At 66.5% G+C, this 50,550-nt stretch carries 55 protein-coding genes; 26 read left to right on the top strand and 29 right to left on the bottom strand.

The features are described 5' to 3' along the window. Nucleotides 1-310 precede the first annotated feature (310 nt). The 3 genes from nicT to D0C15_RS35800 all read left to right on the top strand — a co-directional run bounded on the left by nicT (nt 311) and on the right by D0C15_RS35800 (nt 2,871). Nucleotides 311-1,432 (top strand): Nickel transporter NicT, encoded by a 1,122-nt coding sequence (nicT, locus tag D0C15_RS26810; protein WP_116050823.1) that lies wholly within the window; start codon nt 311-313, stop codon nt 1,430-1,432. Between the two features lie 241 nt (nt 1,433-1,673). Beyond that, nucleotides 1,674-1,988, top strand: a complete 315-nt coding sequence (locus D0C15_RS26805; protein WP_116050821.1) for a YgaP family membrane protein — start codon at nt 1,674-1,676, stop codon at nt 1,986-1,988. Between the two features lie 469 nt (nt 1,989-2,457). Continuing rightward, nucleotides 2,458-2,871 carry a GtrA family protein gene (locus D0C15_RS35800; RefSeq protein ID WP_116050819.1) on the top strand — a complete coding sequence of 138 codons (414 nt, stop codon included), beginning with the start codon at nt 2,458-2,460 and terminating at the stop codon, nt 2,869-2,871. 909 nt (nt 2,872-3,780) lie between these two features. Here the strand turns inward: D0C15_RS35800 and D0C15_RS26795 are convergent. Continuing rightward, a complete protein-coding gene (locus tag D0C15_RS26795) occupies nt 3,781-3,996 on the bottom strand; it encodes a DUF2243 domain-containing protein (RefSeq protein WP_116050817.1) in 216 nt (71 codons plus the stop codon). A gap of 116 nt (nt 3,997-4,112) precedes the next feature. Between D0C15_RS26795 and D0C15_RS26790 the strand changes: the two genes are divergently transcribed. Together D0C15_RS26790 and D0C15_RS26785 are read left to right on the top strand one after the other, a co-directional pair. Next, nucleotides 4,113-4,505: a hypothetical protein gene (locus tag D0C15_RS26790; protein ID WP_342768603.1), complete on the top strand. Its 393-nt coding sequence runs from the start codon at nt 4,113-4,115 to the stop codon at nt 4,503-4,505. A 424-nt stretch (nt 4,506-4,929) separates the two neighbouring features. Then, nucleotides 4,930-5,199 (top strand): metal-sensitive transcriptional regulator, encoded by a 270-nt coding sequence (locus tag D0C15_RS26785; protein ID WP_116050813.1) that lies wholly within the window; start codon nt 4,930-4,932, stop codon nt 5,197-5,199. A gap of 173 nt (nt 5,200-5,372) precedes the next feature. Here the strand turns inward: D0C15_RS26785 and D0C15_RS26780 are convergent, their stop codons facing one another. From D0C15_RS26780 to D0C15_RS26770, 3 genes are all read right to left on the bottom strand, one after another. Further along, the gene (locus tag D0C15_RS26780; RefSeq protein WP_116050811.1) at nt 5,373-5,795 is read right to left on the bottom strand and encodes a GNAT family protein; all 423 of its coding nucleotides are present in this window, start codon (nt 5,793-5,795) and stop codon (nt 5,373-5,375) included. A 136-nt stretch (nt 5,796-5,931) separates the two neighbouring features. Then, complete coding sequence (locus tag D0C15_RS26775) at nt 5,932-6,585, bottom strand: ArsR/SmtB family transcription factor (RefSeq protein WP_116050809.1); 654 nt, start codon at nt 6,583-6,585, stop codon at nt 5,932-5,934. A gap of 136 nt (nt 6,586-6,721) precedes the next feature. Then, nucleotides 6,722-7,375, bottom strand: a complete 654-nt coding sequence (locus D0C15_RS26770; RefSeq protein ID WP_116050807.1) for an ArsR/SmtB family transcription factor — start codon at nt 7,373-7,375, stop codon at nt 6,722-6,724. Nucleotides 7,376-7,461: 86 nt separating this feature from the next. On the opposite strand from D0C15_RS26770, the gene D0C15_RS26765 reads away from it, so the two are divergent. Genes D0C15_RS26765 through D0C15_RS34795 form a run of 3 tightly spaced genes read left to right on the top strand, consistent with a single transcriptional unit; the run spans nt 7,462 to nt 10,456 of the window. Then, entirely contained in the window at nt 7,462-8,823 is a 1,362-nt protein-coding gene (locus D0C15_RS26765) for an MBL fold metallo-hydrolase (RefSeq protein ID WP_116050806.1), read from the top strand. After that, the gene (locus D0C15_RS26760) at nt 8,820-10,112 is read left to right on the top strand and encodes an MFS transporter (RefSeq protein WP_091676008.1); all 1,293 of its coding nucleotides are present in this window, start codon (nt 8,820-8,822) and stop codon (nt 10,110-10,112) included. Before D0C15_RS26765 ends, D0C15_RS26760 begins: the two co-directional genes overlap by 4 nt. Next, complete coding sequence (locus D0C15_RS34795; RefSeq protein WP_211323335.1) at nt 10,109-10,456, top strand: hypothetical protein; 348 nt, start codon at nt 10,109-10,111, stop codon at nt 10,454-10,456. Before D0C15_RS26760 ends, D0C15_RS34795 begins: the two co-directional genes overlap by 4 nt. A gap of 474 nt (nt 10,457-10,930) precedes the next feature. Here the strand turns inward: D0C15_RS34795 and D0C15_RS26750 are convergent, their stop codons facing one another. The 4 genes from D0C15_RS26750 to D0C15_RS26735 form a co-directional block, all read right to left on the bottom strand. Further along, nucleotides 10,931-11,317 carry a hypothetical protein gene (locus D0C15_RS26750; RefSeq protein WP_162830266.1) on the bottom strand — a complete coding sequence of 129 codons (387 nt, stop codon included), beginning with the start codon at nt 11,315-11,317 and terminating at the stop codon, nt 10,931-10,933. A 106-nt stretch (nt 11,318-11,423) separates the two neighbouring features. Then, nucleotides 11,424-11,756 (bottom strand): type IV toxin-antitoxin system AbiEi family antitoxin domain-containing protein, encoded by a 333-nt coding sequence (locus tag D0C15_RS26745; protein WP_116050802.1) that lies wholly within the window; start codon nt 11,754-11,756, stop codon nt 11,424-11,426. Nucleotides 11,757-12,098: 342 nt separating this feature from the next. Next, nucleotides 12,099-12,395: an MFS transporter gene (locus tag D0C15_RS26740; RefSeq protein WP_245976278.1), complete on the bottom strand. Its 297-nt coding sequence runs from the start codon at nt 12,393-12,395 to the stop codon at nt 12,099-12,101. 68 nt (nt 12,396-12,463) lie between these two features. Further along, the gene (locus D0C15_RS26735) at nt 12,464-12,898 is read right to left on the bottom strand and encodes an Lrp/AsnC family transcriptional regulator (RefSeq protein WP_116050800.1); all 435 of its coding nucleotides are present in this window, start codon (nt 12,896-12,898) and stop codon (nt 12,464-12,466) included. A gap of 80 nt (nt 12,899-12,978) precedes the next feature. Here D0C15_RS26735 and D0C15_RS26730 point away from each other — a divergent pair, with 80 nt between their 5' ends. Next, a complete protein-coding gene (locus D0C15_RS26730) occupies nt 12,979-13,833 on the top strand; it encodes an MOSC domain-containing protein (protein WP_116050798.1) in 855 nt (284 codons plus the stop codon). On the opposite strand, the gene D0C15_RS26725 is transcribed toward D0C15_RS26730, so the two are convergent. Then, nucleotides 13,787-14,503, bottom strand: coding sequence for an ABC transporter ATP-binding protein (locus tag D0C15_RS26725; RefSeq protein ID WP_116050796.1), 717 nt, complete (start codon nt 14,501-14,503; stop codon nt 13,787-13,789). The genes D0C15_RS26730 and D0C15_RS26725 overlap by 47 nt on opposite strands. Further along, nucleotides 14,500-15,579 (bottom strand): ABC transporter permease, encoded by a 1,080-nt coding sequence (locus D0C15_RS26720; RefSeq protein ID WP_116050795.1) that lies wholly within the window; start codon nt 15,577-15,579, stop codon nt 14,500-14,502. The genes D0C15_RS26725 and D0C15_RS26720 overlap by 4 nt, the downstream gene beginning before the upstream one ends. A gap of 197 nt (nt 15,580-15,776) precedes the next feature. Between D0C15_RS26720 and D0C15_RS26715 the strand changes: the two genes are divergently transcribed. From D0C15_RS26715 to D0C15_RS26705, 3 genes are all read left to right on the top strand, one after another. Further along, nucleotides 15,777-16,985, top strand: coding sequence for a sensor histidine kinase (locus D0C15_RS26715; protein ID WP_245976276.1), 1,209 nt, complete (start codon nt 15,777-15,779; stop codon nt 16,983-16,985). After that, a complete protein-coding gene (locus D0C15_RS26710) occupies nt 16,982-17,623 on the top strand; it encodes a response regulator (RefSeq protein ID WP_116050791.1) in 642 nt (213 codons plus the stop codon). Before D0C15_RS26715 ends, D0C15_RS26710 begins: the two co-directional genes overlap by 4 nt. Before the next feature lie 89 nt (nt 17,624-17,712). Then, on the top strand, nt 17,713-17,976 hold the full coding sequence (locus tag D0C15_RS26705) for a GlsB/YeaQ/YmgE family stress response membrane protein (RefSeq protein WP_116050789.1): 264 nt from the start codon (nt 17,713-17,715) through the stop codon (nt 17,974-17,976). Between the two features lie 103 nt (nt 17,977-18,079). Here D0C15_RS26705 and D0C15_RS26700 read toward each other — a convergent pair whose 3' ends face one another. Both D0C15_RS26700 and D0C15_RS35210 read right to left on the bottom strand, forming a co-directional pair. Beyond that, entirely contained in the window at nt 18,080-19,117 is a 1,038-nt protein-coding gene (locus D0C15_RS26700) for a sodium:calcium antiporter (RefSeq protein ID WP_116050787.1), read from the bottom strand. Between the two features lie 341 nt (nt 19,118-19,458). Beyond that, complete coding sequence (locus D0C15_RS35210; protein ID WP_245976274.1) at nt 19,459-19,731, bottom strand: hypothetical protein; 273 nt, start codon at nt 19,729-19,731, stop codon at nt 19,459-19,461. 76 nt (nt 19,732-19,807) lie between these two features. Between D0C15_RS35210 and D0C15_RS35205 the strand changes: the two genes are divergently transcribed. Then, nucleotides 19,808-20,212 (top strand): hypothetical protein, encoded by a 405-nt coding sequence (locus tag D0C15_RS35205; protein WP_245976272.1) that lies wholly within the window; start codon nt 19,808-19,810, stop codon nt 20,210-20,212. 4 nt (nt 20,213-20,216) lie between these two features. Next, nucleotides 20,217-20,810, top strand: a complete 594-nt coding sequence (locus tag D0C15_RS26690) for a class F sortase (RefSeq protein ID WP_116050835.1) — start codon at nt 20,217-20,219, stop codon at nt 20,808-20,810. An 83-nt stretch (nt 20,811-20,893) separates the two neighbouring features. On the opposite strand, the gene D0C15_RS26685 is transcribed toward D0C15_RS26690, so the two are convergent. Continuing rightward, entirely contained in the window at nt 20,894-21,745 is an 852-nt protein-coding gene (locus tag D0C15_RS26685) for a phosphatidylinositol-specific phospholipase C/glycerophosphodiester phosphodiesterase family protein (RefSeq protein WP_116050783.1), read from the bottom strand. Nucleotide 21,746: 1 nt separating this feature from the next. Beyond that, nucleotides 21,747-22,610: a glycerophosphodiester phosphodiesterase gene (locus D0C15_RS26680; protein ID WP_116050781.1), complete on the bottom strand. Its 864-nt coding sequence runs from the start codon at nt 22,608-22,610 to the stop codon at nt 21,747-21,749. A 339-nt stretch (nt 22,611-22,949) separates the two neighbouring features. Between D0C15_RS26680 and D0C15_RS26675 the strand changes: the two genes are divergently transcribed. Together D0C15_RS26675 and D0C15_RS26670 are read left to right on the top strand one after the other, a co-directional pair. Then, on the top strand, nt 22,950-23,315 hold the full coding sequence (locus D0C15_RS26675) for a helix-turn-helix domain-containing protein (protein WP_116050779.1): 366 nt from the start codon (nt 22,950-22,952) through the stop codon (nt 23,313-23,315). Nucleotides 23,316-23,824: 509 nt separating this feature from the next. Next, nucleotides 23,825-24,673: a DeoR/GlpR family DNA-binding transcription regulator gene (locus tag D0C15_RS26670; RefSeq protein WP_116050777.1), complete on the top strand. Its 849-nt coding sequence runs from the start codon at nt 23,825-23,827 to the stop codon at nt 24,671-24,673. 21 nt (nt 24,674-24,694) lie between these two features. Here the strand turns inward: D0C15_RS26670 and D0C15_RS26665 are convergent, their stop codons facing one another. The 5 genes from D0C15_RS26665 to D0C15_RS26645 all read right to left on the bottom strand — a co-directional run bounded on the left by D0C15_RS26665 (nt 24,695) and on the right by D0C15_RS26645 (nt 32,061). Continuing rightward, a complete protein-coding gene (locus tag D0C15_RS26665; RefSeq protein WP_116050775.1) occupies nt 24,695-25,705 on the bottom strand; it encodes an ABC transporter permease in 1,011 nt (336 codons plus the stop codon). Beyond that, nucleotides 25,702-26,739: an ABC transporter permease gene (locus D0C15_RS26660; RefSeq protein WP_116050773.1), complete on the bottom strand. Its 1,038-nt coding sequence runs from the start codon at nt 26,737-26,739 to the stop codon at nt 25,702-25,704. The genes D0C15_RS26665 and D0C15_RS26660 overlap by 4 nt, the downstream gene beginning before the upstream one ends. Continuing rightward, on the bottom strand, nt 26,739-28,319 hold the full coding sequence (locus tag D0C15_RS26655) for a sugar ABC transporter ATP-binding protein (RefSeq protein WP_211323334.1): 1,581 nt from the start codon (nt 28,317-28,319) through the stop codon (nt 26,739-26,741). The genes D0C15_RS26660 and D0C15_RS26655 overlap by 1 nt, the downstream gene beginning before the upstream one ends. A gap of 107 nt (nt 28,320-28,426) precedes the next feature. Next, on the bottom strand, nt 28,427-29,512 hold the full coding sequence (locus tag D0C15_RS26650) for an ABC transporter substrate-binding protein (RefSeq protein WP_116050768.1): 1,086 nt from the start codon (nt 29,510-29,512) through the stop codon (nt 28,427-28,429). A 101-nt stretch (nt 29,513-29,613) separates the two neighbouring features. Further along, complete coding sequence (locus D0C15_RS26645) at nt 29,614-32,061, bottom strand: LamG-like jellyroll fold domain-containing protein (protein WP_116050833.1); 2,448 nt, start codon at nt 32,059-32,061, stop codon at nt 29,614-29,616. 460 nt (nt 32,062-32,521) lie between these two features. Here D0C15_RS26645 and galT point away from each other — a divergent pair, with 460 nt between their 5' ends. Further along, nucleotides 32,522-33,598 (top strand): galactose-1-phosphate uridylyltransferase, encoded by a 1,077-nt coding sequence (gene galT, locus D0C15_RS34790; protein ID WP_211323333.1) that lies wholly within the window; start codon nt 32,522-32,524, stop codon nt 33,596-33,598. Between the two features lie 101 nt (nt 33,599-33,699). On the opposite strand, the gene D0C15_RS26630 is transcribed toward galT, so the two are convergent. Further along, complete coding sequence (locus D0C15_RS26630) at nt 33,700-34,518, bottom strand: ABC transporter permease (protein ID WP_211323332.1); 819 nt, start codon at nt 34,516-34,518, stop codon at nt 33,700-33,702. Next, nucleotides 34,515-35,462, bottom strand: coding sequence for an ATP-binding cassette domain-containing protein (locus D0C15_RS26625; RefSeq protein WP_116050741.1), 948 nt, complete (start codon nt 35,460-35,462; stop codon nt 34,515-34,517). The genes D0C15_RS26630 and D0C15_RS26625 overlap by 4 nt, the downstream gene beginning before the upstream one ends. A 215-nt stretch (nt 35,463-35,677) precedes the next feature. On the opposite strand from D0C15_RS26625, the gene D0C15_RS26620 reads away from it, so the two are divergent. Continuing rightward, the gene (locus D0C15_RS26620; protein WP_116050740.1) at nt 35,678-36,460 is read left to right on the top strand and encodes a TetR/AcrR family transcriptional regulator; all 783 of its coding nucleotides are present in this window, start codon (nt 35,678-35,680) and stop codon (nt 36,458-36,460) included. A gap of 22 nt (nt 36,461-36,482) precedes the next feature. Here D0C15_RS26620 and D0C15_RS26615 read toward each other — a convergent pair whose 3' ends face one another. Genes D0C15_RS26615 through D0C15_RS26600 form a run of 4 tightly spaced genes read right to left on the bottom strand, consistent with a single transcriptional unit; the run spans nt 36,483 to nt 39,815 of the window. Beyond that, nucleotides 36,483-37,094, bottom strand: a complete 612-nt coding sequence (locus D0C15_RS26615) for a response regulator transcription factor (protein ID WP_116050738.1) — start codon at nt 37,092-37,094, stop codon at nt 36,483-36,485. Next, entirely contained in the window at nt 37,091-38,185 is a 1,095-nt protein-coding gene (locus tag D0C15_RS26610; RefSeq protein WP_116050736.1) for a sensor histidine kinase, read from the bottom strand. Before D0C15_RS26610 ends, D0C15_RS26615 begins: the two co-directional genes overlap by 4 nt. Next, nucleotides 38,182-38,919 carry an ABC transporter permease gene (locus tag D0C15_RS26605; RefSeq protein ID WP_116050734.1) on the bottom strand — a complete coding sequence of 246 codons (738 nt, stop codon included), beginning with the start codon at nt 38,917-38,919 and terminating at the stop codon, nt 38,182-38,184. Before D0C15_RS26605 ends, D0C15_RS26610 begins: the two co-directional genes overlap by 4 nt. Then, on the bottom strand, nt 38,916-39,815 hold the full coding sequence (locus D0C15_RS26600) for an ABC transporter ATP-binding protein (RefSeq protein WP_116050732.1): 900 nt from the start codon (nt 39,813-39,815) through the stop codon (nt 38,916-38,918). The genes D0C15_RS26605 and D0C15_RS26600 overlap by 4 nt, the downstream gene beginning before the upstream one ends. A 339-nt stretch (nt 39,816-40,154) precedes the next feature. Between D0C15_RS26600 and D0C15_RS26595 the strand changes: the two genes are divergently transcribed. Continuing rightward, nucleotides 40,155-41,072 (top strand): trypsin-like serine peptidase, encoded by a 918-nt coding sequence (locus D0C15_RS26595; protein WP_116050730.1) that lies wholly within the window; start codon nt 40,155-40,157, stop codon nt 41,070-41,072. 137 nt (nt 41,073-41,209) lie between these two features. On the opposite strand, the gene D0C15_RS26590 is transcribed toward D0C15_RS26595, so the two are convergent. From D0C15_RS26590 to D0C15_RS26580, 3 genes are all read right to left on the bottom strand, one after another. Beyond that, nucleotides 41,210-41,770, bottom strand: a complete 561-nt coding sequence (locus tag D0C15_RS26590) for an RNA polymerase sigma factor (RefSeq protein WP_162830265.1) — start codon at nt 41,768-41,770, stop codon at nt 41,210-41,212. A 558-nt stretch (nt 41,771-42,328) separates the two neighbouring features. Then, entirely contained in the window at nt 42,329-42,796 is a 468-nt protein-coding gene (locus tag D0C15_RS26585) for a DUF6328 family protein (protein WP_116050726.1), read from the bottom strand. Nucleotides 42,797-42,806: 10 nt separating this feature from the next. Then, complete coding sequence (locus D0C15_RS26580) at nt 42,807-43,736, bottom strand: DMT family transporter (RefSeq protein WP_245976270.1); 930 nt, start codon at nt 43,734-43,736, stop codon at nt 42,807-42,809. A 125-nt stretch (nt 43,737-43,861) separates the two neighbouring features. Between D0C15_RS26580 and D0C15_RS26575 the strand changes: the two genes are divergently transcribed. Continuing rightward, the gene (locus D0C15_RS26575; protein ID WP_116050724.1) at nt 43,862-44,446 is read left to right on the top strand and encodes a superoxide dismutase family protein; all 585 of its coding nucleotides are present in this window, start codon (nt 43,862-43,864) and stop codon (nt 44,444-44,446) included. Between the two features lie 81 nt (nt 44,447-44,527). Then, nucleotides 44,528-45,682 (top strand): tRNA dihydrouridine synthase DusB, encoded by a 1,155-nt coding sequence (gene dusB / locus D0C15_RS26570; protein ID WP_170161365.1) that lies wholly within the window; start codon nt 44,528-44,530, stop codon nt 45,680-45,682. A gap of 139 nt (nt 45,683-45,821) precedes the next feature. Here dusB and D0C15_RS26565 read toward each other — a convergent pair whose 3' ends face one another. Further along, entirely contained in the window at nt 45,822-46,172 is a 351-nt protein-coding gene (locus D0C15_RS26565) for a hypothetical protein (protein ID WP_245976269.1), read from the bottom strand. A gap of 263 nt (nt 46,173-46,435) precedes the next feature. Here D0C15_RS26565 and D0C15_RS26560 point away from each other — a divergent pair, with 263 nt between their 5' ends. The 5 genes from D0C15_RS26560 to D0C15_RS26540 all read left to right on the top strand — a co-directional run bounded on the left by D0C15_RS26560 (nt 46,436) and on the right by D0C15_RS26540 (nt 50,113). Next, a complete protein-coding gene (locus tag D0C15_RS26560) occupies nt 46,436-46,924 on the top strand; it encodes an NUDIX domain-containing protein (RefSeq protein ID WP_116050722.1) in 489 nt (162 codons plus the stop codon). Between the two features lie 25 nt (nt 46,925-46,949). Further along, nucleotides 46,950-48,161, top strand: a complete 1,212-nt coding sequence (locus tag D0C15_RS26555; protein WP_116050721.1) for a helix-turn-helix domain-containing protein — start codon at nt 46,950-46,952, stop codon at nt 48,159-48,161. A gap of 115 nt (nt 48,162-48,276) precedes the next feature. Beyond that, the gene (locus D0C15_RS26550; RefSeq protein ID WP_116050718.1) at nt 48,277-48,744 is read left to right on the top strand and encodes a hypothetical protein; all 468 of its coding nucleotides are present in this window, start codon (nt 48,277-48,279) and stop codon (nt 48,742-48,744) included. Between the two features lie 34 nt (nt 48,745-48,778). Then, complete coding sequence (locus tag D0C15_RS26545; protein WP_116050717.1) at nt 48,779-49,204, top strand: hypothetical protein; 426 nt, start codon at nt 48,779-48,781, stop codon at nt 49,202-49,204. Between the two features lie 111 nt (nt 49,205-49,315). Further along, the gene (locus D0C15_RS26540) at nt 49,316-50,113 is read left to right on the top strand and encodes a GGDEF domain-containing protein (protein ID WP_245976268.1); all 798 of its coding nucleotides are present in this window, start codon (nt 49,316-49,318) and stop codon (nt 50,111-50,113) included. Nucleotides 50,114-50,550 lie beyond the last annotated feature (437 nt).

Raw genomic sequence — 50,550 nt, 5'->3', positions numbered from 1 at the left:
AGGAAATGGGCATCATCCTCGGCGTCGCGGTCCTGCTCGACGCCGCACTCATCCGACTCGTGCTCCTGCCGGTCCTGCTCCGCATCACCGGCCACTCCGCCTGGTGGTCACCGCGCTGGCTCCGTAAGGCACTGCCGACCATCACGTTCTCCCACTGACAAGTCCCGAGGGGTGGTCATGGCCACTGCTGTCGCGACCACCCCTCGGACCCGGAGCACATCACCCGCAGGACTGTGTGTCTGATCTGTGTGTGCCGCGCGGTGTTGGGTTGCAGGCCCCACTGTCGACGACGAGATGAGGAGATCAGGCCATGATCACACCCCCGCCAGCCTGGGCAGCCGCAATCCCGACGTCACAGGCACGACGCTCGATCGCCGGGATGGTCGGTTTCATCCTGGCCCTCAATGCGTTCGGCTGGGGAATGCTCGTTTTCGTTGTCATGCCGCAGCACCACATCCTGAACAGCTCACAGGTGTTCGGCATCGGGCTGGGTATTACCGCGTTTACACTCGGCGTCCGCCACGCCTTCGACGCCGACCACATCGCCGCTATCGACAACACCACCCGCAACCTGCTCGCTCAGGGACAACGCCCACTGTCCGTGGGATTCTGGTTCTCCCTCGGCCACTCCACGGTCGTGTTCGCGCTCTCCATAGCGTTGGCCGTGGGCGTGCGGGCGCTGGCCGGTGCAGTACAGGACGAGGAATCGGCACTGCGTCACACGGCTGGTGCCCTCGGCTCGGCGGTATCAGGCACCTTTCTCTACGCCATCGCGATCATGAACCTTGTCGCGCTGGCCGGGATCATCAAGGTGTATCGGCAGATGCGCGACCGGGCGGCCACAGAAGCAGATCTCGACAACCAACTCGACAACCGCGGGTTCCTCAACCGACTCCTCAAAGGCATCACCAAGGCAGTCCGCAAACCCTGGCATATCTACCCGGTCGGAGTGCTCTTCGGCCTCGGATTCGACACCGCTACTGAAATCGGTCTGCTCATACTCGCCGGCGGAGCCGCACTGTCCCTGCCCTGGTACGCCATCCTGGTGCTACCCGCACTGTTCACAGCAGGCATGACCATGTTCGACACAGCCGAGGGTGTCCTCATGAACGTCGCCTACAACTGGGCCCTCACCAAACCCCTTCGCCGAGTGTTCTACAACATCATCGTCACGACACTGTCCGTCGGCAGCGCGTTCCTCATCGGCACGGTGCAACTGGCATCACTACTCGCCGACACGCTCCACCCTGACTCCGGCCCCATCACCACCATCGCCGAATTCGACCTCAACTACGTCGGATTCGCACTTGTTGGACTGTTCATCCTTGTGTTCGCCCTCGCACTGCTGATCTGGCACCTCGGCAACTTCGACACGAAACCGCCGACACACGACAAAGACCACAAAACCATCAGCCACAAAGACACGACATGACACCTCCCGCGCTCTGTGTCGACAGCCGGCTCCTGCAGTACCCGCGCTCAGGACTCTATGACAGCCGTTCTTACCAGCACAATGGAACAGGTCCATATTTGCCCGACTGGCGATCCCGGACCAGATTGTCGCCACCCGATAGCCGTGACCAGCGAAATACCGATAGTTATAGAATATCACGCAGAGGAGTGGATTTCGTTACCAATATACGGATACTCACCGTATCTAACGCAGTCAAAAGATGAAACTTAAGCAGGAAGCGCGACGCTCACGCGACGAAGGAGAAGAAAAGTTGTCCCGTTCATTCCGTCCCAACTTTACGGCCCCGCTGAATACTCAGGTGAAATCATCCAAGTGGCAGTTGGAGCGAGTTCTCTTCGCGCTGGCAGGGACCATGAATCTGATCGGCCTGATTCTTTATATATTCGCGAGTGAATGGTTTTTGATTATTGTAGCACTAGTTGGAATTAACCAAGTTCTATTTGCCACAACCGGGTTTTGTCCGGCCTCTTTAATCCTTCGTCGCGCTGGCCTAAAAGGCGCTTGCAAATGGTGAGTTGGCTGCGAATCCTACACTCGCAACCGGAGCCTACCCTGAACACTGACGACCTACGAGTTGCTCATATATTGGCAGTAGCATTACCCGTGGTCCTCAAGAGCCTTCAAGGCGACACCAGTACGTGAAGGGATTTCGCCATCGCGGCAAAGCCCAAGATCACACTGAGACTGATGGAAGTACTTGGAAGAACGCGATTCTTTACAATTACGAGCCAAGTTGGCTGGTGCACTACACCTGACTTGCCTGTTTCTGGTCTCGTTGTACCGCAACGCCATCGCCATGATCGCGCCGAATGGAGCGTGCCGCACAAGGTGGTGGCGAAGTGAAATTGATTTTGAGAAAGGCTGCGCTGTCCGGGTCAGGGATACGATCTCACGTCGACTTCACGTGACACGGCGATGCCCAAGCCGGAAATCCGATACGCCTCCAGAGGGGGCGCAAATTTAGCGACGGTGGCAGGTGCTGGATGATTCGCGGGGATTTTCTTAGGCAGGCCGGATGGTACCTGTCCATCGGCACGGTTACGACTCTTGTTCAGGGGCTACTGTTCGTTGTTCTTCGCGCACCATGCGATGCGTCCTGTAGCAATTTAGTCGCAACTGGGTTGACCACTGTGGCGAATACTGAATTTCACCGTCTAGTCACGTTCGCCGGAGCACCGAACAGAAAGCTGCGCAGGTATTTACAAACTCTGATTTCCGCAGTGTTCTACATACTACATGGATCCGTAGCACTCGCCGTATTGGACACTGTGAAAGGTTCGTACGGTATTGTTACCGAAGCGCTGGTGGTCGTCTTGGCCAGTGCACTGGGGGGAACCATACGCTTCATCGTGTTGCGGCAATGGGTATTCCGTTCCAAGCAGGACGGACACACATAGGCTCAAGGCATGCGCGCGTCTCACGCTTTCCGGCCCATTCGTCCATCTTGGATTCAGGGGGAGTGAAGAAGGGCAGGACGAGCGCTTCAGCCGCCCACCGATGAAGAAAATGAGCTCTGCTGTGGCTGGCTAGGCATGTTCAATGCACCGCCGGTCATGCTCGTCCCAAGTCGTCCTGCATGATCAGCGCAAACTGAATGTCAGGCTCCGTCGACGCAGACGCTGACAGCGTGTCGCGGAGTCTCGAACATGTGACGAACGTGTTCACCGGGGGCTCGCCGAACGCAATCGCTCGAAAGCGGCCTCACGACCACCCGCTACCTCCTTGACGCTCGGAGTTCTTCCCACGGAAGGACCCCGAAGGCAGCAACTCGTACCGTTCGACCCTGCCCCACAGGGAGCCGAGCACCTCGGTGTGGGGCCCGGCTCCCTGTGACCGCGGTGATCAACGGCGGTTGAACATCTTCCACCACTTCCGCTCGGAACCGTCCTGCCCAGGTTGGCACTGACACCGCCGGGACGCGGGCACGCCGGCGAGCACCTGCTCGACATGGCGCCCACACCCGGTGTAAGTGGCCTTCCCGCAGGTCGAACACACAGCACGCTGACACATCGTTGAACCTCCTATAGCGACTACGTTCCATAATACCCCCCGGGGTATCTTTCATTCAAAAAACGGGGGGCGTTATCGTCTCTACCCCGGCCACTGTCGCTCGTTATCCCGCCGACGACGTGTGCTCGAAGGACGGTTCAGAAGCCGCGCGAGGTGCGTGTGGGCGGGTCAGCTGCCAGCGGCTGCCAGCGGCCGTGCGGGGGTGCAGTTGGATGTGGGTGCGACCCGGTGGCGAGGCAACATCGGACAGCGAGGACGGCCGCGAGAGCGATCTCCGTCAAGTCGCCGCCAGTACATCAGCTGCGCGCCCGTGTGCAGGTCGGCCGCACTGCAGGTGGTGCCGGGCGGCGGGGTGACGTACCCGCATACAACATGAAGCCGGCGACCAGCCCGAGCAATTCGGCGGTATGCCACAGACCGCTCGAGAGCAACCCGATGGGACGCGTGGAGCGGTCGTAGAAGTGATGCCAGGCCAGGATCTGGTGAAAGACGATCTCACCGAGCGCGGCCATCACCGCCACACACCCAACAGTGCACACACCGCCAGAGGCCGCCGCGCCGCGGGCACCCCATGATGCAACGCGCACTATGGCAAGGTTTGCTCTCCGGCGCGGCCGGGGTCACAGTCATGACGCCCGGTGAAAAGCTGGAACAAAGCCTGACGAACCGGCCGAACTTCCACGTCCCCGCGCGAGTGCTGCAGCGGTTGATCGGCATGAGAGAACACCCCGGGCGACAGCCACAGCCAGTGAACTGGGCGATGCACTTCGGCCAGGACGTCGCGCTCGGCGTCCTGCGCTCGGTGATGGCCCACGCCGGACTGCGCGGCCCGTGGTCTTCGACGAAGTTCACCGTGATCCTGCTGACCAACGACCAGATCCTGGCAAACGCCACCGGTGCCGTCGCCGACGCCCTCGCCGCGCGCATCGGTCCCGGGCCCGGGCAACGACATGCCGCGATCCTGCTCGGCCGACACTCCGACGTCGGATCACCGCCCCGCGCGGGCACCTGCAGCCGCTAGGCAGAGCGCGATAAGCCAAGGCGCCGCTCTCACTCGGGCCCTACGTCCACCAGTTGCGTTCACCTTGACTGCCACTGGACGCTTTCGGCCGGTCATCGACGGATCGACTCAACCTGTCTGATCACGAGTTCGGCCTGCTGTCCCTGCCCCGAACTGTTGACCAATAAGTGCAGGTCGCTGGATTCTCGTACGGGTTAGCCCGGTGGCGACGGTACGCCTACCTTACAGGCCTCGTTTCGGCGCGGCCTCGGCCACGCTGATCCCCGCCCTCGACAGTACGAATCGCGCAATCTCGTCCACCAGGCCGCCGCCGGTCGCCTCAGCCCGAGGCTGCACCGACGCCGTCGGGAAGCGGACTCTCCCCACTGCCGATACCGCACGGGGTATACTGGTGCCAGTTCGGGATTACTTAAGGAGGGTTCGTATGACTGGGGACGAAGAAACCATCGCGCAGGTACTCAATCGGCTCCGCCGCGCGCAAGGGCAACTCGCGGGCGTGATCGCCATGATCGAAGCTGGCCGAGGCTGCAAAGACGTCGTCACTCAACTCGCCGCCGTCTCGCGCGCCCTCGACCGTGCCGGATTCAAGATCGTAGCCACAGGCATGCGCCAATGCCTCACCGGCAACGACGACAACAACCAGGAACCCCTGACCGAAGCCGAACTCGAGAAGCTGTTCCTCGCCCTCGCCTAACCCTGACATGCCTATGTACACGAGCTTCGAAGTAACCCGTTCGGAAGCCGGCAAAGCAGCTCAGCGCGCAGCGGAGCGAACATTTCAACCAGCGCCCTGACCGATCCGGATCAGCTGGCAGTGCTCTGCACGAGAAGGAGTGAAGGACTGATGCCGGTACCGTGTATCCACGGTTAGCAGTGACGACCGCAGTGGCCGTGGTTGTGGCCCTGTCGACGTGCCGTGGCGAGCGCGGCAACAGCAGCGGTGATACGAGCGATGCCCGCGCCGCCGCCCCAGCCGGAACTGGTGACCTCGACCGAGTCACCGTCGCCGGCCACCGGAAGCTCTCGACACAGTCCCCTGCCCTGTAAAGGATTAAGCGTCCCGAGCTGCGGCGACCCGAATGTCGGTGCACCCACTGGCGGTTCCGAGTTCGAGCACAGCCGGGTCGTCGACGGCGACGACCCAGATGCCCGCGCGATGGCGCTGTCGATGACGGCAGTGGTGGACCAGCGGTAGCCGGGTCCGCGGGCGAGGGCGCCGGCGACCAGGACGCGACCGTAGCCACGGCGCAGATACTCCGGGTCGACGCGGACGTGCTCGATAACCCCCACGCGGGAAGCGCGCGGGTTCGCGCATTCATGTGCCTCTGGGGTGATGAACTCGGTGGTCGATCGTGTCGTTTGCCCTGTTCAGAGTGCGGGTTCCACATGGTTGACATGGCTGCAGTTGCGGCCCGGGCTGGGTGGGTCAGCTGGCGATGGGGAGTTCGGCGACGCGCCATTCGAGCATGCCGTCGGTGAGGCGCTGGGCTCTGCGGCCGTGTTGGGTGAGGAGTCGGACGGCGTGGTGCGCGAGGACGCAGTAGGCGCCGCGGCAGTAGGCGACGATGTCCTGGTCTTTGGGGAGATCGTCGAGTCGGGCGGGGAGTTCGTCGAGGGGGACGCCGAGGGCGCCGGGGATGTGTCCTGCGGCGTATTCCTCGGGTGGGCGTACGTCGATGACCAGGACCTCGCCTGCCTCGGCGCGGCCCAGGAGTTCCTCTCGGGTGACCTGGTCGACGTCGGGACCGTGGTAGGTGGCGCGCGCGGTTTCCGCTTCGGGTAGTCGCTGGTGGGCGACGGTGCGGATGAGGTGGAAGAGCGCGGCGACGTTGTCGTCGGCGAGCCGGTAGTAGATCTTGGTGCCGGCGCGGCGGGTGGTGACGAGGTTCGCGTGTTTGAGTTTCTGCAGATGCGATGAGGCCAGGCTGATCGACACGTTGGTTGCCGAGGCAAGTGCGTCCACGGAGCGTTCGGCTTGGACGAGCAGATTGAGTAGTTCCAGGCGTTTGCCGCTGGCGAGTGCGTGACCGATGCGAGCGAACTCGTCGAACAGCGCTGTTTTGGCTTCTCGTTCCCCCATAGTTCTCCAATCTTCGTTTGAGCGTAGAACAGGCGCATGGTGCGGGTCCAGTGCCCTGACCGGGCTGGCCTGGCAAACTCCGCACGCGTCGCTGTTGGGGTTAGGGTCAGTTGGAGCGTGCCGAGGAGTGGGGGTATCAGCCGCTGATGGGCAGGCCGGCTAACCGCCACTCGAGCATTCCGTCGCTCAGGCGGCGGGCACGTTTGCCGTGCGAGGTGAGCGCGCGCACGGCGTCGTGGGCGAGCACGCAGTAAGTGCCGCGGCAGTAGGCGACGATCTCCTGCTCGGCGGGGAGTTCGGCGAGATGGTCGGCGAGGTCGTCCACCGGGACGGACAGCGCGCCGGGAATGTGCCCGGCGGCATACTCCTCCCTGGGGCGCACGTCGAGCACGATGATCTCTTCGGCCTGGACACGGCGCATCAGTTCCTCGCGGCTGAGTTCCTCGGTGTCGGGGCCGAGGTAGGCGGCACGGGCGGCCTCGACGTCGGGCAGATGTTGGTGGGCGACCGCCCGGGTCAGCGCGTAGAGCTGCGCGACATCGATGCCGGCAAGGCGATAGTAGATCTTGGTGCCCTCGCGGCGGGTGATGACCAGGTTGGCCCGCTTGAGGATCTGCAGGTGCGCCGACGTCGTGGTCAGCCTCAACCCCGCAGCTCGTGCCAGGGAGTCCACGGTGCGTTCGCCCTGGGCGAGCAGATCCAGCAATTCCAGACGCGTGCCACTACCCAGAGCCCTGCCCACGCGCGCGAACTGGTCGAACAACACCGTCTTCGATTCGCGATCACCCATGGTTCTCCAATCCTCGTTTGAATAGTGTATAACAAGGCGGTGGGGCAGGTAGCCCGCAGGACTGTGTAGTGAGGAGGCATCGTCCGATGACCGGAATTGATCTTGTTCCCCTTGTCGACGAGGGGCTGGGGAACTCCGCCTATCTGGTGGACCTGGGCGACGGGCGGGCCCTGGTGGTGGATGTCAGCCTGGACCTGCGCGGGGCATGGCGGGCCGCGCGGCGGCGGGGCCTGACCGTGGCGTTCGCTGCCGACACGCATCTGCACGCCGACTTCCTCTCCGGCGCCCGCCACCTCGCCGCGACCGAAGGCACCCAGATCCTGGCGTCCGCAGCCGGGCACCGCGAGTTCACCCACAACGGACTGCACGACGGGGACGAGATTGATCTCGGCGGGCTGCGGCTCCGCGCGCTGGCCACCCCGGGCCACACCCACGAACACCTGTCGTTCCTGCTGCTCGACGGGGATACTCCCGCCGGGGTGTTCACCGGCGGGTCGCTGCTCGTGGGATCCGCCGCGCGCACCGACCTGGTCTCGGCCGAGCAGACCGAGGACCTGGCCCGGCAGCAGTACGCCTCGCTGCAGCGGCTGGCCACACTGCCCGACGAGGTCGCGGTGTGGCCCACCCACGGTGCGGGCTCGTTCTGCTCCGCACCACCGGGCACCGAGCGCACCAGCACCATCGGGCGGGAGAAGACCAGCAACCCGTTGCTGCGGGCGGAGAACGAGGATGGCTTCGTCGCCGATCTCCTGGGGTCTCTCGGCAGCTTCCCGCCCTACTTCCTGCGCCTGAGCGAGGTCAACCGCCGCGGCTCGGTGGTGCTTGACACCGATCCCGCTCTGCCGCCGCTGGACGTGGGCGCCGTGCAATCGTTGTTGACCGATGGCGCTCAACTGGTCGACACGCGATCGGTGCCCGAGTTCGCTGCAGGGCACGTCCCCGGCGCGCTGTCGATTCCGTTTCGGCCGGTGTTCGCGTCCTGGCTGGGCTGGCTTGCCCCCCACGACCGGCCGTTGGTCATCGTGCGCGGTGCTGATCAGGATCCGGCGGAGATCGCCTGGCAAGCCACCAAGATCGGCTACACCAACCTTGCCGGCGAACTGACGGGCGGAGTCGACGCTTGGACCGCCGCCGGGCATTCCGCGACCAGTACTCGGCTCGTGCGGGCCGGCCAGCTCGGTCGTGAGCGGATCCTGGATATTCGTCAGACTGCGGAGTTCGCGGCCGGACACCTTCCTGGGGCCACGCATATAGAACTGGGTGAGCTGGCGGCGCGCGCCGGGGATCTGTCGCGGGAGCCGACGGTTCTGATGTGCGGGCACGGCGAGCGGGCCATGGGCGCGGCCAGCCTGCTCGAACAGGCCGGTCACCGGGATCTCGCTGTGCTCGACGGCGGGCCGCAGGACTGGGCCACGGTCAGCGGCCGTTCGTTGGAGTCCAGGACGTGACCACGGCGAAACCGCTCCGGCTTGGGTTGCGGGCCAACCTGGCCCAGTTCAGCCTGCTGGTTGCCGTCAATGCGCTCGTCGGTGGCATGGTGGGCCAGGAGCAGACAGTGCTGCCGCTGCTGGCCGAACGGGAATTCCACCTGGTCGGCTACACCTTCCTGCTGACCTACGTGTTCGCCTTCGGCGTGACGAAAGCCGCGACCAACTACTTCGCCGGCACGTGGTCGGATCGGTTCGGCCGCAAACCGGTGCTGATCGCCGGGTGGTTAATCGCGCTACCCGTGCCGCTGATGCTGATCTGGGCACCGAACTGGGGCTGGGTTATCGCGGCCAACGTCCTGCTCGGCGTCAACCAGGGCCTGACCTGGTCCACCACAGTCATCATGAAAATCGACCTCGTCGGGCCGAGGCAACGCGGCACGGCCATGGGTTTCAACGAAGCCGCGGGCTACGGCGCGGTTGCCGTCACCGCCGCACTCGCCGGATATCTCGCCGCCCGCTACGGGTTACGTCCCGCGCCATTCCTTCTCGGGCTCTCCTACGCCGCACTCGGACTCGGTGTGTCCGTGTTCTTCGTGCGCGAGACCCGCGAGCACGCCCGGCTGGAAGCCGCCAGCCACGCCACCTCGACCGTCAGCGGCCGTGCTCATACGCACGCCGAGTTGAGCAACCGGCAGGTGTTCGCCCGGACCAGCGTGAGCGAGCCCGCACTGTCCTCGGCCAGCCAGGCCGGCCTGGTCAACAACCTCAACTTCGGGCTGTCCTGGGGACTGTTTCCGCTCCTGTTCGCCACCACCGGCATGTCGGTGGGTCACGTCGGTGTCCTCGTCGCGCTCTACCCGGCCGTGTGGGGCGCCGGGCAACTCGTCACCGGCGCCCTGTCCGACCGATGGGGCCGCAAACACCTCATCACCGCCGGCATGCTCACCCAGGCCGGCGCGCTCGCCCTCCTCGCGAGCGTGGACACCTTCACCTGGTGGACGATCGCCACCATGCTGCTCGGCGTGGGGACCGCGATGGTCTATCCCACCCTGCTCGCCACGATCGGCGATGTCGCCCACCCCTCCTGGCGCGCCCGCGCGGTGGGCGTCTATCGGCTCTGGCGCGACAGCGGCTACGCCGTCGGTGCGCTCGTCGGTGGCATCGTGGCCGACGTCTGGGGTCTGCGCTCCGCCATCTGGGCCGCCGCCGCCATCAGCGTCGCCTCCGGCCTTGTCGTCGCGTACCGCATGTACGAAACCCATCCCGCAACCGCCAGACAGCAGACCCGCGAGGAGAGCACATCGTGACCACACCCATAGGGTTGCGGGAAGGTCCCGTTTATCTCGGCTACAACGCCACCACACCGGTGGACCCGAGGGGCGCGGAGACCTTCCTGCCCCACCTCACCGAACACTTCGGCAACCCGTCGAGCAGCCACCTGCTGCTACTCGACCACATCGGCAGCCACCACAGTCCGATCCACTTTAGACAGCGACTACAGGAGAAACTGACCGTCCGCAAACTCGGCGACTACCAGACCCGCCGACCGCTGCCACCTGTACAGAGATGCGGGTTCGTCATCCACCACCAGCATCGACTCAAAGCAGGCACCGGAATACTCTCCCTGGTGACCAACGGTCACCCCAGATGAGGTGGCCAGACAATCGAGGGAAGCTCACCCAGTTCATGCCGAGTGATGGACCCCGATGAGCACAGCAGCGCGAACGGAGACATAACGGAGCCCACATCGCTCATTCGCGTAAGCAAAGATGACCTTGAAGTCATAAAAACCGCACGTAGAAGCCTTGCATCCGGATGCCCCGTTCAAGATCACCGCGATCTGACCAACGGGCTTTTAATCCCTGGGTCCAGGGTTCGAGCCCCTGGCGGCCCACTCGATCTTGGGTGCCCCTTGTTCGGCGGGCACGCCTTCCCAGGTGGCAATCGTCGTCATTTCTTGTGGGACCGAGCCCCACACCCCAGCCGTGGGCACGCCCCCGGACCCCCATCCCGGCGGCTTGGTTCGCACGCTGACACGTTAGGCCCACCACGAAAGCGCCGTTTACCTGCGAGAACGGCTAATTTTATGATCTTTCTGCGGTGCTTGCCGGGCAGGTGCGGCAGCTCACACAGCCGGACTCGCCAGCCCCGCCCCCCGCGTGTGCGGTGTTACTTCCCAGCGCCTGCGGTCGGGGTTCCAGGTTCGATCGGCGACGTCCTCGGTTGCCAGCGGGTCGGCGAAGGCCACCACGTCGGCGACGAGGTCGGCGAATGTGTCGGGATAGGAGTTCCCGTCGACTCCTTGTCGTTTCCGCCAAGCCCGGAAGGAGCCTGCGCGTCGGGCCGGCAGGCTGACGATCGCCTCCGACAGCAGTCGCAACTCGACCCCGCGATAGTCGGCCGTGCTGCGCAGGGCACGGTACATCGAAGAGCCGTTCAACTCGTGCCGGCCGGTCAGCCGCCAAATGTCGGCCCAGTCGCGCTCGCGCGTGTTGGCATCACCGAGCGACAACGCGGTGGTCAGCTTTCCGCCAGCACCGTCTCCAGCGGATACCCCCGGATCTGGAACCCACCGTCGGCAAGCAACTGCGGATACTGCGTGACCACGACTCCTGGGGTCACCGGGCGGGCATGGTGATCCGCATCCCCTCGTATAGATCACCCTCACAAATCACCGCCGATCCGATCCGCTCGACGGCGAACTCGACGCCATCGTCGATCTCGATCCGCGCGATCTCCACCGCCCGTGGCACCCGCAGCGACACCGCCAGCAAGTCCAGGTGAGCGGTCTCCGCGGCACTCGCCTTGCGATATACCCCACGCGACAGCTCCAGCACCGCGCCCTCGGTCTTCAACCGATACAGCCGGCTACGCGACACCCCGACCTCTACCGCAGCGTGCGCGGTGAACGTCGGCGGAAGCCGCGCAAGCACATCACCGCGTCCCGTCATGCACTCCTCCTATCGCGAACCAAAGCCATACCACTAGACATCGATCTGGCATGGTTTTAGTTCAGCGTTCGAGCCCCTGGCGGTCCACCACTAAGTCGTTGCGCGAGCAGTGTGTGCAACAACTGGTTCGCATACTGGCTGCGCCTTGACCTGTCGCCGTTACTGGTAGCCGTTGGTTTCTACTGCTGGCTAGTCGATGAGGCTGACAGGTAACCCGTCGAACAGCCGAGTCCGGAGCGCACTTCTGGTTCACCAGACGTGCCGTGGATGGTCCGGTCGTTGTGGTCAATCACCACGCCGACCTCTTCCTCGGCTTCGCGGGCGGAGGAGGCGAGTCCGCCGTCAGAAACGGAGCGCGCGGATGGTGTTGAGGTCGAGGCCATAGCGGGCGTAGATCTTGATGATGTTCCCGCCAGTCAGATCGGCTTCGGTGTAGCCGAGCAGCCCGGCGACCCTGATTACCTCGTCCTTGGACCCGGCTTCGATCTCCAGATACGTCGGGATCTGCGGCCAAGTGTCGATCTCTAGCTGTGCGCCGTCGAGAAATGAAGCTGATGCGCTTGGATTCCTGATAGGACTTCGCCGTGAAGCCCATCTGCCGAGCAGTGTGTTGGTGGCGGCGAAGTCATCGACGCTCACTTCGATCTCGTGGGTGCCGTCGATGGCGTCGCTGGTGATGTGCTCGTTGTCCGTCAGGTGGGCCGGGACTAGGGCTTGATCGTCTTCATCGTGAGGTGGGAGACCACTCGCGCGATGCCAGGAGTGTCCTCGAGCCTGGTGGTCACGAACCTCTCGAACGACGCCAGGTCAGCGGTGGCGACTCTGAGGAAATAGTCGGGCAAGCCGAACATCCGGCGAAACTCAATCACCTCGTCGAAGGACGCGACGTCGGACTCGAACCGCGCGACTGTGGCACGGTCCTTGACGGCGAGGTCGACATTGACGATGACCTCGAACGCACGTCCGATCTGGTTCGGATCAACATGTGCGTGGTACCCGGTAATCACCCCAGCTTGTTCGAGTCGGCGAACCCGGCGCAAGCAGGGAGCCGGGGTCAGGCCCACCCGGTCCGCGAGGTCGGTGTTCGAGAGCCGGCCGTCCTGCCGCAACTGCTCGATTATTGCGCGATCAGTCCGATCCATGGGTAGAATCATGCGCCATCCGGCAATATGGAGCAATATCGGCAATCGAATTGCTCCATGAGCCTACTAGCGTTGCTGACATGGACAAAGCGATGGTCGCCGAGCTGCACTCCTACCCCGTCAAGAGTTGCGCCGGCATCTCGCTACGTGACGGGATGCTCACCTCGGCCGGGCTGGCGCACGACCGCAGTTTCATGATCGTCGGGCCCGGCGGAGCGTGCCGTACTCAGCGCCGCGATCCGCGATTGGCGCTCATCCGGCCCGAGATCAACACCGACGGTGGGCAGCTCGTCCTCCATGGACCTGATGGAGATGCTGTCCGGATCGAGGTGGACCTCACCGCCCCACGCCAGACGGTCAGCCTGTTCGGCACCGATCACCACGGGATTGACCAGGGCGATGAAGCCGCCGAATGGATCACGGACGTACTGCGTGTGCCGAGCAGGCTCGTACGGGTGCCGCAGGAACAACATCGCGTCACAGATGGGCTGACACCGGGAACATCGGCCTACGCCGACAGCTGCCCAGTGCACGTCATGTCGTCGTCCTCGGTCCGCCACCTCAACGAGCGGATCACCGGCGGGGGTGGCGAGCCGGTACCGATGAACCGCTTCCGGCCCAATATCGTGATCGACGGCTGGGACGAACCGTACCTGGAGGACCGGATGCGTCAGGCCGCCCTCGGCGACACCGAACTCGGCTACGCCAAGCTCGCGATCCGCTGTGTCACCACAACGGTCCGCCAAGAGACCGGCACGAAAGCCGGGCCGGAACCGCTGCGCACGCTTGCCGGGTATCGCCGTGCCGTCGAGGGTGGCGTCGCCATCGGCGCCAAGTTCGCCGTATTGCGTCCTGGCAAGCTCACCGTCGGCGACGAACTGACCGTTCTCAGCTGGGACCAGCCGGAGCTGTGCGGGACCGCGGGACACCGGTGAGACGTCCATCTTGGACCTCGGCGATCTGGTCGACGGCCGTGAGCATCGACCGCTCATGGGTGACCAGGACGGTAGCTGTCGCCTGCTGGTGAGTCAGTGTGGTGATCAGGTCGAGCACCGCTGCACCGCGTTCGTGGTCGAGGGCACTGGTGGGTTCGTCGACCAGAAGAACCGCGGGGTCGTTCATGAGCGCGCGGGCGATGTTGACGCGTTGACGCTGGCCGCCGGAGAGCTGGTGGGGACGGCGGTTGGCCTGATCGGCCAGGCCGACCACCTCCAGCAGGTCCAGGGCCTTGGTTCGGGCCCGTTTGGGGCTACGCCCGGCCAGATGGGCCATGACCTGGAGTTGTTCGACGGCGGTGAGCGCGGGCAGCAGATTTGGCTGCTGGAAGACGATGCCGACCGTGGTGCGGCGCAACGCGGTCAGTTCCGCGCGGTTGAGCCCGGCGGTCGCGGTGCCCGCGAGGCTGACTCCGCCGCTGTCGGGAGCGATCAGCGTGGCGGCAACGGCGAGCAGGCTCGACTTACCGGAGCCGGAGGGGCCGACAACCGCGGTGAGGGTGCCCGCGGGCACGGTCAGGCTCACGTGATCCAGGGCGGTCAGCCTGCCTGCGCCGTCGGGGTAGGTGAGGGTGATGTCGGCCAGCCGCAGGCCGGTGTCGCTGGTCATCGGGCACTTCCCAGAGCGGTGAGGGGGTCGACGGAGGTAATACGGCGAATGGAGATAGCGGCCCCGAGTGCGCCCAGGATGATCAGGACGGTCATCGGCAGCAGCACGGTTGTGGCGTCGAGGACGAAGGGCACGCTGTCGCCGATGGCCACACCGATGCCTGCCGCGAGTGCGGTACCGATTCCGGTACCGATGACGAGGACGAGCACGGCCTGGGCGAGAGCGTCCCTGAGCAGATACCCGGTGGCCGCCCCCAGAGCCTTGAGCACCGCGACATCTCCGCTGCGCTGGATGGTCCACACAGTGAAGAACGCCCCGATGACCAAGGCGGAAATGGCGAAGAGGAATCCGCGCATCAGTTGCAGCGAGCCGTTCTCCGCCGTGTAGGAACCGATCGCCTGCAGGGCATCGCCGACGCTGACGGTCGTGGTGCTCAGCGTCTCGTCTGCCGCCGGCAGACCAGATCCGGACACTGTGGACAGTGCTACCACTGTGGCTCCCATACCGTCGCCGGCCGTGGCACCCAGCCGTTGCCAATCGCTCAGCGATACCCATGCCACCGGCGTGTGGCTGTACATGGCATCTCCGCCGACAGCCGCGACGGTCATCACGTCCCCGCCCACCCTGATGCTGTCCCCAGGCAGCACGGCGAGTTCGGCGGCGGCCGGGCCGGACAGCACCACGGTGCCGCCGGTCAACGCATCCGCGTGCGGTGCGATAGGCGAGCCGGGCCGGACACCGAAGGCGGACAACGAAAAGCTCGCGCTGCCGACCTGCGCCCTGGTCATGGCGATCCCCAGCGGCTCGGCGGAACGCACACCAGGAACCTCGCCCCACTGCTGCCAGACGTGCTGCTCGATCCGCGAGTTGGTGAAGGAGACGTCCTGGCCGCCACCGGGGGCCGCGAAGGCGAGATGGTCGGCGGGCAGCGAGGTGATGGCGGAGACGTTCTCCCTGCCCAGCCCCGCGGTGAGCCCGGACAACAGTCCCACCAGCAGCGTGATCAGCAAGATCACGGCGCCCATCAGGGCGAAGCGCCCCTTGGCGAAGCGTAGATCTCTCCAGGCGACGAACACGGCTTTCCCTACCTCTGACAGGTCCGGGCCCGACGCCCGGCGACTCCGTCCACAATCGCCTCCGTGCCCTGCTCCGGGCATCGGGCCCGGGAATGCCTGCCGGACGCCGAAGGAGGCACCCCGGCGTACACCTTTCGAACGATGCCGTCGTCCGCACAACCCCATACCCTGGGCCGATACCGCCGACGAAGGACACCGTGGACGATCATTCCCTCACCCCCGTGCTGGCCGCGCTGCGAACCTGCCTGCACCTGCTCGTGGGTGCGCTGCTGGTGCTGGCGGCCGCGCGGGCCGTCGCCAACGGTGCCGAGCACGCTCCGGCGGTGGTGGCCGCAGCGGTGGCCGTCGCGCTCGTGTACGGCCTCGGACCGCTGCTGCGGCCGGTGCGCACCCGGCTGAGCGCGGCGGCCTGGTGGCTGGCGGTGCTGCTCCTGTTGTGGCTGATACTTCTCGCGCTGACCCCGGACGGCGTCTGGCTGGCATTTCCGCTGTTCTTCGTCGAGCTGCACCTCCTACCGCGACGCTGGTCTGTCCCGGTGGTGGCGGCGACCACCGCGGCGGCCATCGCCGGATTCGGCTGGCACACCCACACGCTCAATCCGGGCACGATCTTCGGGCCGACGCTCGGCGCGGCCGTCGCCGTCGCGGTGACCTTCGGCTATCAAGCTCTGTACCGGGAGAGCGAACAACGGCGCAGGCTCATCGAGGAACTCACCAGCACTCGCAACGAGCTCGCGGAGGCCGAGCACGCGGCAGGAGTGCTCGCCGAGCGCGAACGCCTCGCGCGGGAGATCCACGACACCCTCGCCCAGGGCCTGTCCAGCATCCAGTTGTTGCTGCGCGCCGCCGAACGAGCCCTGCCGGAGCACCCCGGCACCGCGACAAGCCACGTCCAGCACGCCCGCCAGGCCGCCCTCGACAACCTCACCGAGGCCAGGCGGTTCGTCCACGCCCTGAGCCCACCCGACCTGGAGTCCGGCTCGCTGTCCGCCGCGTTGGAACGGCTCTGCATCAGTACGGCTCGGTCCACCGACCTGACCGTCCACTGTCAGCTGTCCGGCACCCCCATCGACCTGCCCACCCCGTACGAGGTCGCCCTGCTGCGCATCGCACAGTCCGCGCTCGCCAACACCGTCCAGCACGCGCATGCGAGCCACGCCGAGGTGACACTGAGCTACATGGACAGCGAGATCGCCCTCGACGTCGTCGACGACGGTCGAGGTTTCGACCCCGCCACACTCCCACGCCCTGGGCGGAACACGTCCGGAGCGGGCTTCGGGCTGGCCGCGATGCGGGCCCGCGCCCAAGCACTGCACGGGGTCCTCACCGTCGAATCCCACCCCGGTCAGGGCACCGCCCTCGCGGTCACCCTGCCCCTGCCAGCCGCCGAAGGAATCAACGCATGACGGCTTCCCCAATCCGGTTGCTGCTCGCCGACGACCATCCCGTGGTCCGTGCGGGACTGCGCGCGGTGCTGGAAACCGAACCCGGTTTCGTCGTCGTCGCCGACGTCGCGACCGCCGAAGCGGCCGTAGAACTGGCCGCCGATCCGGAACTCGGCGTCGACGTGGTGCTAATGGACCTTCAGTTCGGCGGGAAAATGCTCGGGTCCCAAGCCACAGCCACCATCACCGCCGTCCAGGGCGCACCCGCCGTGCTGATCCTGACCACCTACGACACCGACGCGGACATTCTCGCCGCCATCGAGGCCGGCGCCACCGGCTACCTGCTCAAAGACGCCCCACCGGATGAGCTCGCCAATGCCGTACGCACCGCCGCGGCCGGTAAGTCCGCGCTCGCACCGGCCGTCGCGCTGCGCCTGATGGACCGAATGCGCGACCCCGCCACCGCCCTGACCACTCGGGAAACCGAGATCCTGCAACTGGTCGCCGACGGGCTGTCCAATGCCGCGATCAGCAGGCGGCTCTTCCTGAGCCAGGCGACGGTCAAATCCCATCTGGCCCATATCTACACCAAACTCGACGTCGACTCCCGAACCTCGGCGGTCGCCGCCGCCACCGCCAAAGGCTTCATCCGCCGCTGACCGCGACCGCGATCTCCGCCACCAATCGGCGGGACCACCGCGACAGGGCTACGTTGGTATCGCAAGCGAGCAGCGTTCAGGAGGCTGAGATGATCGGGTTCATCGTCGCAGGGTTGATCATCGGAGCACTCGCTCGACTGATCAAACCCGGGAAACAACAGCTGGGCATTCTCGCCACACTGCTCCTCAGCCTGGTCGGCTCCGTTATCGGCGGCACGATCGCGAACCTGTTGGGTACCGGGGACATTTTCGAGCTCAACGTCCTCGGCTTCATCTTCGCGGTCATCGCCGCCCTGCTGCTCATCGGCGTCGCCGAAGGTATCGCCCAGAAACGGCACAAGAGCGTCCGGTAGCCATGGCGCCATCGCCACGGTGTCGACCAGGCGGGGATCATTCGGCGGGATACTCGCCGTTCCCGTACTCACCGCGTTTCGGGCCGCGACGACCACCGTGGGCTCAGAACGCGAGGGCGAGCACGGCGCTGGCGTAGATGGAGGCGAGCAGGACGCCGTCGAAGCCGAGGCGCCACCAGCCCCTTCGTTGCCGAATGAGCAGCCCGCCGAGTAACACGGCGGTCATCAACAGCGCGGCGGTGGTGAGGAACACCTGGTCGTTGCCCGCGGCATGGAACAGGCTTCCGCCCCGGAACGCGATGTCGCCGACCACGAGGTTGAGCGCGTCGAGGCAGTTACCACCGATGACGGCGGCAACCGCGAGGGTGAGGGCGCCCCTGCGTACCGCGGCGATCGCGGCGACGATCTCCGGCAGAGCATTGACGATCCCCATGAAAACACCGCCGACGAAACCGGCGTTCAGTCCCGTCGCGACGACCAGGCTCTCCGCCGCCCGCGCGACCGCCCAGCCACCCACCATGACCAGCCCGGCGATCCCCGCGAACTCCAGCCACAGGGCGCGGCCGGAGCGGTTCTCGAAGGCATCCTGTTCTTCGGGCTGGTCCGACCGTGTCTCCCTCGTCGCGACCGCACGCCACATCGGCTCACGCTGTACCTGGATCAGCCGGAGGCCGCCCAGGTACAGCGCGACCATGATCGGGGACACCGGGTGTATCCCCAGCACCGTGACCTCCGGACTGAAGGAACCCAGCAACGCGGCGGCCAGCAACACGATCAGCAACGTCCCGAACAACAGGTTCTGCCCCGAGGCCGCCGCATGTTCCAGATTGACCCTGCGGTAGACGAGATCGGCGGCGACGATCGCCAGTGTCTGCACGGCGATCCCGCCGACGGCGTTGCTGTAGGCCAGCTCCGGCTGGCCGCCGGCCGCGCTGACTCCGGTCATCACGATGCCGGACAGCGAGGTGACCAGCCCGAAGAACACCGCACCGAAGAAGGCCTCGCCCCAGCCGGTCCGATCGGCAAGCGTGTCCCCGATCGCCACGAGCCGGACACTCAGGATGACGGTCAGGGCGCCTGCCAGGCCGAATGCGGCCATGGCCCAGCCCACTGGCCATGGCGCCGTCACGAAATCCGGCATTCAGCTCACCCACGGCCAATCGCGATCGACACGATGATCGCCGCGATCTGGTGTGCACATCATGAGTGCCCAGTGTGTGCCAACCTCCGGTCCCGTGCAGCGTACGACCGCTGGGGTTACCAGAATTCCGCTTTCGACTCGCCTTTGTTACGGTTCTTTTATCAGCGCGACGATCGCGCAGTCCCATCGTTCGACCCACGGTTTTTGTTACCGAAATTTCCATGAGTTTTCTCATAGGAATTCGGTTTCTTTTTGGGCGATTCATGCGGAAGCATCCCGAAGGCGTCACCCGAAAGTGGTGATGACTACTTCGTATCCGGCGCATCGGGTACGCCGAATTCTCACTGGGAGCTGATCTTGAGGAAGCCGTTGCGCTGCCTTGCCGGTGCTGTGCTTGCCAACGCCCTGATCCTCACCGTCGTCGCCGCACCGGCTATGGCGCAGGATGTCGAGACGTCGCCGGAAACGACGGTCACGAGCACAGTGGAGTCGTCGGAGTCGTCAGAGCCCTCGGCTCCGCCGTCGACCACGACGTCCGCGCCGAGTTCGACGAGCAGCGAATCGTCGCAGCCCAGCACGACCACGCCGTCCGAGCCGGAGACCAGTTCGGCCACCACCACGCCCCCGCCGCAGACCTCGCAGTCGTCCCAGCCGAGCTCCAGCGTTCAGCCGACCTCGAGCGAGCCGCCGGTGGACGAGGAGCCCCCGTACGTGGACGACACGGCGTGGGGAATCGACATCGACTCGGAGGCGGGTCTCGGCATGCTGCTCATCGCGTGCGCCGCCGGTGAGCCGACCAACACCCACTCGCCGGACTTCGAGATCCTCGAGGGGCCGCACCAGGACGAGGTCGACGGCCGCTACTGGTACTACTTCGTGCAGCTGCGTCCCGGCGTGACGTTCGCATCGAACGAGGTCGAGGGGTACTGGGAGTGCGGCGGCGAGCAGCCCGGTGGCGGCGCTGCCCCGGTCGCGCCGGTTCCTGGCTCCGGAGACGCCGACGACTGGCAGGACGACAACGACGGTGAGGCCCAGGTGAAGTTCGCGCCGAAGGGTGGCGTCGAGACCGGCTTCGGCGGCATCGCGCGAGGCTGACCTGATGCGCAACACAACACGGCGGGGTGGTCGCGCGCTCGCGGCCACCCTGCTTCTCTGCCTCGCCGTCGTGAGCTGCGGTTCGCCGCCGGAAACGTCCGCCCCGGCACCGGCGACCGAGACCTCGGTCCCGGTCACGAAGCCCTACGACAAGCTGCGGCCGACACAGGTGAGCATTCCCAAGATCTCCGCAGACTCCTCGTTGATCACCGTGGCGGTGAACAAGGAAGGCGCGATCTCGGTTCCGTCGGCCGACAACCCCATGCAGGCCGCGTGGTACCGGCTCTCCCCGGTGCCGGGTGAGGTCGGCCCGGCGATCCTGCTCGGTCACGTGGACGGCGGTGGCAAGCCGGGAATCTTCCACAAGCTGCACGAGCTCGCGCCCGGCGACGAGATCATCGTCAATCGCAGCGACGACAAGGAACTGCGGTTCGTGGTCGAACGTTCGGAGCAGGTGCCCAAGGACGAGTTCCCGACCGAGGCCGTGTACGGCAACACGGACAAGCCGCAGCTGCGGCTGATCACCTGCGGCGGCGTGTTCGACAGGGCCGAGCACAGCTATGAGGACAACGTCGTCGTCTACGCCAACCTGGCCTGATCAACGGCTGACTGAACCGACCGGCCGAATCGGGGCCCTGCGGCGATGTTGTCGCCGCAGGGCCCCGATTCAGTCAACGAGCCTCAGCTCGATTCCTCAGGGTCGTTCTCCAGCAGGAAGTCCCGAAGCCCGGGCAGGTCGTCGGTGTTGAGGTGGTCGACATCCGCCGCCACCAGCTCGCGCCATACCGCCTGCCGCCCTGCACCGTCGATGTCCGGTGTGGCCCAGAAGCGCACCCGGTATCCTGCGGTATGGGCCTCTGCGACGATCCGGTGGAGCTTCTCCCGCTGGCTCTGCGGCATCGGGCCGATGCCGTGCCAGGTGAAGTGGCGGGTCCAGTTGTCGCTGACCAGCGGCATGAACCCGGCCGGAACGCCGGTGCCGAGATCGCTCAACCTGCCGTCGTACCCGGCCAGGCGCACCCGCTGGCCGAGCATGTCCGCCCGCGGCCGGTTACCGCTGATGACGACCTCGACGGCCCCGGGACGTTCGTGCCCGTTCGCCCACTGGGTCAGCATCGACCGATAGTCGCGCAGCGCTTCGTCGATCGCTGCGTACGTGGTGGAACCGTCGCTCTTGATGTCGATCAGCAGCTGGAACTGGCCTCGCCAGCCAGGGTGAACGCTGCCCTTGTTGGCGCGGACCAAGGAGTTCAGCGGATCGAGGTAGAGGCTTTCCAGCGTTCGCCCCTCGCGGGTTTCGACGAGGTCGTGTGCGACCCGGAGTTCGCCGTCTACCAGCCACACATCCGCTTCCACCGACGTGAATCCGTGCTCGACGGCGTCGAACAGGGGCCGATCGTGTTCGTAGTCGTTGTGTGCGTGTGCCCGCTCCAGTGGTTGCGGTCCCTGCCAGGACGCCGTCGCGGCGTTGGCCGGAGCCGCGAGACCGAGGCAGGCCACCAGTGACAGCACAAGGACGTTCATGCGCCGCATGTCAGGAGCTCCGCTCACGCAGGATCTGCCTGAGTACCGCCGGGTAGTCGGTGATGATGCCGTCCACCCCGAGATCGATGTACTGCCGCATGAGGCGACCGGTGTTGAGGGTGTAGACGCTGATGGTCATCCCGAGCTGCTGCACTCGGTCCACCAGCGCCTGGTCGGTGACCCGGTAGCTGGGGTTGATCTGGTCCGCCCACTTGCTCGCGGCCACCAGTTCGGCCTCGGTGGGACGGGTTCCGTAGAGCAGGCCGATCGGCACCTCGGGAGCGATCTGGTGATAGTTCAGCATCGAGGCATGGTCGAAGGACTGCAGGACGAGCTTTCCCCCGGCGAGGGCCGAAGGCAGGTAACCCGGAATGGCGGAGAGCTCCCGATGGATATCGGCCTCGATGCCCGGGTACAGGGCAGGGCTTTTCACCTCGAGCAGCAGACCCGCTCGCCGGCCCAGGGCGTCGACGACCTCACGCAGGGTGGGAATCGGCTCCCCCGCGAACTTCTCGGCGAACCAGGAGCCGGCGTCCAGACTGCGCATCTCCGCCAGGGTGAAGTCACTGACTCGCCACGGGGCGCGGTCGGGGAACACCTCCTCGGCATCGGTCGTGCGATCCAGGGTGACGTCGTGAATCACGACCAGCTCGCCATCGGCGGAGCGCTGAACGTCGACCTCGACGACGCTGGCTTGCTGCCGCAGTGCGACCTCGACCGCGGCAACCGTGTTCTCCGGAGCGGAGCCGGACGATCCGCGGTGGGCGATGTCGACAACCGCTGGGGACGCGGCCTGAACCGGTGTCATGCCGGCCAGTACGGCCAGCATCGACAGGCTCACGGCCGCGAACGCCCTAGACAGGGTCAGGCGCATTGGGGGACCTCTTTCCGATGGGGGACAGCGGCTCTCACGCTGACGATCTTCGGTGCCCCGCGCGTAACGCGAAGCAGGCAGCCAGGTGTCGGTCGGATGTCACTCTGTGGGTGCTGAGGGCGAGGTGTCCTGGTTCGATTCCTGTCTAGCAGCCCACGTCAGACGGCCGGAACCGCTGACAGTGCCAAGATGAAATAGATTGCCGGCAGCAGATGTTCTACACCCGTGGGTGTAGATTTGCCCGCAATTGTCGACTTTATCGGCCAGTATGTACTCACATCGGGTGCTACGAGCACATCGGGAGGTTTGTCCGAAGTTCCCCCTGGCCAATCTGACGCCATGTCAGCAACCAACTTGTCCATGACATCGCCCCGCAGGGCCGCGGTGCTGCGACGTGCTCATGCAGCACAGTGCAGACAGGGCCATGACGGCATCGCTGACGGCACGCGCCATGCCGCGTCGTGCCGCATCCGAGCGTTGATGGCGGCCAGAGGTCTGACAGCCACGGACGTGGCGGCCGCGACCGGCCTCAAAGCCTCATCCGTACAGCGCTGGCTCTACGGCCGGAAAGCGCCTTCGGGCGACGACCTGCTCGCCAAGCTCGCCACCGTGTTCGCGGTCGATTTCGGCGCACTGCTCGACTCCGGCGAGCCGTGCGCCACGCAGTACGTCAGGGCAGCCGAGGCGGTACTCGCCCACGCGTAGCGGAGCGGTTCAGCACGGGCGGTTTCGCGGGCCATTCGGTGAGGCTCACGGTTTCCGCCCCAGCGGGCAGCTGAACACTGCTCGGCCGTTCGCACCGCGCCACGGGCGCCGGGCGCACGCCGTGCCGAACCGCATGGGCCGCGTCGATGCCATACGCCATCTCGCCGAGAAACCGGCGGATGGAACGAGCTGCTCCCGCCCGTCCCTGTCGTGCACTCCACATGTGGCCGATTTTGACTTCGGCGAACGCCGCTGACCAGGGGGCGAAGTCACCAGTTTTGCCTGGTCCCGGCGTGGCGGGGGCGACACGCCGGGGATGCCGCACAGGTCACACACTTTCCCGGGAAAGTGCGGTAGCTGAGCGCACTTTCCCGGGAAAGTGCGAGTGAGATCTGGACCCCAGGACCCCCCCTTGGGCCCCAGGGCCCCAGTGCCCCGCTGGGGATCCGCTGGAGGGCACGCTGCCGAGTACACCAGGGCGAACGGCACCGGGCTGATATGTTGGGTGAATGCTGGCCAACCAGCGGCGATCGCAGATCCTCGAGGAAATCCGTCGGACCGGTGCGGTCCGCGTCAGCTCCCTCGTGGAAAGCCTCGGCGTTTCGGACATGACCGTCCGGCGCGACCTGGAACTGCTCGCCCAGGAAGGTCTCGTCGTTAAGGTGCACGGCGGCGCGCTCCTACCGGGCGGGCGTAGCGCCGAGGAGCCCGGATTCGCCGCTAAATCCGGCAGGCAGAACACGGAGAAGCGGGCCATTGCCGCGGCGGCGGCGAAGCTGGTCGAGCCCGGTATGGCCATCGGCCTTTCCGGTGGCACCACCACGTGGACCTTCGCCCGGCGCCTTCGGGAAGTCCCCGGCATCACCGTGGTGACGAACTCGGTCCAGGTGGCCGACCTGTTCTCGCACCAACCCCGCCCGGACCAGACCGTCGTACTGACCGGCGGAATCCGCACGCCGTCGGAGGCGCTGGTCGGGCCGTTCGCCGTGGCGGCGATTCGCTCGGTGAACCTCGACATCATGTTCATGGGTGTGCACGGAATGGACGTGCGCAACGGTTTCACCACACCCAACCTGGTGGAGGCCGAGACCGATCGCGCGTTCGTCGAGGCTTCCCGCCGGTTCGTCGTCCTCGCCGATCACACCAAGTTCGGCGTGCTCGGCATCAGCACCATCGCCAGCCTGGACACCGCCGACATTCTGTTCACCGACAGCGCCCTCGCGGCCGAGAGCCAAGCGGCCCTGCGGGAACGGGTAGGCGAACTCGTGGTCGTCGACGTGAGCGATCTGGAGAACACCGACAGCACAGAGCTCGCCGGGATCACCGAGGACGAGGAACGAACCGGCGCCTCCGGCTGACCGGCGCGCGGACGCCGCGGGTCAACGTCGTTCCACTCTGGACAGCCAGCGCTGCACCGTCACCACGACCAGCAGGATCGTGCCGCTGATGACCGCCTGCCAGTTGGAGTTCAACGATCCCACCTGGTTGATCACGTTCTTGATGACCTGCAGGAGCAATACACCCACCAGCGTGCCGAGTACCGTTCCCGCGCCACCGGTCAGCAGGGTGCCCCCGAGCACGACCGCGGCGATGGCCTCGAGTTCCATACCCACGCCCAGCACGGTCACCCCCGACGACGTGTACGAAGCGATCAGCACGCCACCGAATCCGGCCAGCAGACCGGACATGACGTACGCGACGACCTTCGTGCGCAGCACCGGAAGTCCCATCAGATCCGCGGCGTCCTCCTGTCCGCCAATCGCGAGCACTGTGGAGCCGTACGAGGTCCGGTGCAGCACAAGGCCGCCGATCGCGAACGCGATCGCGACGAGCCAGAGCGGGTAGCCGATCCCGAACAGCGAGCCCTGCGCGAGCTCCAGGAACGCCGACTCCGGCGGCACCTTGTACGTCGTCGCGCCCTCGTCACTGATGAGCAGCAGCAGGCCGCGCGCGAACAACAGTCCGGCCAGCGTGACGATGAACGGCGGCAGGCCGCCGCGCGCGATGATCAACCCCTGAACCAGGCCGATTCCCCCACACACCAGTAACGGCAACAGCAGCGCGACGAGCAGTCCGTACTGCGAGCCCCAGGCCGCGAGGACTCCTCCCAGCGCGAAAACCGATCCGACCGAGAGGTCGATGCCGCCAGTCATGATCACGAAGGTCATACCGAGCGCGACCATCGCGAGGAACGAGGCCTCGAGACCAATGTTGGTCAGATTGCCTGCGGTACCGAAGGAATCGAACGCGAACGTCGAAACGACGACCGCCGCGACGAGAATCACCAGCGCGCCCTGCCGCTGCACCAGGTGCGCCACCCGCGCTCCGCCGCCCCGTTTCGCGGCGACACCGGTGGCCGCACCGCTGTCCGGAACACCCGTCGTGGTCATGATCGCGCCTTTCTCCTGCCGAGCTGCACGTAGACGGCCGCAACCACGATGACCGCCTGGGCGATCTGGGCGGTCGAGTCGGGGATGTCGTGGAAGATCAGGGTCGCGGTGATCAGCTGCATCAGCAGGGCACCCGCAACGGTTCCGGCGATGCGTACCTGCCCACCCGACAACGGCGTACCGCCGATGACGACGGCCGTGATGGCCGACAGTTCGACCAGCAGCCCGAGTTTCGTCGGGTCACTGGCCTGAGAGCGCGCGGCCAGCAGTACACCGGCCAGGGCCGCAAGTAGTCCACACAGGACATAGGTTGTCGTGAGTACCCGCTTCACCGGCAGCCCGGCGAGTTCGGCGGCCCGTTTGTTGCCGCCGATCGCCACCAGCTGCCGCCCATAGGTCGACCTGCGGACCAGGAACCAGGCCATCGCCGCGACCGCGATGCCGATCAGCACGACATACGGGACACCGAGCAGCGAGCCGGAACCGAGCTCGACGATCCCCGGTTCCCGGATGCTCTTGATCTCGCCACCGAACAGGTTGGCTACCCCCCGGCCCGCGACCATGATGCCGAGCGTGGCGACGATGGGCTGCACGCCCACCCTGGCCACGAGCGTTCCGGCCAGCACACCGGTGACCCCGCCCGCGAGCACCGCGATCAACACGGCCACCAGTGCGCCGTAACCGATGTACAGCGGGATCAGTGCGGCTGCCAGCGCCATCACCGCACCGACCGAGAGATCGATGCCCTCAGTGCCGATCACCAACGACATCCCGAGCGCCACGATCAGCACCGGGGCGACCTGGATGAGCTGCAGCCGGATCGTTCCCTCGCTGAGGAAATTGTCGGTGGCGACGACGTTCACCAGCATCAGCAATGCCAATGCCACGTAAACGCCGTTGCGCCTGACCCAGTCCACGGTGAACCTGTCCCGCCAGGTACGGCGTGCGGGCCTGGGCGCGCGGGGTGGCGGTGCGGGTGGCGGTTCCGCCGTGCCGGAGTCCAGGCCCTGACCGGATGTCGTGATCTCGGACATCACCGTGCCTCCTCCGCATCCAGGTCCGCCCGAGCAGGCGCGCCTGCGAGAGCGGCGAGCAGTGCGGCAGTGGTCATCGCACCACCGGACAACTCCTGTTGAACGGAGCCGCCGTGCAGCACGGCGATCCGATCGGCTCCCTCGACGAGTTCGTCCATCTCGCTGGAGATCAGCACGACCGCGAGGCCCTGCGCGGCCAGTTCATCGATCAGTGCCTGCACCTCGCTCTTGGCACCGACATCGATGCCGCGGGTGGGTTCGTCAAGCAGGAACACCTTCGGCTCCGTGCACAACCACCGCGCGATCAGCACCTTCTGCTGGTTTCCGCCGGAGAGCTCCCGCACCTTCTGCGCCGGACCGGAGGCCTTGATCCGCAAGCGGCGCATGAACGTTTCCACGAGCGCGTCGATCCGCGACTCGGAGATGATCCCCGCGCGGGAGAAGCGGGGCATGACGGCCAGCGCGATGTTGTCGCGGACCGAGAGGTCGGGAATGATGCCCTCGGCCTTGCGATCCTCCGACAGCAACGCGATTCCCGACCGCAGAGCGCGGCGAACCGAGTTGGCGCGGATACCGGAACCGCCGACCTCCACCGACCCCGCCTGCATCGGCAGCGCGCCGTACACGGCCTTCACGGTCTCGCTGCGGCCCGACCCGAGCAGGCCGCCGAGGCCAAGCACCTCGCCCGGGCGGACGGTCAGGCTGACGTCGTGCAGCCGGTGCCGGACGTCGATCCCGGTAACTTTCAGGACCGGCGCCCGGTCGCGCAGATGAGTTTCGCCGAACTCGGTCGCGCCGGCCTGCGCGATCTCGCCCGGATCGCGTCCGAGCATGTGGGACACCAGCCTGACGCGGTCGAGGTCCGCGAGCGCACCGGTGTGCACCCGCTGCCCGTCGCGCAGGATCGTGACGCGGTCGCACAGGGCCCACAGTTCTTCCAGCCGATGCGAGACGAAGATCAACCCGACTCCCTTGTCGCGCAGGCCGCGCGCGACGTCGAACAGGGTTGCCACCTCCCTGGATTCCAGTGAGGACGTCGGCTCGTCCATGATCACCACTCGGCTCCGCACCGACATCGCCCTGGCGAGGGCCACCATCTGCTGTACGCCGAGGCCGAGCCTGCCGAGGTCGGCGGTGACGTCGATATCGACGCCGAGTGAATCGAGCAGATCAGCAGCCATGCGGTTCATCGCGCCGACGTCGATGAGCCGGGCACGGTTACGTGGCTCGCGGCCGAGGAAGATGTTGCGGGCCACCGACAACAGCGGTACCAGGTTCACCTCTTGGTAGATGGTGGAGATGCCCGCGTCCTGCGCGTCGGCCGGCCGCTGGAAGTCCACCTCCCCGCCGGCGAACCGGACGGCTCCGTGGTCGGGCCGATACACCCCCGTCAACACCTTGATCAAAGTGGACTTCCCCGCACCGTTCTCGCCGACCAGTGCGTGGATCTCGCCCTCGGCAAGCGCGAAGTCGACCCCGCGAAGGGCATGCACGCCACCGAACGACTTGGTCACGCCCTCGGTCTTGAGTACGGGCTCAGATCTGCTCGATGGTGGTACTGCGGTGCTGGTTGCGCTCACGACGATGTCACTCCTCGCGCTGCGGCTGCCGGAGGTCCGGCACTGGTGGAAACCGGCGGGGCGCGGTGATATCGGCGCGCCCCGCCGGTCACGGCGAAATCGCCGGTTCAGAAGGCGTTGCCGATCTCCGCCTCGGCGTTCTCCGCGTTGTACTCGTCATCGGAGATGATGATGTCCTCGGGGACCGGCTCACCGTCGTAGAACTTCTGCGCGGTCTCGAAAGCCAGCGGCCCGAAGCGCGGGTTGGACTCGATCACCGCGTTCATCTTTCCGTCCACAATGGCCTGCACCGCGTTTCGCGTACCGTCGATCGACACCAGCTTGATGTCCTCGCCCGGCTGCTTGCCCGCCGCCTGCACGGCGGTTACCGCACCCAGTGCCATCTCGTCGTTGTGGGCGTATATCGCGGTGATGTCCGGATTCGACTGCAGCAGCTGCTCCGCGACGCTTTGACCCTCGTCCCTGGCGAAGTTCGCGGTCTGCTCGGCGACGATCTCCAGTCCGGGATACTCCGCCTCGACCTGGTCCTTGAAGCCGGAGTTGCGCTCGTCGGTCACGTTGTTGCCGGATGCGCCGAGCAGAATCGCCACCTTGCCGGCCCCACCGGTGACCTCGTTCATCGCGTCCGCGGCACGCTTGCCCTGCTCGTAGAAGTCCGAGCCGAGGAACGCGACGTAATCCTCGCAGTGGGTGTTGGTCACCTTCCGATCGATCGTGAGCACCGGGACCCCGGCCTGCTTCGCCGCGTCGAGTGCGGGGTCGAGACCGTCGGAGTTGACCGGGGCGACGATGAGGAACTGCACGCCCTGGCTCACCAGGTTCTTGATGTCGGCGATCTGTTTGGGCAGTTCGTTGTTGGCGTTGGTGACGAGCAGGTCCTGCACCCCCGCGTCCTCGGCGGCTTCCCTGATCGACTTCGTCTCCGCGGCCCGGAAGGCCGCGGTGTCGGGCTCCGACTGGGAGAACCCGACCACGGCGCCGGCCAGGTCGATCTTCTCGGCGCCGTACTTGTCGAGGGTGCAGCCCTCACCCGTACTCTCGTTCTCCTTGACGACCTGCCCATCACCGCCGTCGCCGGAACCGGCCGCGTTCGCCGGCTCCTCACCGGTGTTGGTGCAGCCGGCCAGTGCCATGCCGACGGCCGTTGCCGCGACGAGCGCCTGCCACGGGCGCAGAACCTTGGTGCGTGTCATGCAATGCTCCCTGGGAAAAGGCCGGCCCCCGCCGCCGGACGTGAACTACGTGGTGGATGGCGTCAGGGGCGGGCACCGCCCACCCCTGACGCCGGTGTTGGTTACTCGCCTGCCGAGGCAAGCTCGGCGATCTCCGCATCGGACAGCGCCCGGTCGTAGATCCGGACGTCGTCCACGTCGCCCCGGAGGAAATCGACGTTCTGACCGCCGTACTGGCCGCGACCGATCACGGTGTTGCCCGAGGACTCACCCGCCGAGCACGCGTTCTTCGAGTCGACCTGCTTGCCGTCGACGAACAGCTCCAGCGTTCCGGCCTGTGCGTCCCGCACTCCGGTGAGGTGATACCAGCGGCCGGGTTCCGGCTTCTCCGGCGAGAGGGCCCGCAGTCCGACAAAACTCATCGCCCAGCGCTGGTCCTGACCGGAGTACTGCAGGAAGAACCCGCTGTGGCTGCCGGTGTCCTGACTGACGACCGTCTGGAAGGCGCCGCCCGCCTCGTCCAGTTTGGCCCAGGCCGACACCGAGTAGCTTCCCGCGGTGTCCACCAGACTGGCGCCGGTGTCGGCGACTCCGTTGCCACTGAAGGAAAGGCCACCGCCGGCCACGCCGTCGACCCACTCCGCGTTGGTCAGCGCGGCGTCGGCATCACCGACGGAGTCGGTCGCCGTCGAACCGCTGCCCTCGTCGAATTTGTAGGCGTTGACGCCTTGCAGGCCAGGAGTTCCCGGGTCTGGCGCGGGCCCACCGCTGCCGCTGCCGTCGGCATTGCGGATGATCGCCTCGTTGACGGCCCGCACCTGTGCGAAGTCCATCTTCTCGACCTGCCGGTCGTAGGTGAAGAACCCGTTCACCTCGTGCTCGACATCGGTGATCTGGGTGTAGATGGCACCGCTGATCCCGCAGCCCTGCGCCGCCGTCAGCACGTCGCGCTGGTTTTCCACGTACCTTCGCGTGAGGGTTTCCTTGTCCGGCGTCATCTCGTAGGCGTGACCTTCGCCGAACCACATGTGCCCATCGACCTCGAGGCCGAACCCGCCGTGCTCGCCGTCCATCGAAACCCGATCGCCCTCCGGCATCGGATTCGCGGGCCCGGTGTACGCGTGCCAGTCGATGACATCGCCCTTGCCCGAGTCACCGAGGGAGGCACAGCAGTTCACGCCACTGTGCGCGTTGACGAGCCTGGTCGGGTCCTGTTCCTTGACCTCTTCGGCAATGCGACCTGTCGCCTCCTGGGACCATTCGCCCCAGCCCTCGTTGAACGGCACCCAGCCGACAACGGAGGTCCAGTTCTTCTTCTCCTCGACGATCTCGTGCAGCTCGGCCTCGAACTGCCGCTGCGCGTCAGCGGGGGGACGGCCACCGGTGCGCATCGAGGGCATGTCCTGCCAGACCAGCAGTCCCAGCTTGTCCGCGTGATAGTACCAACGGTCGGGTTCGGTCTTGATGTGCTTGCGCACCGTGTTGAACCCGAGGACCTTGTGCTGCTCGAGGTCGAACCTCAGTGCCTCATCCGTCGGCGCGGTGTAGATCCCGTCCGGCCAGTAGCCCTGGTCCAGAGTGGACATTTGGAAGAGGATCTCCCCATTGAGGGTCATCCGCAGCTTTCCGTCCGCCCCCTTGGCAGTGCCGATCTCACGCATTCCGAAGTAGGAGGAGACGCGGTCGACCGGGCGGTTGCCATCCTTGAGTACGACCTCGAGGTCATAGAGGAACGGCGAGTCCGGGGACCACAGCTTGGCATCCGGGACACCGACGTCGAGCGGCTCGCCCGCGGGTCCGCTGGTCCGGCTGACCGGCTGGTTGCCGTCCTTGACCACCACGTCGACGGTCAGTCCCTCGGCCTGCCCACCGGTGTTCACGGTGAGTCCGAGCGTGGACGTGTCGATGTCGGGCACCATGCCGAGTTCGGTGACGTGTGCGGTGGGAACGGGTTCCATCCAGACCGTCTGCCAGATGCCGGACGCCCCCTCGTAGAAGATCCCCCTGTCCGGGACCAGCCGCTGCTTGCCGACCGGTTGCCAGGTCGCGTCGGCACGGTCCTCCACGCCGATGACGACCTCCTGCGGCCCCGAATCCGTGAGGGCATCGGTCACATCAGCGGAGAACGCGCCGTATCCACCGGTGTGTGTGGCGACCTGTTGCCCGTTCACGTGCACGGTGGCCTTGTAGTCGATCGCTCCGAAATGGAGCTTCAGTCTGTTGGTCGCGCCGACCCGCCATCCCGATGGGACCTCGAATGTGCGGCGATACCACATGAAGTCCTCGTGGCGCTCGATTCCTGAGAGCACGGACTCGGTCGGGTAGGGAACCAGGATTCGTTCGGCGAGCGTCTCACCGAACGGGGGTGCTTCGCCCTCCGTGGCACCGGCGAACTCCCAGACACCGTTGAGGTTCTGCCAGTCCTTGCGGGTGAGCTGCGGCCTCGGATACTCGGGCAGTGCGTTGTCCGGGGAGACCTGGGCGGTCCACGGTGTGGCCATGCGGGGCTCGCCCATCTCCCAGCCCGCTTCCGCAGGTGCCGCGGCCACGGGAGACGCGGCTGCGGCCATCAGGAACGCGGAGCAGATCGCTGTCGCGACGGTCAGTGGACCGCTGCGTCTGCGTCGGCTCATCAATGCGGATGACTTCACGGTCGAAACACCCTTCTCGGGGGGACCGCGCCAGCGGGTGCTGGCGCCAGAGCACCGGCAGCAGCTCGTGGTTCACACGGAACTCAGTCCGGCGTGACACATTTCACACACCCCACACACAGATGTCAACAGTTGTGACCAGATTCGACCAGATTTCAACAGAGCGTGATCGAAAGCGGAATCGCCAGGTCGAGCCGCCAACTTCGTGCTGGATGCGCACTAAATAGGCCGCCGCAAGTCAAGAACCTGGACAAAATGATCGCGCGCCCTGTTCGATTATGTTGCTTCGTGCTTGGATGCGGTGAGCGGAAGTCGCGGCACCGGATCCGGCATCCGCAGCCCGGCCCCACCGAGCGCGAGCCCCGAGGAGCAGTGACCGGTGAAAAGGACGAACGCGACACTGGCGGACGGCCGCGAGATGTTGTACTTCGATGACGACGACGCGGCTGACCGCGAAGTCCACGACGCGCGGGAGCTTCCGGGGGTCAGCACGGCGTCACAGCTGCGCCTCGACCCACTGCTCGACGAGTGGATCATGATGGCGGCACACCGGCAGGGACGTACGTTTCTCCCTGCCAAGGACGAGTGTCCGCTCTGTCCCTCGACCGGGGATCGGCAGACCGAGATCCCGTCATCGAACTACACGGTGGCGGTCTTCGAGAACCGCTTCCCCAGCCTCTCGATGCACGCGGTGCCGGATCGGCACGCGGTGAACCATCCACTGGTCGGGTTCCGGCCGGGGCTCGGGCGGTGTGAGGTCGTATGTTTCACCAGCGACCATCATGCGAGATTCGCGGATCTGACGGCGAAGCACGCCAGGCTGGTGGTCGACGCGTGGGCCGACCGCACCAGCGCACTGTCCGAAATAGACGGGATCGAGCAGATCTTTTGCTTCGAGAACCGGGGACGGGAGATCGGGGTGACCCTGGGGCACCCACACGGGCAGATCTACGCCTACCCTTTCGTCACGCCACGAACCCGCCGCATGTGGGAGGTGGCGCGCCGGTATCGCGCGGAAGCCGGCGGCGACCTGCACTCGGACGTGATCTCGGCGGAGCGCGCGGCGGGGGAACGGATCCTCATCGAGACCGGGCACTGGGTCGCGTTCGTTCCCGCCGCCGCACGGTGGCCGGTTGAGGTGCACGTGTACCCGCTGCGCCGGGTACGCACGATTCCCGAGTTGACGGACGCAGAGCGTGATGACTTCGCCGAGTTGTACCTCGATCTCCTCCGGCGCTTCGATCGGCTCTACGACGCGCCCCTGCCCTACATCTCGGCCTGGCATCAGGGCCCGGTCAGCGACCTCGACGACCTCGGGTATCTGCACCTGCAGCTCTTCTCCGTGCGCAGGGGACCGGACAAACTCAAGCACCTGGCAGGCTCGGAGGCCGCGATGGAGGCCTTCGTAACCGACGTGCTGCCGGAGGACATCGCGCGCCGCCTCCGCGAGATCTGACCCACCTCGCACTTTCCCGGGAAAGCGCGACACCCAACACGCCCCGCCCCAGCTCACAGGGTTTGGGGCTCGCACTTTCCCGGGAAAGCGCGCGGGGTGGGTTAGGTGCGGGTGCGGATTACCTTGCGACGGAAGAGTTTGCCGCTCAACGGGACCGCCACGACGATCAGGCCGACCCACCAGAGCATCGCGATCCAGCCGGTATCGCCAACCGGCAGACCGAGAAACAGCCCACGCACCGTGTCGATCACCAGGGTGACCGGCTGGTTCTCGGCGAACACGCGCAGCACGTCCGGCATCGTGTCCGGTGGCACGAACGCACTGCTGAGGTACGGGATGAACACAAGCGGCATCGTCATCCCGCTCGCGCCCTCCACGGTTTTCGCGAGCATGCCCACGATCGCGGCGACCCAGGACACGGCCGTGGCGAACAAAAGCAGCAGCCCGACCGCGACGACCCAGCCGAGGACATCGGCCGCGGGACGGAAGCCGATCACGAACCCGACTCCGACCATCACCGCGATCGACACCGCGGTGCGGAATACGCAGGCGGCGACGTGGCCCACCAGCACTGCCGAACTGAGCATCGGCATGGTGCGGAACCGTTCCACAATGCCCTCCAGCATGTCCCCTGCGACGCCCACGCTGGTCTGTGTGGCGTTGAAGGTGATGCTGACCGCGATGATGCCGGGAAGCACGTAGTTCACGTAGGTGGTCGCACCGACGTCGATAGCCCCGCCGAAGAGGTACCGAAACATCAGCAGCAGCACGATCGGCAGGAAGAGCATGAGCATCAGTTGCTCGGGACTGCGCAGGACGTGCCGCACGTTGCGTCCGATGAGGACGGCCGAGTCGCTCATCGCCCAGTGCAGATCGGAGCGCACCTGTCCGGGAACCTTCGGCTCCGCTGTCGCCGTCATGACTGCTCTCCCACGGTTTCCGGGGTCCTGGCGTGATTTCCGGTCAGGCTCAGGAACACGTCGTCCAGCGACGGCTCGGTGACCCGCACCTTGGCGAGATCCGCGCTGACGACGTCCAGCAGGTCGAGGACGCGTTTGACGTCCTGCGCCGCCACGACCGGAACCTCCGCTCGCAGCGCCGTTTCGTCGAGCCGTGGCCGCTCGGCGCCGAGCGCGGCCACGCCTCTCGCATAACCTTCCGCCTCCGCGAAGGTCAGTTCGAGCAATTCGGCGCCGACCTGCTGCTTGAGCTGCGTCGCTGTCCCCTCGGCGACTATCGCACCACCGTCGATCACGGCGATCCGATCCGCCAGCTGATCGGCCTCCTCCAGGTACTGCGTGGTCAGCAGGATCGTGACCCCGCCGTCGAGCAATTCCCGCACGGTCTGCCACACGTCGCCTCGGCTACGTGGATCGAGTCCTGTCGTCGGTTCGTCCAAAAAGATCACTCGAGGTGCGGTGATCATGCTGATCGCTACGTCGAGCCTGCGTCGCATACCGCCCGAATAGGTTTTGACCTGCCGCTGTCCCGCGTCCACCAGATCGAATCGCACGAGCAGGTCGCGAGCGCGATCGCGCGCCGCCGCCGAGCCGAGCCGGAACAACCGGCCCATCATCACCAGGTTCTCGTACCCGGTGAGCAGACCGTCGACGGCCGTCTGCTGCCCCGTGACCCCGATGACCCCGCGGACCGCGCGTGCCTGCGTTTCGAGGTCGTATCCGGCGATCCGCGCACTGCCGCCATCCATTCCGAGCAGCGTGCTGAGGATGCGCACCGCGGTGGTCTTGCCCGCGCCGTTGGGCCCGAGCAGGGCGAGCATGCTGCCCCGCTCGACCCGCAGGTCCACCCCAGCGAGCACCTCGACCTCACCGAAGGACTTGCGCAGTCCTCTCGCCTCGATCATGTGGTTCGATCTCATCGACCCCCCAAACTGTGTATTACGTACGCATAATGGTGTATTAGATACACAGAATTAGGATGTACGTCAAGACGACAGCGATTTTGCAAACGAGCGTTATGCACACCTCACAGGTGCGGCTGCTGGGCGCAGGTCACCTGCACTCAGCAGCCGCGGCCCCGTCAACCGAGTTGTGCATAACCCTCAGCGATGGGTGGCGTATGACGACCGACCGGACAACGACCGGTTACAACGGCAGGCAGGGACCACTGAGCAGTGCCGAGTTGCTGTGGGGAGCACGGGACCGCCCGAGCCGCGGGCCGAAGCCCAAACTCACCGTGGACAGAATCGCAAGGGCGGCGATCGCGATCGCGGACGCCGACGGGCTCGACGCGCTCTCGATGCAACGGGTGGCGAAGGACCTCGGGTTCAGCACGATGTCGCTGTACCGGTACGTGCCGAGCAAGGAGCAGTTGCTCGACGTGATGATCGACATCGCCTGCGGTCCCGCGCCAGTCCCCACCGGCCCGTGCACCGACTGGCGAGCCGAGATCGAACTCTGGGTCCGGCGGATCTGGACCGTCTACCGGGAGCACTCCTGGGTCCTGCGGGTACAGGTCAGCGGGCCACCGATCGGACCCAACCAGCTGTCCTGGTTCGAGGCGGCCCTGCGCCCGTTGTCGCAGGCCGGACTCGCCAGCGGCGAGATCATCCCGGTAGCCACCTTCCTCACCGGCGCGGCCAGAGAACTGGCGCGCATCTCCTTGGACATGGCGCAGGCACGCGAGCAGGCCGGTGTCACGCTGCAACAGGCTGACGCCGGATTCGCCACGACCCTGAAAACCTATGTGGACGCGAAGCGGTTTCCGACACTGTCCACGCTGATCGCCGACGAGCTCTTCGATCAGGGCGGCCAGCACGACGACGGCATAGACCACGACCTGAACTTCGGCGTGCAACGCCTGCTCGACGGGATCGAGGCCTACGTCGAGGCCAGACGCTAGTCAGGGCCTGTCTGCCAGACGCCTATAGCCAACCGCGCTCGCGGGCGAGCTTGGCCGCCTCGGTCCGGTTGCGGGCGTTGAGCTTCGCCATCGCCGCGGAGAGGTAGTTCCGTACCGTGCCCTCGGCGAGGTTAAGGCGCGCGGCGATCACGGCGTTGCCCGCGCCGTCGGCCACCTCGCGCAGCAGTTCCCGTTCCCGCTCGGTGAGCGGGTTCGCGGTGTCGAACGCGGCCACCGCCAGCTCCGGAGCCACCACCCGCTCACCCGCGTGCACTCGCCGCAGCGCGGCGACCAGTTCACCGATCGGTGCGTCCTTGAGCAAATAGCCCGCGACCCCGGCGTCCATCGCCCTGCGCAGGTACCCGCTGCGGGCGAACATCGTCACGATCAGCACGCGGGTCCGCGCCCCCTGCGCGTTCAACTCCGCCGCGAGGTCGAGCCCCGTGCGTCCCGGCATCTCGATGTCGGTGAGCAGTACGTCGGGGCGGTGCCGCCGAACCTCGGCAAGGGCCTCGTCACCGTCCGCCGCCGTCGCCACCACCTCGACGTCCGGCTGCAGGTCGAGCAGGGAGGCGAACGCGCCGAGCACCATCGCCTGGTCCTCGGCCAGCACGACCCTGATCGGTCCGCTCACAGTGCCACCTCCACCGGAACCGAGATCGCGATCGTGGTGCCCGCGGTCCCGGTGCGCTCGACAGTGCCCCCCAGCGCGGTCACGCGCTCGCGAATCCCGGACAACCCGTTGCCTTCCCGTGCGAATCCACCCCGGCCGTCGTCGGCGACGACGAGCCGCAGCTGCCCGTGCTCCACATCGGCGCTGATGTGGCACGTTCGCGCCCGAGCGTGCCGCGCCACGTTCGTCACCGCTTCACGCAGCGCGAGGGCCAGTGCGTGCTCGACCGAGCCGACGAGGGGACGGTCGAGGTCCTGGTGCACGGTCAGCTCCACCCCCACGCTTGCCAGCGTGCCGCGCGCGGAATCGAGCTCGTCGTCCAGGCTCGCCTGCCGCCACCCGCCGAGCGTGCTTCTGACCTCCGCCAGCGCGTCCCTGGCGATGTGCTCGATCTCGCCTGCCTCGTCCCGTGCCCTGTCCGTATCCACCGCGACCAGCTGCTGCACGAGCTGGGCGCGCACCACCACAGCCGTCAGCGAATGCCCGAGGAGATCATGCAGGTCGCGGGCGATCCGTTCGCGTTCGGAGACCGTGGCCAGATACTCCACCCTGGCGTTACGCATCCGCAGCTCGGCGGCCTCCCTGCCCTTCTCGGAGCCCTCGATCTGGATGATGCCGATGATCCAGATGAACAGCAGGGAAGGCAGCAGTCCCCACAGCCGCCATGGCAGCGGCACCACGGAGACGACGCCGAGCACGCCGAGGACCAGCGTGAGCCCCGCGAGCCAGCGCAGCGCGTCCCGCCGGGTCTCCACGGCCGCGGCGAACGCGGCCGCGTAGACGAACAGGATCGATAGGCCGGTGTTGAACGGGGTGCCCGCCACCGCGAGCACCGTGGTCAGCACGGCCCACAACCGTGACCGCTCCGGCCGGAGCACACAGCCGACGAAGATGGGCAGGAACGCGCCGACGAATCCGCAGGCGATCAGCCACTCGCCCAGCGGGTCGCCGGGGCTGAAGAACGGCTGCAGGAACGGGATGACCAGGTAGACCAGGAACAACCAGTCCGTCGTCCGCAACGGAGACGTCTCGGGCCTGGTCGGTTCGCTCATGATCTCCCGTGACGATAGGACACCGCGGCCAGAATCGCCGTCACCACTGCCGTCGCGAGCAGCACGAGCGTGTGTCCCGCGACCGCGCCGCCGTCGAGCTGTCCCAGCGCGAGCTGCGCCAGGTGGTAGGTCGGGAGGAAAACGGCGATCTGCTGGATGAAACCGGGCAGCATCTCCAGCGGCATCCACAGGCCGGAGAGCACGGCCGACGGCAACAGGATCGCGTTGAGTATCGCCGCCGCGGCGTTCGATCTCGTCTGGAAGCCGATCGCGAGGCCGAGCAGCGCGAACGGCAGCGATCCCAGCAGGAGTACGACGACGAGCCGGGCAAGGCTGCCCGCTGACGCGTCCAGGGTGCCGGTGAGCGCGGCCGCGACCCCCATCGCGATCAGCACACCGACCGCGTAGGGGAGCGCGGCGGCGACCTTGGCGGCCAGCGTCAGCCGGATCGGAACCGCGGACACCTGCTTCGCCCGCAGCCAACCGAGTTCCCGGTCCTGCGCGACGCCGATTCCCGGGTTCATCAGCGTCACCGAAAGCACGCCGAAGGTGCCGAACGTGGCCAGCATCCGCGTCCCGTTCGGCACGGCTGTGTCCCCGTAGTCGCCGAACAGGGACACGAAAAGGACGAAGAACCCGACGGGCATCAGGATCGAGAAGAACAGGGCGGTCGGTTCGCGGATGATCCCGCGCAACTCGTCGGCGACCTCGACGCCGAACACCCGGGCACTCATCGCAGGACCTCCTGGGGGCGGGTGGTGAGCGCGTCGACGGCTTCCTCGAGTCCCGCGCCCTCGACACGCAGGTCGGCCAGCGCCGGGTCCTCGGCAAGCAGCACGCGCAGCAGGTCCTCGGGGGTACGGGTGCTCAGGCGGACGTGCTCGCCGCCGCCCCGTGCGGCCACCACACCGGGCAGTGCGCGCAGCCGGTCGAGGTCGAGCAGGGTCCGGGCGACAACCGTGCGATCGGGCAGCAGTGCCACCAACTCCTGTGGCGATCCCTCGGCCAGCACGCTGCCCTTGTCCAGCACGACGACCCGGTCGGCCACCGCTGCGGACTCCTCGATCAGGTGGGTGGTGACCAGTACTCCCGTGCCGCGCTCCCGTCGCTGCTCCAGCAGCTGCCAGAACCGCCTGCGCGCGGCGACGTCCAGCCCGGCGGTCGGTTCGTCCAGTACCAGCAGGTCAGGCTCGGTGACCAGCGCCATCGCCAGTTGCAGCCGCTGCTTCTGCCCTCCGGAGAGCTTCGCGGCTCGCCGGCCGGCGAGTTCGGTCAGGCCCAGTTCGGCCAGCACCGGACCCGCCGCCGAACGAGGCCTGCCGCCGCGTACAGCGGCACCGGCCACCAGCTCGCCCACTTTGAGCGTCGCCGGGAAGCCGAGCGCCTGCTGCACCACGCCGAGGTGACGGCGGGTCCCGGCGTCACGCGGGTTTCCGCCGGCGAGGCGGACCTGCCCCCGCTGCACCCTGAGCAGGCCGATCGCCAGATTCACCAGGGTCGTCTTGCCCGCTCCGTTCGGCCCGAGCAGTGCGACGCACTCGCCCGTTCCGACCTGGAGATCCACTCCGTCCAGAGCGGGGGTACCGCCATAGGCGTGGTAGACCCCGCTCACCCCCAGCACGGTTTCCATGTCGATCTCCTCACCTCGTCGCACGAACCACGGTGGTCGGCGGAAGCGCCGTGCGGTAGTGCGGGGGAGTCACGAGGACGAGATGACGAATGTCAGTTCCGGGGGCCGACCCGGCGGGCGGCGACAGCTGGCGCACCCGATTTCAGCCAGTCACTCAGCCTTTCGACCTCACCCTGCCAGGTGACGACGAAAGTACGGGTACAGGCGCCTGGACCAGGGAGTAGCCGAGTACCTCTCGCATTTCAAGTCTCCCGATCGTGTTGCTCGGCACCCTAGCTTTCCCCGCATCGCCGTCCACCCCTGCTCGGCGAGATCACGACAGTCGGGAGAGATCAACTGATGGCACGACCTCTCGTTCGTTCCCTGCTCGCCGCGGTAGTGGCAGCAGGCGCCTCGGTCACCCTTTCCGCCCCCGCGCTGGCCGCACCCGCGCCGGTCGCACAACCGCACACCGTGGCCCAGGAGGCCGCGACGACAACAGCCGAACAACACCGTGTCGACGCCTACTGGACCGCCGAACGCATGTCCTCCGCCGCGCCTGCCGAGACCCGGTTCGCGGGGAACAAGGCACAGGCGGGCGGCAACGGGAACGGGAAGGGCAAGAAGGCCGACACCGCCGTCCCGGCCACGCCACAACCGGAACTCGGCAAGGTGTTCTTCACCCTCGGTGGCACCGACTACGTCTGCTCCGGCACGGCCACGACGAGTGGCAACGCCGACGTCGTCACGACCGCGGGCCACTGCCTGAACGAGGGTCCGGGGGCGTTCGCCACCAACTTCGCCTTCGTTCCCGCCTACGACGAGGGTGCGGAGCCCTACGGCACCTGGACCGCCAAGGAGCTGTTCACCACCACCCAGTGGTCACAGTCCGGCGACTTCAACCACGATGTCGGCTACGCCGTGATGAACGAGAACTCCAACGGCCAGAGCCTTACCGATGTCGTCGGCTCCTACCCGATCGCGTTCAACCTGTCCCGCGGCCTGGATTACACCGCCTACGGCTACCCGGCGGCCTCGCCGTTCGACGGCCAGACGCTGTGGTCCTGCTCCGGCACGGCCACGCAGGACCGGCGTGGCTCCACGGACCAGGGTCTCAAGTGCAGCATGACCGGCGGCTCGTCCGGCGGCGGCTGGATCACCGGTGGCAAGCTCAACTCGGTCAACAGCTTCAAGTACACGACCGACTCCTCGACGATGTACGGCCCGTACTTCGGCGATGTCGCTCAGTCCGTCTTCAACTCGGCCGCGACGGCCTGACCTGACAGGCGGGCGCCGGCAGCCGGAGCCCTTGCTGGTCGACAGTGGACCAGGGTTCTCGCGATCGGCTCCCAATTAGAAGTCCCAGAAGGAAAGTCCTGGCGCGGCGCCCCTGCAAACGCCGCACCAGGACTTTCTCAGTCGCCGAGCACCCGGTCACACCGAGCCCGGCGGGCCATCAGCTCGCGCACCCTGCGTCGCGCGCGGCTGGCAATACTCTCCGTCGCCCTCCTGGTCGTCCCCAGTTGCCGGGCGATCTCGTCGTGGGAAACCCCTCGCTCCAGGTGTAACAGGACAAAGCGTTCCCGCTCACTCAAGCGGCCAAACCTGGCGATCAGCCAGCGTGCCTCCTCGCGACACAGCACTGTGTCCTCCGGGTCCTGCAGGGCCTCCAACGACGTTGGCAGTACCCGAGGATGCACCGCCGCCGCCTGAAGCGCCACCCGGCGCCGCAGATCGTCGACGCAGAGTCTGCGCGTGAGGGTCGAGAGAAAGCGATTGAGCAGGTCCCGGTCGAGGTCGCCGTACCCGGCAGCGCGCAGGAAAGCCTCGTGGACGATGTCCTCCGCTTCGGCCGCCACCCCGAACCGTGCAGCTGTCCGGATCAGACCTGAGCGAAGCCGTACGCATTCCTGCCAGAATTCTTCGGCCTTGTCCGAACCGAGCGTATCCGCACTTCTACCACCCCTGGTCGTCACTGTGTTTCCTTCTTCGCCCACCACGAATCGACCCACGGAATTCTTGGATCCTGCGGAAGGGCGCGCTCATCAGGCGCCGTTGTTCGTGCACCAACCTTGGCACCGCGGCGGATAGTCACGTACCGCCGTTCGTGGGAAGCCAGATGTTCGCATTTATCTCGCGGTGACCCTTGTCACTACGCAGCATTAGCCGTCCAGAACACATTCTTGGACGAAACGACCATCAAAGAAGCGAAATATTGCAAGTAGTTGGTTGAAGGGTAAAACGTGCTTCCCGAACCCGTCTCCCCAGCACACCTCCAGCCTGGCCTCCCCGACGACGTTTGCGCGGGTCGGCCGAGCAGGCCGGGCATCCAACACACGCGCGGGGTTGCCAGAAAAGACGGCACCATGGACTGCCGGGAAATCCTTCCCAACACCTGCGTGTCAGGGCTCACGAACTCCGATCTTCGGATTCCGGCAATCACTACTCGGCAGTAGAAAATCAATAACTCCCCGCCCGCGCGACCGCCCGAGAGTTACTGACGAAAGAACGGGAAGAACTGTGGCCGGGCAACCTCAGCGAGGATCGTGTTTGAGTATCCGAGCCGGAACGACGAACCAGACCGTCACGAACAACGCTCCGACAAGCGGGCCGAGGATCGCCATCGCCACGACCCCGAACACCACCTTGGCGATGAGTGCGACCGTCACCGTGACGGCGGCGGCGAGGCAGGCGAGCCCGCCGAGCACCAGCCGGTTACCAGCACGAAGGATGTCGTGCCGCCTGCCAGCGCGGAAAAGCACCCGGTGCCACGCCGCGGGCGCGGTGAGCAGTGCGGTGGCGACGGAGGTGAGCAGTACCGCCGAGATGTGCAGGGACTTCTCGAAGCCGCTCGCGTCCCGGAAGGTGCCCGTGAAAACGACCGAGAGCAGGAAACCGAAGAGGATCTGCACGCCGGCCTGTGCGACACGCAGTTCGCCGAGCAGCTCGTTGACGTTGCGAGTGAGCTTCTCGTTCTCCGACTCCGAATCCGACTCGCTCAGGGTGATCGCCTCATACCCGTTCGAGGGGCTGCTCCATTACGACGGTCTCACCCCTGGAGCGCTCGTGCCAGCCCAGCGCGGTGACCGCGCCAACAACGATCACCAGTCCCAGCCACTGCGTCACCGACATTTCGGCACCGAGGAAGGACACACCGATCAGCGCGGCGGTCACGGGGAACGCCAGCTCCGCGAGTGTCGCCCGCGCGGCCGGAGTGGCCCGCAGGCCGACGTAGTACAAGCTCAGCGCGAGCAGGCCCGGCACGAAGGCCAGCAGCAGCAGGCCGACCGCGTTGTTCCAGCCGGGGGCCACCGCATCGCCCTGCGCCCACAGCAACACCGCGGCCACCGGCAGCCCGACGGTGAACCGGAGCACGGTGACGTCCAATGCGGGCAGCTGCACCGACACCAGTCGGCCGAGGACGGTGCCCGCGGCCCACAGCGCCGCGGCACCGAGCGCCAGCAGCGCGGTCTGCAAGGCCGCCACCTCGACGTCGAACGGGTCGGCGAAGGCCAGCAGCCAGGCCCCCGCCACGGCGGGCACCGCGAACACTAGGTATCCGGGGCGCAATCGTTCACCGAGGATGAAGAACGCGGCGAGTCCCGCGAGCACGGGCTGCAGCTTCTGCAGGACGAGCGGGGTGACCGGATCGCCTGCCTGGAACGCCGCGGTGAACAGGGTGGTGGCCAGCGCGGAGGATCCCGCCCCGATCACCAGCACGGCGATCCACTCCCGCCGCCCGCACGCGCGCAGGGCCCGCAGCGCGCGAGGCACGAACGGCAGTAGCACCAGCACGATCAGCAAGTGCTCCCAGAACACCACGGTCGCGGCGGGCAACGCCTCGGCCAGGGGTAGCCGCAGCAACCCGTCCGTACCCCAGAGCGCCGCCGCGACGGCCACCAGCCAGGTCCGATCGGCAGGCTTACCCGCAGTCGAAGTCACGTCGTCAGCCTACGAGGCCACGCGGACCGCCCTCCCCGGACCGACCATATGATGAAACGGATTCACCATCCGATCGTGTGAAGGTACTGGCACGACAGTAGATAAGCGCGATAACAGGTGGAGACATGCGTCGCCGAATCGCCACAGCAACCGCCCTCGTCCTCGCGTCCGTCCCGGCCGCCCTGTTCAGCGGGGTGGGCAGCGCGGCAGCGGAACCGGCTCCCGCGCCCAGCGTGGCCACGGCGATCGGCACCTTCGGCGAGTACGAGCCGGACGCCACCGCCAGCACGTACGACACCGAACTCGTACCGGAGGGCGCGCGCGCCCACGTGTTCGCGCTGTCCGCTCCTGGACTGGGTACGAACACCGTGCTGTCCGTCTCCGGCCTGGTGCCGAACCGCGAGTACGGCGCACACGCGCACACCCGGCCGTGCGGAGAGACGGGGAAGGCCGCCGGGCCGCACTTCCAGCACGAGCAGGATCCGGTCAGCCCTTCCGTCGATCCCGATTACGCGAATCCGGACAACGAGATTTGGCTCGACTTCACCACCAACCGCAATGGCAGCGCCACGGAGCTCTCGAGCGTGGAGTGGCAGTTCGGCGAGCGGCGGCCGGCCTCGGTGGTCATCCACGAAATGCACACCCACACCGCCCCGGGCGAAGCCGGAGCCGCCGGTTCGCGGCTGGCCTGCATCAACGTCGACTTCTAGCGGCCGCGCAGCCGCGGGCCCAGTCGCGCTGCTGGGCCCACATCCGGGCGTGGGCGTGGATCACCAGCGGCAATGGTGATAATGGAGGGCGTGACCGCCACCCTGACGAAGCCTGCACTGCGAATCGGCCCCTACGAGGTCGATCCCCCGGTCGTGCTCGCACCGATGGCCGGCATCACCAATGTGGCCTTCCGCAGGCTGTGCCAGGAGTACGGCGCCGGTCTCTACGTATGCGAGATGATCACCGCTCGCGCCGTCGTCGAGCGCCATCCCGGCACGATGCACATGATGACCTTCGGCGAGGGCGAGTACCCGCGCTCGATGCAGCTCTACGGCGTCGACCCGAAGACGATGCGCGAGGCCGTGAAGATCATCGTCGGCGAGGGGCTCGCCGATCACGTCGACAGCAACTTCGGCTGTCCGGTGAGCAAGGTGACCCGCAAGGGCGGGGGCGCGGCGCTGCCGTTCAAGCGGCGACTGTTCGCCGAGATCGTGCGCGCGTCGGTGCAGGCCGCCGAGAGCGCGGGTGTGCCGTTCACGGTGAAGTTCCGCGTCGGCATCGACGACGAGCACCACACCTACCTCGATGCGGGCCGGATCGCCGAGGCCGAGGGTGCGGCCGCGGTTTCGCTGCACGCGAGGACCGCTGCCCAGCGCTACTCCGGTGCCGCGGACTGGAGCCATGTCGCCCGGCTCAAGGAAGCCGTCACGACCATCCCTGTGCTCGGCAACGGCGACATCTTCACCGCGGATGACGCGCTGCGGATGGTCGACCAGACGGGCTGCGACGGCGTCGTCGTCGGCCGCGGCTGCCTCGGCAGGCCGTGGCTGTTCGGCGAACTGGAGGCCGCGTTCCAGGGCAGGCCGGTCCCGGAGGGGCCGCCGCTCGGCGAGGTCGCGCGGGTGCTGCGCCGGCACGCCGAGCTGCTCATCGAGCACGACGGCACCGACAAGGCCCTGCGGGACCTGCGCAAGCACATGGCCTGGTACTTCATGGGCTTCCCGCTCGGCTCCGAACTGCGACGCGGCTTCGCGATGGTGTCGAGCCCGCAGGAGCTCGACGACCTGATCGGCAGGCTGGAGTCCGTTGGGCTGGAAACGCCGTTCCCCGCCGAGGGCCAGGGTCCCCGAGGGCGACAGGGCTCGCCGGGCAAGGTCACGCTGCCGCACGGCTGGCTGGACGACCCGGACGACGACTGCGTCCCCGAGGCCGAGGACATGCACTCCGGCGGCTGATCCCGCTGTCGCCCCCTGCGCGCGGGCGTCGTCGCGCGCATGATCCGGAGGCCGGGTGGGCACTCCTGAGGTGTGGAACCGCCACATCAGCGTTTCCCTTCCTGATGATTTCGGCTGGTGAGTGCTGTGGGCCGGATCGTCACCAGGCGACGCAGCTCGATCGAACCACGCAGCCCGCCGCGGGTCGCAGGACAGCCATCGGGGCGCGGGGGTGACCGGGCGGGTCGAGGGTCAGCACGGCCCGTAGCGCCCAGGCTGCGGAGGCGTGGTACTGCCAGGAGACGAAGTCGGGGGTGAACACGTCGGTGCCCGGGAAGGTCGGAACGCGATAAGCGCTCGCTTCGTCCTCACCGCGCAGGATCAGCACGTCGGCGCAGGTCGGCCACTGAAACACCGCCGCCACAAGGTCCGGGCCGTCGTGCGGGCCGAACACGTAGAGCACCCACTTCCGGCTCCGCAGTTCGGTCAGCAGCTCTACAACCTCGGCCATGAGCGGGGACACCTCGGGCGTTGGATGACTGCCGCAGCTCATGCTCGGTGCCCGGGCGAGATCACCTCCTTGGTTGCCGTCCCCAGTTGCGCCGTCACCAGTTGCGCCGTTGCCCTGTGTGCACCAACTCATGCGACCGAGCATCCTGCGTTCTGACCTGCGAGAACAGCGCCTTCCACCACGTGTTTGGCTCCCGCGATTACCCGTTCTGTGCGCCTCAGGCATAGAACGGAACGCGGGTCCGAGGCAGTAGGCTGCTGGACGTGGATTTGCTCCCGTTCGATGACTACGTGCGTTCGCTCAACCGCAAACGCATGTCCGCGGGAGTGGTGTTCTCCGATGCTGCCCAGAGAGTGCTGCTTGTCGAGCCGTCCTACAAGCCACACTGGGATCTTCCGGGCGGTGCTGTCGACGCCGAGGAGGCGCCGTGGACGACGGCTGCCCGCGAAGTCCGGGAGGAACTCGGTATCGACCGGCCTCCTGGCCGGCTTCTTGTGATCGATTACCTGTCTAGCGACGACCGGATGCCGGAAGGCCTGGCGTTCATCTTCGACGGCGGGACGATCACCGGCACACAGGTGGACGGCTTGTCCATCACCGACCCGGAGATCTTGTCGGCTGGGCTGTACACGCTCGATGAAGCCGCCACAAAGATCAAACCGTCGCTGGCCCTTCGACTGGCGGTGGCGATGAACACTGGCCCGGATGCCGGGCCAGCACTGTGCGAGAACGGCAAACGCGTCGCGGGATAGCCACACGGGCTGCAGGGGGAGGGGTATGACCGGCAATCCGTTTGCAGAAAACGTTGCCCGTATCCGCAAGGCACGTGACCTGTCGCAGGAACAGCTTGCCGAAGCCGCATCGGTCGGCGTCGACACGGTCGCTCGTATCGAGCAGGGCACCCGCACCAGCAGCAGACCAGCGACACTGCGCCGGCTCGCGGCAGCGCTCGGCGTCACCGTGGGCACCCTGCTCGGTCAGGCCACTGGCAAACGGCCGAGTGACCTCGACGCGACACCGCTGCGGCATGCAATTGCCGCATGTGAGCACATCCCCGGCCTGGACGACTTCGCCGAACCGCAGCAGGCCACCGGCCTGAACGCCCTTGCCGGGTCGGTGCATCGCATGTGGCGCGCGTACGTCGATGGCCGCCATGCGGAACTACTCCACGCGCTACCCGCTGTCCTGACCGACGCGCGCCGCCTGACCCAGGTTGCCACTGGGGACGAGAAAGCAGGCGCGTTCCGCATGCTCTCGACCACCTATCGGCTCGGGGCCGGGATGGCAGGGCGGCTCGGACTGGAGGACCTTGCCTGGTCGTCCGCCGAGCGCGCGCTCAAAACTGCCCGCGAGTCAGATGCCCCGGAGGTAGAGGCCGCTATCTCACTGCGCTACCTGGCGTGGACTCTGATCCGCCAGGGCAGGTTCGACGAGGCGGAACGAGTAGCCGTCGGCGCCGCGGAGCGACTCCAGCCCGCCATGTTCGATCGCGACTCCCTCCGGGGCGGTGTGTTCGGAAACCTGCTGTTCAACGCCGCCACCGCCGCCCTGCTCGCGGGCCGCGCCGACCGGGCCGACGACCTGCTCGCCGAAGCTCACGCCGCCGCTGTCCGCACGCGCAGGGACTGGGCCAGTGAAGCCGCGATCTTCGGGCCAAGGGTCGCGACACTGCAGCGGATCGACCGCATCGCTCGGACTGGCGACCCAGCGGAAGCGCTACACCTCGCCAAGACCGCGCCTCCGGCAAGCGGCGAGGTACCAGCGTTCTGGGAGGCCGGCCACCAGTTACGGCTCGCGGCAGCGGCAGCCGAGTTGCACCGTGACCGGCAAGCGCTCGATTTCCTGGCCGAAGCACGCGCTCTCGCCCCCGACTGGGCAAGATTCCAACCGCTCGGCGAAGCCACCATGCGACACCTCGTCGACCGGGCACCACGCCGCCGCGGTGCGCAGTTCTCACTACTTGCCGCCCACTACGGCATCGTGTCCTGAACAACTCGATCCACCATTCGCCCCCTGCGCGCGGGCGTCGTCGCGCGCATGATCCGGAGGCCGGGTGGGCACTCCTGAGGTGTGGAACCGCCACATCCGGAAAGGGGCTCGCCGCATGCCGCACTCGACCACCCTGAGGAGCACACCACGCTGGCTGGCCGTCGTGGTGCTGGCTCTGCTGCCGCTGTCGGTCGTGTCGGCGTGTGGAGACGACTCGGCGGGTCCCGACAAGCACGCCACGGTGCAGGACGTCACCGAGAACGAGAACCTCTTTCACGACGAGGAGTACATCGGGCAGCGGGTGACTGTCACCGCTGAGGTCACCGACTACATCGGGCCCTCGTCCTTTGTGATCGGCGGCCGTGACTACGGCGAGGCTCCCCTGCTCGTCCTGATGAAGCCCGGACTGGCCGACGTGACCAAGGGCGAGGTGGCGCACGTCACGGGCAAGGTCGAGCGGTTCACCTTCGCCGACTACGTCGATCTCTACGGCCTCGACGACGAGCGGGACTACGAGGCCTATCACGACAAGCAGGTCCTGATCGCCGAGGACATCCACCTCAGCACCCCGAGGATCGCCTAAAGTCCATCCGGTGCGGGTATGGGCCGGAGCCGTGATGAGCGTTGCCGTACTGCTGCTCACCGGCTGCTCGATCGTCTCCAGCACGGTGCCGGCACCCCGGGCAGAGACCGACACCGACCTGCTCAACCGCTATTTCGCCGCGTTCAACCAGGCGGCGGACCAGGGATCGAACGCCCAGTTCGCGTTTCTCCGCAGCACCCAGCATCCCGACTTCGCGGATCGGATCTGCGGGCTCGACGGGCTCACCCTCGACATCTATCCGGCCATGTCCTCGGCCCGCCCGGACCCCGGCTGGGCACCCGAAGGGGCGAGTTCTGTTCGTGGAACCGTTTACGTCGTCGGCGTCTCGCTCACTGTCCGCCGAAACGGGACCCTTGTCGGCGAGCAGATCGGTTCCCAACGGGTGGCGATACTCGACCGAAGGGCGTACGGCTTCGCGCCTTGTTTGAACGCTCCGTGACAAACCAGTAACTCGTCGTCCAGTTGAGCGATCTTCGTCTTCCGCGCGTCCGGATCGCTCAAGGATTCCCTCCTTCCAGACGAAGGGACTTCAGTGACGGAGGTGAACGTGGTGTCACAGGACAGTGCCTCGCTCCGCGCGAGTGAAGCCGACTCCGCGGATCTGCTTGCCGTGCACGAGTCGATCGCGGGAATGTTCGCGACCCAGGGCAACTGGCGCAGGGCGTACGAGCACCTGCGATGTGCCTACGACCTGGCTCGCGCCGAACCGCGGATCCCGGACCAGTTCCGCCTCGAGGTCGAACGGTTGCGGCGCGAGCGCGCCCAGGCAAGGGAAGAAAGTCTGACCGATGCGCTGACGGCCACTTACAACCGGCGCTACCTCGACCATCGGCTGACCGGATTGCGCACCGAGGGCAGGGCGCCCGCGATCGCACTGGTCGACCTCGACCTGTTCAAGGCGGTCAACGACACCTTCGGCCATCGGGTCGGCGACCAAGTGCTGCAACGGGTGGTAGCCCTGTTGCAGCAGAGCCTTCCGCCAACTGCCTTCTGCGCTCGATACGGCGGCGAGGAGTTCGTCCTGGTATTGCCCGACACCAGCGCGGGAGCGGCCATCGCCCTCGCCGAACGGGCCCGGCTGCGCGTCGCCCAGCACGATTGGGAGCAACTCTGCCCAGGACTGAAGGTGACAATCAGTATCGGTGTCGCACTGCAACCGGAAACGCTGCTCGACGCCGAGGACCAGTTGTTGGAAGCGGATTCCCTGCTCTACGCGGCGAAGCGTGCCGGGCGCAATCTGGTCGCATACCGACGGTACGGAACTGTCCGTATTGTTCGCACACTCCGTAACGCCACTCCGGCAACAACCCGATGTGAGGGCACATATTCATCACCCGATCGTGGCTGAGTCGCACTGAGGTCAACCCTGCGTAAAAAAGTCACGGGATGGTGTCGTCACGAACGGCCGGTATCCGTACGATAACGAATGCCACCGCCCCGGCGATCAGGCAGTGCAGAATGCGTGCGATCCGGCGCACCCGTACAGGAATGCCCGAACACTGATTCGACATTCGTACGAGGCCGCCATGAGAAGCGAAGGGAGACCCGGTGCCAGACGACCACGGCGCTTCCGGCACGGGCCCTTCAATCAACAATCCAGATGATCCCGGGGAGTCCACCGGCCGCAGGTCGGGCAGACGTCGCCGATCAATGGACACCTACGGTGGCATCAGCGTCTCCGAGGTGATGGCCCGCAGCACCGGACAGCCACGGCATGCGGCTCCCCAGCCGGAGACGCCACCCCCACCGGCGCCCACTCCTGCCCAGGAACAGCCACGCCCGCCG

The organism is Amycolatopsis palatopharyngis, from assembly GCF_003385185.1.
GTDB lineage: Bacteria > Actinomycetota > Actinomycetes > Mycobacteriales > Pseudonocardiaceae > Amycolatopsis > Amycolatopsis palatopharyngis.
Note: the sequence above shows the minus strand (reverse complement) of the source record. Positions and strands in the feature narration are given on the sequence as shown.

Bases quoted from the DNA above. Each gene is read 5' to 3' on its own strand.
- nicT (WP_116050823.1), top strand. From the start codon at position 311: ATGATCACACCCCCGCCAGCCTGGGCAGCCGCAATCCCGACGTCACAG.
- D0C15_RS26805 (WP_116050821.1), top strand. From the start codon at position 1,674: ATGAAACTTAAGCAGGAAGCGCGACGCTCACGCGACGAAGGAGAAGAA.
- D0C15_RS35800 (WP_116050819.1), top strand. From the start codon at position 2,458: ATGATTCGCGGGGATTTTCTTAGGCAGGCCGGATGGTACCTGTCCATC.
- D0C15_RS26795 (WP_116050817.1), bottom strand. From the start codon at position 3,996: ATGGCCGCGCTCGGTGAGATCGTCTTTCACCAGATCCTGGCCTGGCAT.
- D0C15_RS26790 (WP_342768603.1), top strand. From the start codon at position 4,113: ATGACGCCCGGTGAAAAGCTGGAACAAAGCCTGACGAACCGGCCGAAC.
- D0C15_RS26785 (WP_116050813.1), top strand. From the start codon at position 4,930: ATGACTGGGGACGAAGAAACCATCGCGCAGGTACTCAATCGGCTCCGC.
- D0C15_RS26775 (WP_116050809.1), bottom strand. From the start codon at position 6,585: ATGGGGGAACGAGAAGCCAAAACAGCGCTGTTCGACGAGTTCGCTCGC.
- D0C15_RS26770 (WP_116050807.1), bottom strand. From the start codon at position 7,375: ATGGGTGATCGCGAATCGAAGACGGTGTTGTTCGACCAGTTCGCGCGC.
- D0C15_RS26765 (WP_116050806.1), top strand. From the start codon at position 7,462: ATGACCGGAATTGATCTTGTTCCCCTTGTCGACGAGGGGCTGGGGAAC.
- D0C15_RS26745 (WP_116050802.1), bottom strand. From the start codon at position 11,756: ATGACGGGACGCGGTGATGTGCTTGCGCGGCTTCCGCCGACGTTCACC.
- D0C15_RS26735 (WP_116050800.1), bottom strand. From the start codon at position 12,898: ATGGATCGGACTGATCGCGCAATAATCGAGCAGTTGCGGCAGGACGGC.
- D0C15_RS26730 (WP_116050798.1), top strand. From the start codon at position 12,979: ATGGACAAAGCGATGGTCGCCGAGCTGCACTCCTACCCCGTCAAGAGT.
- D0C15_RS26725 (WP_116050796.1), bottom strand. From the start codon at position 14,503: ATGACCAGCGACACCGGCCTGCGGCTGGCCGACATCACCCTCACCTAC.
- D0C15_RS26710 (WP_116050791.1), top strand. From the start codon at position 16,982: ATGACGGCTTCCCCAATCCGGTTGCTGCTCGCCGACGACCATCCCGTG.
- D0C15_RS26705 (WP_116050789.1), top strand. From the start codon at position 17,713: ATGATCGGGTTCATCGTCGCAGGGTTGATCATCGGAGCACTCGCTCGA.
- D0C15_RS26700 (WP_116050787.1), bottom strand. From the start codon at position 19,117: ATGCCGGATTTCGTGACGGCGCCATGGCCAGTGGGCTGGGCCATGGCC.
- D0C15_RS26690 (WP_116050835.1), top strand. From the start codon at position 20,217: ATGCGCAACACAACACGGCGGGGTGGTCGCGCGCTCGCGGCCACCCTG.
- D0C15_RS26685 (WP_116050783.1), bottom strand. From the start codon at position 21,745: ATGCGGCGCATGAACGTCCTTGTGCTGTCACTGGTGGCCTGCCTCGGT.
- D0C15_RS26680 (WP_116050781.1), bottom strand. From the start codon at position 22,610: ATGCGCCTGACCCTGTCTAGGGCGTTCGCGGCCGTGAGCCTGTCGATG.
- D0C15_RS26675 (WP_116050779.1), top strand. From the start codon at position 22,950: ATGTCAGCAACCAACTTGTCCATGACATCGCCCCGCAGGGCCGCGGTG.
- D0C15_RS26670 (WP_116050777.1), top strand. From the start codon at position 23,825: ATGCTGGCCAACCAGCGGCGATCGCAGATCCTCGAGGAAATCCGTCGG.
- D0C15_RS26665 (WP_116050775.1), bottom strand. From the start codon at position 25,705: ATGACCACGACGGGTGTTCCGGACAGCGGTGCGGCCACCGGTGTCGCC.
- D0C15_RS26660 (WP_116050773.1), bottom strand. From the start codon at position 26,739: ATGTCCGAGATCACGACATCCGGTCAGGGCCTGGACTCCGGCACGGCG.
- D0C15_RS26650 (WP_116050768.1), bottom strand. From the start codon at position 29,512: ATGACACGCACCAAGGTTCTGCGCCCGTGGCAGGCGCTCGTCGCGGCA.
- D0C15_RS26645 (WP_116050833.1), bottom strand. From the start codon at position 32,061: ATGGCCGCAGCCGCGTCTCCCGTGGCCGCGGCACCTGCGGAAGCGGGC.
- D0C15_RS26630 (WP_211323332.1), bottom strand. From the start codon at position 34,518: ATGACGGCGACAGCGGAGCCGAAGGTTCCCGGACAGGTGCGCTCCGAT.
- D0C15_RS26625 (WP_116050741.1), bottom strand. From the start codon at position 35,462: ATGATCGAGGCGAGAGGACTGCGCAAGTCCTTCGGTGAGGTCGAGGTG.
- D0C15_RS26620 (WP_116050740.1), top strand. From the start codon at position 35,678: ATGACGACCGACCGGACAACGACCGGTTACAACGGCAGGCAGGGACCA.
- D0C15_RS26610 (WP_116050736.1), bottom strand. From the start codon at position 38,185: ATGAGCGAACCGACCAGGCCCGAGACGTCTCCGTTGCGGACGACGGAC.
- D0C15_RS26605 (WP_116050734.1), bottom strand. From the start codon at position 38,919: ATGAGTGCCCGGGTGTTCGGCGTCGAGGTCGCCGACGAGTTGCGCGGG.
- D0C15_RS26600 (WP_116050732.1), bottom strand. From the start codon at position 39,815: ATGGAAACCGTGCTGGGGGTGAGCGGGGTCTACCACGCCTATGGCGGT.
- D0C15_RS26595 (WP_116050730.1), top strand. From the start codon at position 40,155: ATGGCACGACCTCTCGTTCGTTCCCTGCTCGCCGCGGTAGTGGCAGCA.
- D0C15_RS26575 (WP_116050724.1), top strand. From the start codon at position 43,862: ATGCGTCGCCGAATCGCCACAGCAACCGCCCTCGTCCTCGCGTCCGTC.
- dusB (WP_170161365.1), top strand. From the start codon at position 44,528: ATGGAGGGCGTGACCGCCACCCTGACGAAGCCTGCACTGCGAATCGGC.
- D0C15_RS26565 (WP_245976269.1), bottom strand. From the start codon at position 46,172: ATGGCCGAGGTTGTAGAGCTGCTGACCGAACTGCGGAGCCGGAAGTGG.
- D0C15_RS26555 (WP_116050721.1), top strand. From the start codon at position 46,950: ATGACCGGCAATCCGTTTGCAGAAAACGTTGCCCGTATCCGCAAGGCA.
- D0C15_RS26550 (WP_116050718.1), top strand. From the start codon at position 48,277: ATGCCGCACTCGACCACCCTGAGGAGCACACCACGCTGGCTGGCCGTC.
- D0C15_RS26545 (WP_116050717.1), top strand. From the start codon at position 48,779: ATGAGCGTTGCCGTACTGCTGCTCACCGGCTGCTCGATCGTCTCCAGC.